54 protein-coding genes and 1 pseudogene (2 of these 55 only partly in view) are annotated in these 56,275 nt (G+C 63.3%); 25 read left to right on the top strand and 30 right to left on the bottom strand.

Annotated elements, in window-relative coordinates; translation table 11 throughout:
- Positions 1–2,397, bottom strand: the 5' portion of a protein-coding gene (locus C8C98_RS18500; protein WP_121455468.1) for a YgiQ family radical SAM protein. 15 nt of this gene lie to the left of the window's left edge; the window shows 2,397 of its 2,412 coding nt (coding positions 1–2,397); its start codon is at positions 2,395–2,397; its stop codon lies off the left edge, out of view.
- Positions 2,398–2,594: 197 nt separating this feature from the next.
- Here C8C98_RS18500 and C8C98_RS18495 point away from each other — a divergent pair.
- Both C8C98_RS18495 and C8C98_RS18490 read left to right on the top strand, forming a co-directional pair.
- A pseudogene (locus tag C8C98_RS18495) lies at positions 2,595–3,062 on the top strand (GNAT family N-acetyltransferase); the annotation flags it as partial.
- 18 nt (positions 3,063–3,080) lie between these two features.
- On the top strand, positions 3,081–3,593 hold the full coding sequence (locus C8C98_RS18490; RefSeq protein WP_121455467.1) for a GNAT family N-acetyltransferase: 513 nt from the start codon (positions 3,081–3,083) through the stop codon (positions 3,591–3,593).
- 48 nt (positions 3,594–3,641) lie between these two features.
- Here C8C98_RS18490 and C8C98_RS18485 read toward each other — a convergent pair whose 3' ends face one another.
- The gene (locus C8C98_RS18485; protein WP_121455466.1) at positions 3,642–3,830 is read right to left on the bottom strand and encodes a hypothetical protein; all 189 of its coding nucleotides are present in this window, start codon (positions 3,828–3,830) and stop codon (positions 3,642–3,644) included.
- Positions 3,831–4,027: 197 nt separating this feature from the next.
- On the opposite strand from C8C98_RS18485, the gene C8C98_RS18480 reads away from it, so the two are divergent.
- Positions 4,028–4,624, top strand: a complete 597-nt coding sequence (locus tag C8C98_RS18480; RefSeq protein ID WP_121455465.1) for a YigZ family protein — start codon at positions 4,028–4,030, stop codon at positions 4,622–4,624.
- An 81-nt stretch (positions 4,625–4,705) separates the two neighbouring features.
- The gene (locus C8C98_RS18475) at positions 4,706–4,921 is read left to right on the top strand and encodes a YjfB family protein (protein WP_099655390.1); all 216 of its coding nucleotides are present in this window, start codon (positions 4,706–4,708) and stop codon (positions 4,919–4,921) included.
- Between the two features lie 76 nt (positions 4,922–4,997).
- Here C8C98_RS18475 and C8C98_RS18470 read toward each other — a convergent pair whose 3' ends face one another.
- The 4 genes from C8C98_RS18470 to C8C98_RS18455 form a co-directional block, all read right to left on the bottom strand.
- Complete coding sequence (locus C8C98_RS18470) at positions 4,998–6,146, bottom strand: FAD-binding oxidoreductase (protein ID WP_121455464.1); 1,149 nt, start codon at positions 6,144–6,146, stop codon at positions 4,998–5,000.
- Between the two features lie 17 nt (positions 6,147–6,163).
- Positions 6,164–7,720 carry an amidase gene (locus C8C98_RS18465; protein ID WP_121456379.1) on the bottom strand — a complete coding sequence of 519 codons (1,557 nt, stop codon included), beginning with the start codon at positions 7,718–7,720 and terminating at the stop codon, positions 6,164–6,166.
- Between the two features lie 19 nt (positions 7,721–7,739).
- Positions 7,740–8,723: a tripartite tricarboxylate transporter substrate binding protein gene (locus C8C98_RS18460; protein ID WP_121455463.1), complete on the bottom strand. Its 984-nt coding sequence runs from the start codon at positions 8,721–8,723 to the stop codon at positions 7,740–7,742.
- A gap of 88 nt (positions 8,724–8,811) precedes the next feature.
- Positions 8,812–10,233, bottom strand: a complete 1,422-nt coding sequence (locus C8C98_RS18455; RefSeq protein ID WP_121455462.1) for a D-serine ammonia-lyase — start codon at positions 10,231–10,233, stop codon at positions 8,812–8,814.
- A gap of 92 nt (positions 10,234–10,325) precedes the next feature.
- Between C8C98_RS18455 and C8C98_RS18450 the strand changes: the two genes are divergently transcribed.
- From C8C98_RS18450 to C8C98_RS18430, 5 genes are all read left to right on the top strand, one after another.
- Positions 10,326–11,285: a LysR substrate-binding domain-containing protein gene (locus C8C98_RS18450; protein ID WP_121455461.1), complete on the top strand. Its 960-nt coding sequence runs from the start codon at positions 10,326–10,328 to the stop codon at positions 11,283–11,285.
- Positions 11,286–11,436: 151 nt separating this feature from the next.
- The gene (locus tag C8C98_RS18445) at positions 11,437–11,724 is read left to right on the top strand and encodes a DUF6150 family protein (protein ID WP_121455460.1); all 288 of its coding nucleotides are present in this window, start codon (positions 11,437–11,439) and stop codon (positions 11,722–11,724) included.
- 327 nt (positions 11,725–12,051) lie between these two features.
- The gene (locus tag C8C98_RS18440; RefSeq protein WP_233194856.1) at positions 12,052–12,630 is read left to right on the top strand and encodes a chromate transporter; all 579 of its coding nucleotides are present in this window, start codon (positions 12,052–12,054) and stop codon (positions 12,628–12,630) included.
- Positions 12,627–13,232, top strand: a complete 606-nt coding sequence (locus tag C8C98_RS18435; RefSeq protein ID WP_199726616.1) for a chromate transporter — start codon at positions 12,627–12,629, stop codon at positions 13,230–13,232. Before C8C98_RS18440 ends, C8C98_RS18435 begins: the two co-directional genes overlap by 4 nt.
- Positions 13,233–13,268: 36 nt before the next feature.
- The gene (locus C8C98_RS18430; RefSeq protein ID WP_121455458.1) at positions 13,269–14,249 is read left to right on the top strand and encodes a hypothetical protein; all 981 of its coding nucleotides are present in this window, start codon (positions 13,269–13,271) and stop codon (positions 14,247–14,249) included.
- A gap of 30 nt (positions 14,250–14,279) precedes the next feature.
- Here the strand turns inward: C8C98_RS18430 and C8C98_RS18425 are convergent, their stop codons facing one another.
- The 3 genes from C8C98_RS18425 to C8C98_RS18415 all read right to left on the bottom strand — a co-directional run bounded on the left by C8C98_RS18425 (position 14,280) and on the right by C8C98_RS18415 (position 17,403).
- A complete protein-coding gene (locus C8C98_RS18425) occupies positions 14,280–15,392 on the bottom strand; it encodes an ABC transporter substrate-binding protein (protein WP_233574596.1) in 1,113 nt (370 codons plus the stop codon).
- Positions 15,393–15,648: 256 nt separating this feature from the next.
- Positions 15,649–16,398, bottom strand: a complete 750-nt coding sequence (gene rlmB / locus C8C98_RS18420; protein ID WP_099655382.1) for a 23S rRNA (guanosine(2251)-2'-O)-methyltransferase RlmB — start codon at positions 16,396–16,398, stop codon at positions 15,649–15,651.
- A 309-nt stretch (positions 16,399–16,707) separates the two neighbouring features.
- Complete coding sequence (locus tag C8C98_RS18415) at positions 16,708–17,403, bottom strand: ABC transporter ATP-binding protein (protein ID WP_121455456.1); 696 nt, start codon at positions 17,401–17,403, stop codon at positions 16,708–16,710.
- A gap of 72 nt (positions 17,404–17,475) precedes the next feature.
- Here C8C98_RS18415 and C8C98_RS18410 point away from each other — a divergent pair, with 72 nt between their 5' ends.
- Complete coding sequence (locus C8C98_RS18410) at positions 17,476–18,093, top strand: arylesterase (RefSeq protein WP_199726615.1); 618 nt, start codon at positions 17,476–17,478, stop codon at positions 18,091–18,093.
- Positions 18,094–18,237: 144 nt separating this feature from the next.
- On the opposite strand, the gene C8C98_RS22105 is transcribed toward C8C98_RS18410, so the two are convergent.
- The 4 genes from C8C98_RS22105 to C8C98_RS18390 form a co-directional block, all read right to left on the bottom strand.
- Positions 18,238–18,417: a hypothetical protein gene (locus C8C98_RS22105; protein ID WP_121456377.1), complete on the bottom strand. Its 180-nt coding sequence runs from the start codon at positions 18,415–18,417 to the stop codon at positions 18,238–18,240.
- A gap of 223 nt (positions 18,418–18,640) precedes the next feature.
- Positions 18,641–19,459 (bottom strand): DUF2189 domain-containing protein, encoded by an 819-nt coding sequence (locus C8C98_RS18400; RefSeq protein WP_121455454.1) that lies wholly within the window; start codon positions 19,457–19,459, stop codon positions 18,641–18,643.
- Between the two features lie 152 nt (positions 19,460–19,611).
- Positions 19,612–20,865: a PLP-dependent transferase gene (locus C8C98_RS18395; RefSeq protein WP_121455453.1), complete on the bottom strand. Its 1,254-nt coding sequence runs from the start codon at positions 20,863–20,865 to the stop codon at positions 19,612–19,614.
- A gap of 66 nt (positions 20,866–20,931) precedes the next feature.
- Complete coding sequence (locus tag C8C98_RS18390) at positions 20,932–21,432, bottom strand: BON domain-containing protein (RefSeq protein ID WP_370450449.1); 501 nt, start codon at positions 21,430–21,432, stop codon at positions 20,932–20,934.
- Positions 21,433–21,634: 202 nt separating this feature from the next.
- Here C8C98_RS18390 and C8C98_RS18385 point away from each other — a divergent pair, with 202 nt between their 5' ends.
- From C8C98_RS18385 to C8C98_RS18370, 4 genes are all read left to right on the top strand, one after another.
- Positions 21,635–23,320 (top strand): SulP family inorganic anion transporter, encoded by a 1,686-nt coding sequence (locus C8C98_RS18385; RefSeq protein ID WP_121455452.1) that lies wholly within the window; start codon positions 21,635–21,637, stop codon positions 23,318–23,320.
- Between the two features lie 69 nt (positions 23,321–23,389).
- A complete protein-coding gene (locus C8C98_RS18380) occupies positions 23,390–24,166 on the top strand; it encodes a GGDEF domain-containing protein (protein WP_121455451.1) in 777 nt (258 codons plus the stop codon).
- Positions 24,167–24,176: 10 nt separating this feature from the next.
- Positions 24,177–25,019 (top strand): MinD/ParA family protein, encoded by an 843-nt coding sequence (locus C8C98_RS18375; protein ID WP_121455450.1) that lies wholly within the window; start codon positions 24,177–24,179, stop codon positions 25,017–25,019.
- Positions 25,020–25,195: 176 nt separating this feature from the next.
- Positions 25,196–25,954, top strand: coding sequence for a sulfurtransferase (locus tag C8C98_RS18370; protein ID WP_121456375.1), 759 nt, complete (start codon positions 25,196–25,198; stop codon positions 25,952–25,954).
- Between the two features lie 76 nt (positions 25,955–26,030).
- Here C8C98_RS18370 and C8C98_RS18365 read toward each other — a convergent pair whose 3' ends face one another.
- From C8C98_RS18365 to C8C98_RS18355, 3 genes are all read right to left on the bottom strand, one after another.
- On the bottom strand, positions 26,031–26,918 hold the full coding sequence (locus tag C8C98_RS18365; protein ID WP_121455449.1) for a pirin family protein: 888 nt from the start codon (positions 26,916–26,918) through the stop codon (positions 26,031–26,033).
- 98 nt (positions 26,919–27,016) lie between these two features.
- Entirely contained in the window at positions 27,017–27,571 is a 555-nt protein-coding gene (locus C8C98_RS18360; protein ID WP_099655372.1) for a flavodoxin family protein, read from the bottom strand.
- Positions 27,572–27,652: 81 nt separating this feature from the next.
- A complete protein-coding gene (locus C8C98_RS18355) occupies positions 27,653–28,354 on the bottom strand; it encodes a pirin family protein (RefSeq protein ID WP_121455448.1) in 702 nt (233 codons plus the stop codon).
- A 106-nt stretch (positions 28,355–28,460) separates the two neighbouring features.
- Here C8C98_RS18355 and C8C98_RS18350 point away from each other — a divergent pair, with 106 nt between their 5' ends.
- The 5 genes from C8C98_RS18350 (at position 28,461) to C8C98_RS18330 (ending at position 33,423) form a co-directional block, all read left to right on the top strand.
- Positions 28,461–29,399, top strand: a complete 939-nt coding sequence (locus C8C98_RS18350; RefSeq protein WP_121456374.1) for a LysR family transcriptional regulator — start codon at positions 28,461–28,463, stop codon at positions 29,397–29,399.
- 87 nt (positions 29,400–29,486) lie between these two features.
- Positions 29,487–30,608, top strand: a complete 1,122-nt coding sequence (locus tag C8C98_RS18345) for an NAD(P)/FAD-dependent oxidoreductase (RefSeq protein WP_121455447.1) — start codon at positions 29,487–29,489, stop codon at positions 30,606–30,608.
- Entirely contained in the window at positions 30,605–31,594 is a 990-nt protein-coding gene (gene gluQRS / locus C8C98_RS18340) for a tRNA glutamyl-Q(34) synthetase GluQRS (protein WP_121455446.1), read from the top strand. The genes C8C98_RS18345 and gluQRS overlap by 4 nt, the downstream gene beginning before the upstream one ends.
- Before the next feature lie 14 nt (positions 31,595–31,608).
- Positions 31,609–32,346, top strand: coding sequence for a tRNA (guanosine(46)-N7)-methyltransferase TrmB (trmB, locus tag C8C98_RS18335; protein ID WP_233574707.1), 738 nt, complete (start codon positions 31,609–31,611; stop codon positions 32,344–32,346).
- Between the two features lie 33 nt (positions 32,347–32,379).
- Entirely contained in the window at positions 32,380–33,423 is a 1,044-nt protein-coding gene (locus C8C98_RS18330; RefSeq protein WP_121455444.1) for a GGDEF domain-containing protein, read from the top strand.
- A 103-nt stretch (positions 33,424–33,526) separates the two neighbouring features.
- On the opposite strand, the gene bla is transcribed toward C8C98_RS18330, so the two are convergent.
- Positions 33,527–34,432 (bottom strand): class A beta-lactamase, encoded by a 906-nt coding sequence (gene bla / locus C8C98_RS18325; RefSeq protein ID WP_121456373.1) that lies wholly within the window; start codon positions 34,430–34,432, stop codon positions 33,527–33,529.
- Positions 34,433–34,570: 138 nt separating this feature from the next.
- Here bla and C8C98_RS18320 point away from each other — a divergent pair, with 138 nt between their 5' ends.
- Complete coding sequence (locus tag C8C98_RS18320; RefSeq protein WP_099655367.1) at positions 34,571–35,500, top strand: LysR family transcriptional regulator; 930 nt, start codon at positions 34,571–34,573, stop codon at positions 35,498–35,500.
- A gap of 82 nt (positions 35,501–35,582) precedes the next feature.
- On the opposite strand, the gene C8C98_RS18315 is transcribed toward C8C98_RS18320, so the two are convergent.
- The 4 genes from C8C98_RS18315 to C8C98_RS18300 are packed head-to-tail and all read right to left on the bottom strand — an operon-like array spanning position 35,583 to position 42,035.
- Positions 35,583–36,206, bottom strand: a complete 624-nt coding sequence (locus C8C98_RS18315) for a TetR family transcriptional regulator (protein WP_121455443.1) — start codon at positions 36,204–36,206, stop codon at positions 35,583–35,585.
- Positions 36,207–36,217: 11 nt separating this feature from the next.
- On the bottom strand, positions 36,218–37,642 hold the full coding sequence (gene adeC, locus C8C98_RS18310; RefSeq protein WP_121455442.1) for an AdeC/AdeK/OprM family multidrug efflux complex outer membrane factor: 1,425 nt from the start codon (positions 37,640–37,642) through the stop codon (positions 36,218–36,220).
- Between the two features lies 1 nt (position 37,643).
- Positions 37,644–40,805 carry an efflux RND transporter permease subunit gene (locus C8C98_RS18305; protein ID WP_121455441.1) on the bottom strand — a complete coding sequence of 1,054 codons (3,162 nt, stop codon included), beginning with the start codon at positions 40,803–40,805 and terminating at the stop codon, positions 37,644–37,646.
- 21 nt (positions 40,806–40,826) lie between these two features.
- Positions 40,827–42,035: an efflux RND transporter periplasmic adaptor subunit gene (locus tag C8C98_RS18300; RefSeq protein WP_121455440.1), complete on the bottom strand. Its 1,209-nt coding sequence runs from the start codon at positions 42,033–42,035 to the stop codon at positions 40,827–40,829.
- Positions 42,036–42,205: 170 nt separating this feature from the next.
- On the opposite strand from C8C98_RS18300, the gene C8C98_RS18295 reads away from it, so the two are divergent.
- Complete coding sequence (locus C8C98_RS18295; RefSeq protein WP_121455439.1) at positions 42,206–42,889, top strand: TetR/AcrR family transcriptional regulator; 684 nt, start codon at positions 42,206–42,208, stop codon at positions 42,887–42,889.
- 40 nt (positions 42,890–42,929) lie between these two features.
- On the opposite strand, the gene C8C98_RS18290 is transcribed toward C8C98_RS18295, so the two are convergent.
- Entirely contained in the window at positions 42,930–44,534 is a 1,605-nt protein-coding gene (locus tag C8C98_RS18290) for an HD family phosphohydrolase (protein WP_121455438.1), read from the bottom strand.
- Positions 44,535–44,651: 117 nt separating this feature from the next.
- Here C8C98_RS18290 and C8C98_RS18285 point away from each other — a divergent pair, with 117 nt between their 5' ends.
- From C8C98_RS18285 to C8C98_RS18275, 3 genes are read left to right on the top strand one after another with little or no spacing between them, the layout of a single operon-like run.
- Positions 44,652–45,668 carry a rhodanese-related sulfurtransferase gene (locus C8C98_RS18285; protein ID WP_121455437.1) on the top strand — a complete coding sequence of 339 codons (1,017 nt, stop codon included), beginning with the start codon at positions 44,652–44,654 and terminating at the stop codon, positions 45,666–45,668.
- Positions 45,665–46,360, top strand: a complete 696-nt coding sequence (locus tag C8C98_RS18280) for a glutathione S-transferase (RefSeq protein ID WP_121455436.1) — start codon at positions 45,665–45,667, stop codon at positions 46,358–46,360. The genes C8C98_RS18285 and C8C98_RS18280 overlap by 4 nt, the downstream gene beginning before the upstream one ends.
- Before the next feature lie 14 nt (positions 46,361–46,374).
- Complete coding sequence (locus C8C98_RS18275) at positions 46,375–47,586, top strand: GGDEF domain-containing protein (protein ID WP_121455435.1); 1,212 nt, start codon at positions 46,375–46,377, stop codon at positions 47,584–47,586.
- 188 nt (positions 47,587–47,774) lie between these two features.
- Here the strand turns inward: C8C98_RS18275 and C8C98_RS18270 are convergent, their stop codons facing one another.
- The 8 genes from C8C98_RS18270 to C8C98_RS18235 form a co-directional block, all read right to left on the bottom strand.
- Complete coding sequence (locus C8C98_RS18270; protein WP_121456372.1) at positions 47,775–48,311, bottom strand: disulfide bond formation protein B; 537 nt, start codon at positions 48,309–48,311, stop codon at positions 47,775–47,777.
- 160 nt (positions 48,312–48,471) lie between these two features.
- Positions 48,472–49,596: a sulfate/molybdate ABC transporter ATP-binding protein gene (locus tag C8C98_RS18265; RefSeq protein ID WP_121455434.1), complete on the bottom strand. Its 1,125-nt coding sequence runs from the start codon at positions 49,594–49,596 to the stop codon at positions 48,472–48,474.
- Positions 49,597–49,621: 25 nt separating this feature from the next.
- Positions 49,622–50,527: a sulfate ABC transporter permease subunit CysW gene (gene cysW / locus C8C98_RS18260; protein WP_121455433.1), complete on the bottom strand. Its 906-nt coding sequence runs from the start codon at positions 50,525–50,527 to the stop codon at positions 49,622–49,624.
- Entirely contained in the window at positions 50,524–51,393 is an 870-nt protein-coding gene (cysT, locus tag C8C98_RS18255; protein WP_099655356.1) for a sulfate ABC transporter permease subunit CysT, read from the bottom strand. Before cysT ends, cysW begins: the two co-directional genes overlap by 4 nt.
- A gap of 33 nt (positions 51,394–51,426) precedes the next feature.
- Positions 51,427–52,431, bottom strand: a complete 1,005-nt coding sequence (locus C8C98_RS18250) for a sulfate ABC transporter substrate-binding protein (RefSeq protein ID WP_121455432.1) — start codon at positions 52,429–52,431, stop codon at positions 51,427–51,429.
- A gap of 246 nt (positions 52,432–52,677) precedes the next feature.
- On the bottom strand, positions 52,678–53,274 hold the full coding sequence (locus C8C98_RS18245) for an alpha/beta hydrolase (protein ID WP_121455431.1): 597 nt from the start codon (positions 53,272–53,274) through the stop codon (positions 52,678–52,680).
- A gap of 69 nt (positions 53,275–53,343) precedes the next feature.
- A complete protein-coding gene (locus C8C98_RS18240; RefSeq protein WP_121455430.1) occupies positions 53,344–53,985 on the bottom strand; it encodes a peroxiredoxin in 642 nt (213 codons plus the stop codon).
- 400 nt (positions 53,986–54,385) lie between these two features.
- A complete protein-coding gene (locus C8C98_RS18235) occupies positions 54,386–56,182 on the bottom strand; it encodes a methyl-accepting chemotaxis protein (protein ID WP_121455429.1) in 1,797 nt (598 codons plus the stop codon).
- Between C8C98_RS18235 and C8C98_RS21645 the strand changes: the two genes are divergently transcribed.
- A protein-coding gene (locus tag C8C98_RS21645; protein WP_147436407.1) for a hypothetical protein crosses the window boundary here: on the top strand, positions 56,181–56,275 show its 5' portion. The gene runs 175 nt beyond the window's last position; only the first 95 of its 270 coding nucleotides appear in the window; it begins with the start codon at positions 56,181–56,183; its stop codon lies off the right edge, out of view. The two genes, C8C98_RS18235 and C8C98_RS21645, sit on opposite strands and share 2 nt — an antisense overlap.

Raw genomic sequence — 56,275 nt, 5'->3', positions numbered from 1 at the left:
TGCTGACGGCTTGCCGCTGCCGGTCACACGGGGTGGAAGGCCCGTGTGCTGCGTGAGCAAACGGCCCTTTTGAGGCTGGCCCGGCTGGCTGGGTTTGCCCGCCTTGCCTTGCACCGCTGGCGCTGCGGCCTTGCCCACCGGAGTGGAGTTTTTGCGGCGCGCGCTTTGGTAGCCACCATCCGTCATCGGCTGGAAGGTCGGGATCAGGTGGTGCTTGCCATTGCCGATCAAATCCGCCCGGCCCATGGCCTTGAGCGCATCGCGCAGCAGCGGCCAGTTGTTGGGGTCGTGGTAGCGCAGGAAGGCTTTGTGCAGGCGGCGGCGCTTTTCGCCGCGCACGATGTCCACGGACTCTTCCGCCTCGTCGCGCATCTGGCGGCGCACGCGGGTCAGCGTGTTGCGGCCCGAGTGGTACATGGCTGTGGCCGTGGCCATGGGGCTGGGGTAGAAGGTCTGCACCTGGTCGGCGCGAAACCCGTTTTTCTTCAGCCAGATGGCGAGGTTCATCATGTCCTCGTCGCTGGTGCCGGGGTGCGCAGCGATGAAGTACGGGATCAGGAACTGCTTCTTGCCCGCCTCTTCGCTGAACTTCTCGAACATCTGCTTGAACTTGTCATAGCTGCCGATGCCCGGCTTCATCATCTTGGTCAGCGGCCCCTGCTCGGTGTGCTCAGGCGCGATCTTGAGATAGCCGCCCACGTGGTGCTGAACCAGTTCCTTCACGTACTCAGGGCTCTTCACTGCCAGGTCGTAGCGCAGGCCTGAGCCGATCAGGATCTTCTTGATGCCCTTGAGCGCACGGCCACGGCGGTAGATCTTGATCAGCGGATCGTGGTTGGTGCCCAGGTTGGAGCAGATGCCGGGGTACACGCAGCTCGGTTTGCGGCAGGCGGCTTCGATCTCAGGACTCTTACAGCCCAGGCGGTACATGTTGGCCGTGGGGCCGCCCAGGTCAGAGATGGTGCCGGTGAAGCCCTTGACCTTGTCGCGGATGTCTTCGATCTCCTGGATGATCGAATCCTCGGACCGGCTCTGGATGATGCGGCCTTCGTGCTCGGTGATGGAGCAGAAGGTGCAGCCGCCAAAGCAGCCGCGCATGATGTTCACACTGAAGCGGATCATCTCCCACGCGGGGATCTTGGTCGCGCCGTCATGGCTGCCGTTCTCGTCGGCATAGCTCGGGTGCGGGCCGCGGGCGTAGTGCAGGTCAAACACGTAGTCCATCTCGGCCGTGGTCAGCGGGATGGGGGGCGGATTGATCCACACATCGCGCGCCGTCACGCCTTCGCCGTGCGCCTGCACCAGTGCGCGGGCGTTGCCGGGGTTGGTCTCCAGGTGCAGCACGCGGTTGGCGTGGGCGTAAAGCACGGGGTCGCTTTTCACCTGCTCGTAGCTGGGCAGGCGGATCACGCTCTTGTCGCGTGGCGGCACCTTGAGCCGGGTCTTCAATGCCGGGTTGGCAACAAACTGGATGGGCGCGATCGCAGGATTTGGATCATTTTGGCCACTAAGGCTTATGGAACCAGCGCTGGCAGCTACAGAATCAGGAGCAGCCCCATCCTCCTTGCTGCAGGTGCTGCCCTGGGCGGCAGCCTGTTCGCTCGTGGTCATGTAGGGGTTGATGTGCGCTTCCACGCGGCCGGGCTCGTCCACCGTGGTGGAGTCGATCTCGAACCAGCCCTTTCCGCTTTCATCGTCCGGGCGGCGCACAAAGGCGGTGCCGCGCACATCGGTGATTTGCTCCACAGGCTCACGCGCTGCGATGCGGTGGGCCACTTCGATCAAGGCACGTTCAGCGTTGCCGTACAGCAGCAGGTCGCACTTGGCGTCCACCACGATGGAGCGGCGCACCTTGTCGCTCCAGTAGTCGTAGTGGGCGATGCGGCGCAGGCTGCCTTCGATGCCGCCCAGGATGATGGGCACGTCTTTGTAGGCTTCGCGGCAGCGCTGGCTGTAGACGATGGCGGCGCGGTCGGGGCGCTTGCCGCCCACATCGCCGGGGGTGTAGGCGTCGTCGCTGCGGATCTTGCGGTCGGCGGTGTACCGGTTGATCATCGAATCCATGTTGCCAGCCGTCACGCCCCAAAACAGGTTGGGCTTGCCCAGCACCTTGAAGGGCTCGGCGCTTTGCCAGTCGGGCTGGGCGATGATGCCCACGCGAAAGCCCTGGGCCTCCAGCGCGCGGCCGATCACGGCCATGCCAAAGCTCGGATGGTCTACATACGCATCGCCGGTGACCAAGATGATGTCGCAGCTGTCCCAGCCCAGCTTTTCCATCTCGGCGCGGCTCATTGGCAAGAATGGGGCTGTGCCAAAGCGTTTGGCCCAGTACGGACGGTAGCTGGTCAAAGGCTTTGCGGCGCGCGCAAAAAAGGAGACGTCAACGGGGGCGTTCATGCAATGGAGAATGGCCGCCGAAGAAGCTTGGCGGCCACAGTCATATCGTGGGGAGGCTGCAATTTTACGGTGCCAGCCTGTTTTTGTCGCCTCGCGAGCGGATGGCCCCTCAGGTTGGGGGCCTGTTTCTATACTGATGGACCGCCCACACTCTGAGACCCGCCATGACACACCCTACGCCCCCCAGCCCTGTCACCCTTCGCGCACTGGCCCCTGGCGACCTGGGCTGGGTGGTGCAGCAGCACGGCGAGGTGTACGCCCGCGAGTACGGCTGGAACGGGCAGTTTGAAGCCCTGGTGGCTGACATTGCGGCGCAGTTTGTGCGCAAGTTTCAGCCCGAGTGGGAGCGTTGCTGGATCGCTGAACGGGACGGCGAACGTCTGGGCGCCGTGTTTGTGGTGCGCAAAAGCCGCACGGTGGCCCAACTGCGCATGCTGATACTGGCGCCATCGGCACGCGGCCTGGGGCTGGGGTCGCGACTCACCGACGAGTGCCTTGCCTTCGCCCGCGCCAAGGGATACAAAAAAATGGTGCTGTGGACCAACAGCTGCCTGACCACCGCCCGCCACATCTACGCGCGGCGCGGCTTTGTGCTGGTGAAGTCCGAGCCCTACGAAGGCTTTGGCCAGCACCTGACCGGGGAAACCTGGGAGCTGAAGCTTTGACTCTCTGTGCAGACAACTATGCCCTGTGACGCATCCCCGCTGATTCGCCCCGTCTGCGCCCAGGATGACTTGGCACGCATCACGGCCCTCATCCACGCGGCCTACGCCCCCCATACGGCACAGGGCTTGCGCTACTGGGGCACGCACCAAACGGTGGAAGACACGGCCAAACGCTTTGCCATGGGCATTGGGCTGGTGATGCTGGAGGGTGACGACTATGTGGGCACTGCCACCCTGCGACGGCCGCAGCCCGAGTCTGCTGTAGCGCTGTACCGCGACCCGCAGGTCTGGTCGCTCAGCCAGTTCTGCATTGCCCCCAGCGCCAAAGGCAAGGGCTACGGCAAGCTGTTGCACACCCACTTGTTGGACGTAGCGCGGCAAGCAGGAGCCACTACCTTGGCGCTAGACACCGCCCAGCCTGCAACCGCGCTGATTGCCATGTACGCGTCCTGGGGCTACCGTATGGTGGGCGAGTGCGACTGGAGACCCTTTACCAACTACCCCAGCGTGGTGATGGCGCAAACGCTGTAACTTGGCGGCTGGCTATGCCACGCCGCCGCTGCCGGTGGCATCAACCGATTACCACTCGCCCACATCCCGCACCCGCTGCGCTAGGTCCGGGGCCTCGTCCCCTGCCCGGTCGGCTCCCACCGCTGCGGCAGCAGGAACGGGCGCTGGCGCGGGGCTGGCCGGCTGGGGGTCTCCACGCCCAAAAGCGTGATTGGTGAGTGCGTGGTGCAGGGTGTTGACAAAAGGCAGGGCGAACATGGCGTCTCCTTCAGTGGGGCTAGACCTTTGCTTTGAACAGTTCTCAGGCCTATATCGGCACATGCCGCCGCAAACTGCAGCAGGCGAGTGCTGTAGCCAAACTATGAACCGAAAGCGCCGCCCTGCCTATCACCCAAATGCGTTAGCTGAAACGCGCCAAACTCGGAGCCTCGTTGGCGCTTTAAACTCATCGCCCCATGCCTCAAACCCTGGCCTCTCCAGCCCACAGCGAACTCATCATCAAGAAAAGCCGGTTCATCGGCTGCGTGCAGCCCATGCCTGACCGGGCCAGTGCGCAGGCCGTGGTGGATGCGCTATGGAAGCAGCACCCCGGCGCGGCCCATGTGTGCTGGGCACTGCTGGCCGGTGGGCAGTCGGCTGCGGTGGACGATGGCGAGCCCAGCGGCACGGCCGGCCGCCCCATGCTGGACGTGATGCGCCACCAGGACCTGGAAGGCGTACTGGCCACCGTGGTGCGCTACTTTGGCGGCGTGAAGCTGGGCGCTGGAGGCCTGGTGCGGGCCTACACCGACTGCGTGGCCCAGGCGCTGCTGACCGCCCCCAAGGTGGTGCTACAAGCCATGGCTACGCTCGAATGCAGCGTGCCCTATTCGTTAGAGGGGCTGCTGCGCCGCGAAATTGAATCGTCTGGGGCGGAGCTGCTGCGGGTGGACCACGGGTCACTGGTCACACTGCAATGGCGGCTACCGAAAAGCCAGGCCGCTGCTTGCCAACAGCGCATCAATGACAGCGGCCAGGGCCGGGTGGGATGGATTGAAGCCCGCGAGATGTAACAACCGCGCCACTCCCCTCAAAAAGAGCTCAATACCGAGCACCCACCTGCCGATAACCAACCACTAACCCAAGGAATCACCATGGACGTGGCACTTACCAACAGCATTGTCAGCACCGCCACTTCGCTGGCCAGTGCCAAAACATCGGATGCATTGAACATGGTGGTGCTCAAGAAAGCACTGGACATTCAGGCGACATCGGCCAGCACCATGCTCAATGCCATGCAGCAATCGATGCCGCAGCCCGCACTGGCCACCAGCGGCACACTGGGCACCCAGGTCAACACTTTTGCCTGAGCGCGCTGCGCCAAGCAAGGCGTAACGCAAAAAGGGGCTACAGGCCCCTTCCCCCATTCTTGGCACAGTGTCAAGGCTAGCGCAGGCGCGCGGGTGACAGGCCTTCGACGGAGACACCTTCGCGGACTAGGCTGTCGGGCAGTGGCTCAGCGCGCAACAGCTGCCGCGCCAGCAGCGATGCCCCTGCGGCACTTTGAATGCCGTAGCCGCCCTGCCCGGCCAGCCAGAAAAATCCCGGGACATGGTTGTCCCAGCCAATCACCATGTCCCCGTCAGGCACGAAAGAGCGCAACCCAGCCCAGGTGTGGGATGGGCGGCGGATCTGAAAGGTGGTTTTCTCTTCAATGTGGTAGATGCCTGTGGCCACGTCCAGTTCTTCGGGCACCACATCGTGCGGATGCGTGGGGTCGGCATTGGCAGGGGAGCCCAGCAGCTGGCCCGCATCGGGTTTGAAGTAAAAGCTCTCGTCCACGCTCACCACGGCGGGCCATTGGTGTGCATCCATGCCATCGGGCACCGCAAAGGTGAACGCGGTGCGCCTGCGCGGCTCCAGCCCGATGGGGGGCACGCCCGCAAGACCGGCCACCACATCGGCCCAAGCGCCCGCAGCATTGACGACGGTTTTGGCCCCCAAGACTCTGCCATCGGCCAGCGTGACTTGCCAAACATCACCCTGGCGTTGCAAAGCTGTGACCTCAGCTTGGGTGAGCACCTGCCCGCCCCGCTGGCGCAGCCCCCGCAAGTAGCCCTGGTGCAAAGCGTGCACGTCAATGTCGGCGGCTTCGGGCTCGCTCATGCCTGCAGCCACGGCTTCGGGTTTAAGGCAAGGCAACTGGGCCAGCAAGGCCGCCTGTTCCACCCACTCTACGTTGGGAGAGGCAGCTCTGGCTTCGTCATAGGTCTGGCGCAGCAAGTCCAGCTGGTCCGGCCCAGCCACGTACACCACTCCACGCGGCGAAAGGATGGGGTCGTCACCAAATTCCTGCGGCGGCGCATCGTAGAAGGCGCGGCTGGCCCGGGTCAGCGCCTGGATGTTGGGCGTGCCGTAGGTGGCCATGTACAGGGCCGCAGAGCGCCCCGTGGTGTGGTAGCCGGGCTGCGATTCGCGCTCGAGCAACAGCACGCTCGCGCCCTGCCCCGCTTCTTGCACCAACTGCCAAGCCACCGACGCCCCCGCAATGCCTGCACCGATGACGATGTAATCTGCCTTTTGTAAGGTTTGCATGGTCTGTACCTCCCCATTCAAACCGCAGACACCAGCGCGGCCGAGGCCGAACGGTCGTCGCGGGGCAGACTGCGCGCATCACGCGGGTCGGGCGCCCCGGTGGCAATAGAGGTCAATGCGGGTTCGGCGCGGGTGGCCAGCAGTTTTTTCAAATCGGGCCGGGGGCGTGCCAGCCCGGCAATGCCCTTGAAGGCTTTTTCCAGCGCGTGCCCCACGCCCAGTGTGTGCCGGTCGGCACGGAAGCGGCCCACAATCTGCAAGCCAAACGGCATGCCCTGCGCATCCAGCCCGCAGGGCAGGCTCAGCGCGGGGTGCGTGGTTAGCGTAGTGACATAGGTCAGCGCCAGCCAGCGGTAGTAGTTGGCCTGCGGCTCGCCGTTGATGTGGCTGGCAAACAGCTGCGTCCAGGCAAAGGGTGACACCGGCGTGGTGGGCGCCAGAATCACGTCGTAATGCTCATACAGCTTTTGGAACCGTGTCAGGATGCGCGTCTGCTCCGCCTGCGCCCAGGCGCTGTCCAGCAGCGTCATAGCGGCGCCCATTTCGTAGTTGGCGCGGGTGTTGGGCCCCAGGCTGGCAGGGTCACGCTCGTAAGCATCCCGCGTGCTGGCCACAAAGGCTTCGGCGCGCAGCACGTCAAAGCAGCGGTGCACGTCACCCAGGTCGATGTCAATGGCATCGCAGCTGGCAAACAGGTGCTTCATGGCCTGCACTTTGTTGCGGAAGACGTTGCGGATACCGTCGTCCACCGCACAGGCACCAAAGTCCTCGGTGTAGGCCACGCGCAAGCGGCTCAAATCCACGGTTTCGGGCAGCAGGAAGCTGCTCGGGTCCAGCGGGTAGCTCAGCGGGTCGCCCGCCGACATGCCTGCTGTGGCGGCCAGTTGCAGGCAGGCCTCTTGCACCGTGCGGCCCATGGGGCCGACGACCGAGATGGGTGTCCAGCCCAGCAGCTTGCGGGAGCTGGGCACCACGCCCGGCGAGGGCCTGAAACCCACCACGCCGCAGATGGATGCGGGAATGCGCAGCGAGCCGCCCGTGTCGGACCCCGTGCACACGGGTAACAGGTCACAGGCCAGCGCGGCGGCAGACCCTCCGGACGAGCCGCCCGCATTCAAGTTGGGGTTAAAGGGATTGCCCGTAGCGCCCCACACCGTGTTGCGCGAATTGGCGCCCGCCCCCATTTCTGGGATGTTGGTCTTGCCCGTCACGATGGCGCCCGCAGCACGCAGGCGCGCCACCAGCACGTTGTCCTGGGTGGGGATGTGGTCGCGGTAAATTTCTGACCCGTAGGTGGTCAGCAGACCAGCCGTGGCTTCAAGGTCCTTCACACCCAACGGTAAGCCATGCAACAAGCCCAGTGGCTCGCCACGCAGCACCGCTTGCTCGGCCGCCTTGGCTTCGACGCGAGCACGGTCGTAGCAGGTAGCGGTGATCGCGTTGATGTGGGGGTTGATCGCCTCAATGCGCTCGATACAAGCCTCCAGCAATTCAACGGGCGACACCTCGCGGGTGCCGATGCGCTCGCGCAACTCGTTCGCGGTCAGCTCAACCAAAGGGCTGTGTGTGGTCATGTCAGGCGTGTCGCTTTCTTCAGTCTGCGGTGATGTTGGCACGCTGGGCAATGGCACGCATCAAGGGCAGTTCTTTGTCAATCAGCTCTGCCAGGGCTCTGGATGAGCCATAGGCGGGCTCAAAGCCCATGCTCAGGAGCTTATCGCGGGTTTCCGGGTCAGACACCACCTGCGCCAGCGTCAACTCCAGGCGCGACTTGACAGCCGGTGGCAGGCCACGCGGCGCCACCACGGCCAGCCACGTGTCCATGTCCAGGCCGGGATAGCCGCTCTCCGCCAGCGTAGGCACCTTGGGCAGCAACGAAGTGCGCTTGGCGGTGGTGACGGCAATGGCCTTGACCTTGCCATCCTTGAGGTGCGGCAAGGCGGCCGAGACCGTGTCCACGGTGAAGGGAATTTGCCCGCCAATCAAATCCGTCATGGCTGGGGCACTGCCCTTGTAGGGAACATGCTGGATCTTCACGCCCGCAGCGTGGAAGAACATTTCACCCGCGAACTGCGAGGTGGTACCCGCGCCAAACGAGCCATAGGAGTACTTTTCAGGCGCGGCCTTGAGCGCTGCCACAAACTGCTTTGCGTCCGCCACCGGCACATCTTTGTTGGCCAGCAGGATCAGGCCGGTGCGGCCGGTGATGCCGATGGGCTCAAAGCTTTTGACAGGGTCGTAAGGCAGCTTGGGCCGTACCGCCGGGTTCACCGTGAAGGTGGTTCCCGAGCTGATCAGCAGCGTGTAGCCGTCTGGGGCCGCCTTGGCGACGTAGGCTGCGCCAATGGTGGTGCCACCGCCGCCTTTGTTGTCTACCACCACGTTCTGGCCCAGCTTGTCGCCCAGCTTCTTGGCAATCACACGGCCCAACACATCGGTGGCACCGCCTGCAGGAAAGGGCACCACCAGCGTGATGGGCTTGGTGGGGTAGTTGCCCTCTTGCGCCATGGCGGGGGCCCATGCTGCAGCCCCCATGGCACACATCATGGCGGACAAAAGCAGCTTCTTGCGGTTCATGGCGTTCTCTCCAAAGGTCACAAAAGTAAAAGGGAAAAAGTAAGGGGAAAGCAAAAGTCAAATGATCGAAGCAGGAAGGCCCACCCCATCAAAGCGGCAGCGTGCTGCGCCCGGCCAGCACAGCGCGCCCGCGCTGCACAAAGCCCTGGTACTGCGCATCGGGCACCAGCAGCCCACCGGTGGTCCACACCAAGTGGGTGGCCTGGTGCAGCACGGCATCCACGCCCGTGCTGCGCAACCAGGCCTGCCCGGCCGTGGTTCCTATCAGCATGGCGGGGCCGCTAAAGCCTGCAGCAGCAGAAGGCTCGATGCGTTCATTCAAGGCATCCAGCACCTGCACCAGGTGCGCGAACAAGGTGTCGTCGGTCACGGTGAACACACCCGACAGCAGGGGCTGCATCAGCGCAGCGGCCAGCAACGAGGCGCGCGGCACGGCCAAGCCGTCTGCTTCGGTGCGGTTGGTCAGGCCCCAGTCGTACACCGACGGGTGCCGCCCTGGACCCTGCGCAGCATCCGCCAGCATCTGCACCATGAAGCATGGCGACTGCACGGGCTCGGCAAAAAAACAGTGCACGTGCGGCCCCAGCAGCTGGCGCAAGCCAAACGCAATCCCCGCAGGCGCACCGCCCACACCGCAAGGCAGGTACACGATAAGCGGATGCTCTGCGTCCACCGCCACGCTCTGCTCTGCCAGTTGGGTTTGCAAATGCAAAGCCGCAGCGCTATAGCCCAGCAACAGCGAGAAAGACTGTTCATCGTCCACAAAATGGCACATCGGATCGGCGCTGGCCTGGGCGCGACCTGCCGCCACGGCGCGCTCGTAGTCGCCCAGGTGCTCCACCACCTGCACACCCCGCTGGCGCAAGCGGTCTTTTTTCCATTCTTTGGCATCGGCCGACATGTGCACGGCGGCCTTGAACCCCAGGGCCGAGGCCACCACGCCAATGCTCAACCCCAGGTTGCCCGTGGAGCCCACCGCCACCTGGTAGCGCCCCAGCACCTCCCGCGCCGCCGGGGTCGCCAAGGTGCGGTAGTCACCCTCCGTATCAACCAGCCCATGCTGCAGCGCCAGTTGCTCGGCAAATTCCAGCACCTCGTGCATGCCGCCCCGTGCTTTGATGGAACCCGCCACAGGCAAACTGTGGTCAGCCTTGATGAACATGCGCCCTTGCCCCTCGGCCATTCCGATGGCGGCCTGCAAGGCATCGGCGGGCAGCAAAGGCGACTCCACCTGGCCCGCAGTCTCAGCCAACTCGGGAAACACCTGCGCCAGCAACCCGGCAAAGCGGGCCAGCCGGGCTGTAGCTGCTTTCGTATCATCCAGACTAATGGTTCTCCCTAGTGCCGAAAGCGCGGACGCAGGGTGTGCCTGCACAGCGGCGTTGGTCCAAAGCGCAGGCTGGGCATTGCGCAGGCGTGCTGCCAACAAGGCATCTACCGCGAGGGTAGATTTTGGGCGAAGGTCTGCAGGAAAGGAAGGCACCGCAGGCTGGCACTCAAGGGATGTCATGCGCACTCGTGTCATTGTTAACTGACTGCATTTTTCGCTGCCCACGCCGCTGTCACAACGCATTTATATTGAGAAAGACATTAGTATTAATAATGGACATTCGACTCTCCCCTTCCCTGCTGGCCTGGCTGCGCAGCTTTGATGCCGCTGCACGCCATGGCAGCTTCACCAAAGCCGCGGCAGAGCTGTGCATCACCCAGGGTGCGGTCAGCCAACAGGTGAAACAACTGGAAGAGTGGCTGCGCCGCCCGTTGTTTTTGCGCACTCCTCGGGCCTTGGTTCCGACGCCCGAGGGCAAATGGCTGGCGGTGGTGCTGCGCGAGAGCTTTGACGCCATTGAAAGCACGCTGGCGCAAATGCGCCAGCCGGCAGAGGCCACCACCGCGACGCTGAGTTGCTCCCCCTCGTTCGCCATGAGCTGGCTCACTCCTCGGCTGGGCGACTTCTTTCGCCAATACCCTCGCACCGGGCTGCGCGTGTTTGGCGAATTCCATACGCTGGACCGCACCCGCATGGTGCGCGACGGCATCGAAGCGGCCGTGCGGTTTGACCTGGGCCTGTATCCCGACCTGAATGCCACGGTGTTTCTGGACGAATGGCTCATTCCCGTGGCCAGCCCCGACTTCCTGGCACGCCACCCCACCCTCCACACCCCCGAAGACCTGCGCAGCGACTGGCTGCTGCACGACAGCAGCGCATGGGAAGGCGCCGAGACCTACGAAGAATGGCAACACTGGTTCACCCAAATGGGGGCCACGCCGCCCCCCTGGGCTGGCGGGCAGCAATTCAACCTGTCGCAACTGGCCCTGGGGGCGGCACTGGCCGGACAAGGCATTGCCATGGGCCGTGCGGCGCTGGTTCTGCAAGACGTGAAGGCTGGTCGGCTCGTGCCACTGCTGGGCCGCAGCGTGCTGTCTCGCGCCGCCTACTCGTTTGTCACCTCCAGCCACCCCAGCCCCGCCATGCAGCAGGTGCGCGATTGGCTGGAAGAGGAAGCCAAGCGGTTTTGCACTGAGCGGGAGATGCTGCTGCCAGCGGTGCAGGCGCCATAAGGCCCAACGGACACGCACACCGATAAAGCATCAAGACGTAACGCCTGTCTGCCAGGGCTGATTTGGCTGGCATTTTTGGATACCCTCGGGGCCCAACACGGCGAGCCCGCGCAGAGGTCGCTAGACTGCACACCACCAACAAGGGACTGACATGGCGCAAATACTGGTTGTGAAATACGAAAGCCAAGCCGATGCCAAGGTGTTTGAGGCCCCCTATGAAAGCCAGGCAGATCTGGCCGTGCTGGAAGTACCCTACGAGCAGCAAGCCACGGGCGACGCCGTTTGGCATCTGGTGAACTACGAAAGCCAGGCGACCTTCAAGATATTCAAGGTCAAATACGAGGCGCAGGCCGATTTGCGCATCTTCAAGGTGAAGTACCTTGAGCAAGCAGGCTGGCGGGTGCAAGAGCACAGGCTGCAAGGCACCTTGGGCAAGTAAACTGTCCTGCGGACAGATGGAGCAGGTTGTTGCTCCACCCGCGTTCTCGGTGCGCCCCACGCACTGGCCCGTATTTCGTGGCATGCACCAAAGCGTGCCCCGCCCTTTCCGGTCTGCGATGGCAAGGCCCGCCTGGCGCAAGGCGGCCGCGCGTACCATGGCGTGCTGAGAATCCCCCTGCAGCAAGCGGTGCGGACTCTGCCGCCCCAGCAGGTGCCGGTTTCGCGCAGATACTTGCGGGATGCCCCAGTGATTTACTCCTGATTTGATAGCTGCTAGCGCTTTTAAATAAAGCGCTAGCGGCAGTTTTTATGCTAGATGCGATTTATGACCGAAGCCGCCGACGCCAGCGCACGCCCACAGCCCCGCAACTGCTCTGACCTGTTTTGGTCCTTTACCTGGCTGGCGCTGCAAGGCTTTGGCGGCGTGCTGGCCGTGGTGCAACGCGAGCTGGTCGACAAAAAACGCTGGATGACCAACGAGGAGTTTGTCGAAGACTGGGCCGTGGCGCAGATCATGCCGGGCCCCAATGTGGTGAACCTGTCCATCATGATTGGCGAGCGCTACTTTGGCTGGCGCGGTGCGCTGGCGGCGCTGGCGGGCATGCTGGCGTTTCCGATGGTGCTAGTGCTGGCCCTGGCCGTGGTCTATGCGCAGTTTGCCGATCACCCTGCGGTGGCAGGCGCGTTGCGCGGCATGGGCGCGGTGGCGGCGGGGCTGATTGCAGGCATGGGCCTGAAGCTCTCGTCCACGCTGAAAAAGCATCCCCTGGGCTTGTGGGTGTGCGTGGGGTTGGCGGCCCTCACGGTGGTGGCCATGGCGGTGCTGCGCTGGCCCCTGTTCTGGACACTGCCCACCGTGGGCTTGCTGGCCTGTGTGTTGACCTGGAGAAAGCTCACCCCATGACATCCACCGCACCCGCCATGGCCGCGCTGTCTGCGCTCGACTGGTTTCACCTGTTCATGTACTACCTGTCTCTGTCGTTGCTGGCCGTGGGGGGGGCCATTAGCACAGCGCCAGACATGCACCGCTTTTTGGTGGACCGCAACGCCTGGCTCACCGACACGCAGTTCAACACCTCCATCGCCATTGCGCAGGCCGCGCCTGGCCCCAATGTGCTGTTCATCGCCTTGTTGGGTTGGAACGTGGGCCTGAACGCAGGCGGTCCGGGCATGATGGGCTGGGCCCTGGGCCTGCTGGGCATTGTGGTGTGCATGGTGGGCGTGATGTTGCCCAGCAGCGTGCTGACCTGGCAGGCCACGCGCTGGGGCCACCGCAATCGCAACCGGCGCAGCGTGCGGGCCTTTAAACAAGGCATGGCGCCGGTGGTGATTGGTTTGCTGCTGGCCACCGCCTGGGTGCTTACGCGCACCCAGGGCTCGTCACTGCACAACTGGCCGTTGTGGGCCCTGACCGCCATGGCCGCCCTGCTGGTGTGGCGCACCAAGCTCCATTTGCTGTGGATGCTGGGGGCTGGTGCGCTGCTGGGTGCGCTGGGCTGGGTGTAGCAACCAGCGTCCTCTCATACTCTGGCGCCGCACTCCATGATCGTCCCTGATTTTTGGGCTGAAGCCCGCCTGCAACAGCCCCACGGCAAGCGCCAAGCCACAGTGCGCCGCTGGGGATGGTCTGACACCAGCGAGGCCGACGCGCAAGCGATGGCCGATGCACGGGCCGCGCAGGCCATGGCGGACTTGCGGGCGGGCCACACCGTGGCGCGGCGCGAGCGCAAGCAGGCCTACAACGGCGCGCAGGGCCTGCCCATCCGCGAAGAAGTGCTGGCGCGCCATGGCAGCACCGTCATCACCCGCAATGCCTATGGCGCACATTGCCTGAATACGCCGGATGTGGTGTTTGCCGATGTGGACTTTGCCACCCAAGTGCCTGCGCGACTGGCCTGGGTGATGTTTGCGCTGCTGACGCTCGCCGTCGTAGCCACCACCCGAGCCTACGTGGGCGGCTGGGTTTGGCTGATGGCCGTGGTGCTGGGCGCTCTTGTGTCGGCGACTGCGGCCCAGGCACTGTACCGGTTGTGGATTGGCTATCAAGGTGGGCATGAGGCCTTGGCCCGCAAAAAGCTCCAAGCCTTTGTGGCCGAGCACCCAGATTGGAACCTGCGGCTTTACCGCACACCCGCTGGCCTGCGCTTGCTGGTCACACACACCCTGGCTGAGCCTACCGATGGCCTGGTGCAGGCCTTTTTTGCCCAGGTGCAGGCCGACCCAATGTACGTGCGCATGTGCAACAACCAGCATTGCTTTCGTGCCCGTGTGAGCGGCAAACCTTGGCGCATGGGCATAGACAGCCCCATGCGTCCCCGCCCAGGCGTGTGGCCGGTGCGGGCCGAAGCCATGCCCCAGCGCACCGCCTGGACGCAGGCATACGACCAAAAAGCCCAGGCATACGCCGCTTGCCGCTGGCTGGGCGATGTGGGCAGCGGCTCGGTGCACCCCGAGGTGCAGGCCGTGGTGGCGCTGCACGACGAGCTAAGCCAAGCCCTGCAGCCAAACCTGCCACTGGCTTGACGGCCAGATTGGCCAGTGGCTGCAACGGGCTTAGCTGATGCGGCGGGCGTTTTCTGCGTAGACGGCCAGGTACAGCGCGTCAGAGCCCACAAAAGGCGCCTTGCCCCCAAAGCCCACGCTGAAGTCGCCAAACGACAGCGCACGGATGTTCGCCAGGCCGCTGCGCAGGCGATCTCGGGTGGGTTCCTTGCCTGCGTTCTTCAGGCCCTCGATCATCACTTGCGCATTCAGCCAGCCTTCCAGGCTGCTGGTGCTGTTGAGGTGATCAGGGTTTGCTCCCGTGGCCTTCATCGTGGACTGGAACTTGCGCACTACGACCGATTTTTGCGATTTGGCGTCTGGGAACACCTGCACCAGCGCCAACCCACGGGTGGCGGCAGCCAACTTGGGCAGCTCAGACGACACCACAGCGACGGACAGCCCGGCCAATGGCACGCCCTGGGCCTTGGATCGAAACGCCAGCACAAAGGCTGTGTTGGCGGTGCCTGTGGTGGCCAGCAGCACCGCGCCGGGGCGGTCTGCAGCCACTTTGTCGGCCAGCTCGGCCGCATTTTTGCCATCGACCGCCAGGGCAAATTCACCCGAACGTTCCACCTTGGCATCGTCCAGCGCCTTGGACATGTCCTTGAGCACTTCCTTGCCAAAGGGGTTGTCCAAATACACCACGGCAATGCGCTTGAGGCCCATTTCCACCACCTGCTTGACCAGGCGCAGGGATTCTTCGCGGTAGCTTGGGCGCAGGAAAAACACGTTGCGCTGGTCAGCCGAGCGCAGCGAGGTAGCGCCCGTCACCGGCCCCACGGTGGGAATACCCTTGCTTTCCACCATGGGCAAAATGGCAGCCGTGTTGGCGGTGCCCAGGGGCGAAATCAGGGCAAAGATGGACTGTGCTTCCAGCATGCCCGTCACGTTCTGCGCAGTGCGGCTGGCCACATAGGCGTCGTCCTTCACATCCAGGCGAATTTCGCGGCCATGCACGCCACCTGCGGCGTTCACCTCGGCAAAGGCGGCTTTCATGCCTGCCACTTGCTCAGAGCCCGCAATGCCCAACGGGCCGGTGAGGGCAATGGAGCAACCCAGGGTGACATGCTTGGCAGACAGGGCCTCTTCTGCCGCCAGAACGGAGTGGGACCATGCGGGCAAACCCGCGGCAGCCACAGCTTGGGTGGCTCGCAAAAGAAAGTGACGACGACTCATATGCAGTTAGCCCGGATAGTGCAAAACCACTCAGGTTAACCAGAAGATCAACGAATGAGAGTCGACTAGGCGACAATTCGTTACGCAACCCACACAATGTGAAAGATAGTGAACAGGGGTTGCAGGACAGGGGGGCAGGCACGCCCCGCGCTGCTGGCGGCCTGCAGTGGCGTCGCCCTTGTCGCCCTGCCCCACCGTCACATCAAAGTGATCGCTGGCGCAGCGCTTCGTACAGGCACACCCCGCTGGCCACGGACACGTTCAGGCTCTCCACCGCCCCCTTCATGGGGATGCTGACCAGTTCATCGCAGGTCTTGCGGGTGAGCTGGCGCATGCCGTCGCCCTCGGCCCCCAGCACCAGGGCCACAGGGCCCTTGAGGTCGACCTGGTACACGGTCTTGGGCGCATCGTCACTGGTGCCAATGCACCAGATGTTGCGCTCCTTGAGTTCACCCAGCGTGCGCGCCAGGTTGGTGACCATGAAGTAAGGCATGGTCTCTGCAGCCCCGCTGGCCACCTTGGCCACCGTGGCATTGATGCCCACGGCATGGTCCTTGGGGGCGATGACGGCATGGGCGCCCGCGCCATCGGCCACGCGCAGACAGGCACCCAGGTTGTGCGGGTCGGTCACGCCGTCCAGCACCAGCAGCAGGGGCTGCTCTATGCCTGCGGCTTCCAGGTTCTCCAGCAGCTCGTCCAGCGAGGTGACCTGCGCCACGGGTTCCACCCGTGCAGCCACGCCCTGGTGGCCGTGGCTGCCCGCGAGCTTGGCGATGCGCACGCTGTCGGCTTCGATCAGGCGGGCACCGGCTTCCTTGGCACGGTCCAGAAACTGCCGCATGCGTGCGTCGCGGCGGGTGGACTCGTAATAAATCTCGATGATGGATTGGGGCGCCGTCTTCAGGCGCACACCCACGGCGTGAAAGCCGAAAAGAACTTTGGGGGAGGACATGCAGGGATTATCGTTGCGCGGCCGCCAGTGTCCCGAGTTGGAAGTTCGTTAATGAAATAAAGAGGTCGAAATCGTCATCAGGCAAGGCGCAAACCACAGCGATAGCCGTCGCTATCGCGAGGATGCGCAACGCAGCATGGCGGCGATGCTTGGCATCTTTATGAAACGAATCTCCAACTTGAGACGCTTGGCCCCCAAGGCGCAGGCAGAGAAACTGCCAAGGGCCGTGCTCAGAGGCCTATGATTGCTATCAATTAAATAGCTGCTCGCGCTTATTCAATAAGCGCGAGCAGCTATTTTTCCTTGAACTTAATCCTCAACCACCCGCCCAGCGTCGATGGTGATCCGCCGCTCGCACTGCGCGGCAATCCCCCGGTCGTGGGTCACCAACACCAGTGTCGTGCCCTGCTCGCGGTTGAGCTCAAACATCAGCTGCATGATGGATTCGCCCGTGGCGAAGTCCAGGCTGCCCGTGGGTTCGTCGGCCAGCAGCAAGGCCGGTTGCACGACAAACGCACGGGCCAAGGCCACGCGCTGCTGCTCACCGCCCGAGAGCACCTTGGGGTAGTGCCCCAGCCGTTGCCCCAGGCCCACGCGCTGAAGCATCTCGGTGGCGGCCTTGCGGGCATCGCGGCGCTCGGCCAGCTCCAGCGGCAGCATCACGTTCTCCAGCGCCGTGAGGTTGCCCATGAGTTGAAAGCTCTGGAAGACGAACCCCACCTTTTGCGCCCGCAGCGCGGCACGGTCGTCCTCGTTCAGCGCGAACAGGTCATGGCCATCCAGCCGCACGGTGCCCCGCGTGGGGGTGTCTAGCCCGGCAATGATGGACAGCAAGGTGCTCTTGCCCGAACCCGAAGCGCCCACGATGGCGGCGGTTTCCCTGGGCGCCAGGCGGAAATCAATATCCCGCAAAATGTCGAGCGTGCCGGTGGAATCCGTCACCGACTTGAACACATGCTCCACCGCAATAATGGGTGTCACGGGCGATGAGGGGGATTCGGACATGAAAGGCTCTTTACTTTGATTCGCAATCTGCATCGGCGTCACTTTATCCTGACCACAGCCTCCGCCCTTGCCATGGGGATTTCCAGCCCGGGGGGGTTTGCCCAAGGCACCGCCCAGGCGGCTGCAGGCAAGCCCGCCGTGATTTTGGTGGTGGGAGACTCATTGAGTGCGGAATACGGCCTGGCACGCGGCACCGGGTGGGTTGCCCTGCTGGAAAAGCAATTGGCGCAAGAGAAGATCAACGCCAGGGTCATCAATGCCAGTGTGAGCGGTGAGACCACCTCGGGCGGCCGCTCGCGCATTACCGCGCTGCTGCAACAGCACCAGCCCAGCCAAGTGGTGATTGAGCTGGGCGGCAACGACGCGCTGCGTGGCCTGCCGCTGCAAAACACGAAAGACAACCTGGGCTTCATGGCCCAGTCAGCCCAAAAAGCCGGGGCCAAGGTGCTGCTGATTGGCATGCAGGTGCCGCCCAACTACGGCACCGACTATGCCAACCGCTTTGCAGCGGTGTTTGAAGGGGTGGCCAAGGCGAACAAGGCGGCGGTGGTGCCGTTCTTTCTCAAAGGGGTGGCCGATGGCGCAGACCCTACGCGCTTGTTTCAGGCCGACCGCATCCACCCCAAGGCCGAGGCCCACCCGCAGATGCTGGCCAATGTGTGGCCAGAGCTAAAAAAGCTGCTGCGCTGAGAGCCACGGGCAGGCACTGACAAGCAAAAACAAAGAGCCCGTGCGCTGCCTTTTTTTGAAAAAGGCAGCGCACGGGCTCTTGAGTGGGTCATTCCATTGCGAGGCTTCTGAGTGAGACATCAGCCAAGCCATGAATGCCCGCCATTAACTGGACGCAGGGTCCGCGGGTGCAGAAGGCGCTTGAGCGGCCTGGTCACCAGCATCTGGCCCAGCGTGCGGATCGTCAGGCCGGCGCTGTGTTTTGGCTCTCAGCTTCTCTTCTTTCTTTTGTTTCTTAGCGAGTTCGCGCTGGCGTTTTTCGTATCCGTAGTTAGGTGTTGCCAAGGTGTTTGCTTTCTGAAGTAGAGGGGCACTGTAACAGCTAGGGATGTTCTGCATAACCCTCGCGAGGCGGTGGTAGTGCGGATCGAGATGGGGCGCAAGGCGTCTTTTGGCAGCCAATAGCCGGGCTATTGACGAGAAAAGCAACGCAGCGAACCGTCCGACGCCGCGCTATCTCAGACCGCAGGGAGTTGTGCAGGACATGCCTAGCCCCGCGCGCTGAGCCTCAAACCGGCTCTTGCGCCGCGTTCGCATCGGCTGGCAAGCGTTGCACCGCCGCCCGGTAAGCGTGCCAGCTGGCATGCCCCAGCAAGGGCCCAATCAGCACCAAGGCCACGCTGCCCGCCCACAGCGATGCCGCCACCAAAACAGTGATCAAGGCGCCCCACAGCACCATGGCCAAGGGGTTCTCCAGCACCACGCGCATGCTGGTGATGCCTGCGGTCAGTGCGTCGGTGTCGCGGTCCAGAATCATCGGAATAGACACCACCGAGGTAGAAAACACCAGGGCAGCAAACACCCCGCCCACCACGGCATACACCGCTACAAAACTCCAGTTTTCGGGGTTGAACACCGCTTGCAAAACCCCGGTGGTCGAAGGCATACCTGTGTTGAAGAACACCGCAAACACCACCAGCGATGCTCGCCCCCAGAGCAGCTCCAGCACCACCAGCACAAGCACCAGCATGCCCATGCTGCCCATGTGGCTGTCCCAGCAGGTCAGGGATTCGCTTAACTGCGGCGCCAGCCCGGCTTCACGCCTGCGGCTGGTGTCGTACAGGCCCATCGCCAAAAAGGGGCCCAGCAGCAAGCAGCCGCTGGCAATTGACATGGTGTACTCCGGTTTGGTGCGAAACACCCACCCCAGCACCAAGGCCATGAACCAAAAACACAGGCCGTAAAACACTGCGATGCCGGGCGCGGCCTTCAAATCGTGTGCGCCACGTGCAAGCCAGCGAAAGGGATCCAGCAGCGTCAGCGGCTGCAAGGTGATGGGCGCCGTGTCGCGGGCGGGAGAAACCTCAGTAACGGGTGTGTCGGGCATGAGGGGCGCAGCGAAGTGGAGGAAAGAACTACCCCGAACGAGGCGGGGAGCGAAACAGACGCCACCACACCGTAATCCAGCCCACCCGCGCGCGCCACTGAGGAAACTACCACCCCGCCCTGCGAGTTTTCGATGCGGCCAGCGCAGCCTGCTCAACCTGCGTGTGCAGTGCGCTCCATCACCGCCAGGGCTTGAAGCAGGTCCTGGCGCAAATCTTCGGCAGCCTCCAACCCAATCGCAAACCGCACCAGCGTGCCGGGTTGCAGATGGGGCGTGGCCCCCTCACGCATGCTGCGCAGGTGGTAAGGCACCACCAAGCTCATGGGGCCGCCCCAGCTGTAGCCCAGCTTGAACAGCTGCAAGGCATCGCAGAAAGCATCCACCTGGGTCTGGCTGTAGCGGGCGTCCACCATCACGCTGAATAAGCCCGCCGCAGCGCCCTGCCCCGCCTGTGCTCCGCCACACAAGGCCTGCCAGTGGGCATGGCCGGGCGAGCCAGGCAGCGCCGGGTGCAGCACTTGCGCAATGGCCGGTTGCGACTGGAGCCAGGTGGCCAGTTCACGCGCCGTGCGGTCGTGGGCGGCATAGCGCAATGCCACGCTGGGCAAAGAGCGCAACACAGCCTCCACATCGTTCAGCCCCACCCCCAGCCCCAGGCGCATGTGGGTGAGCTTGATCTTCATGTGCAAAGCCGCCGAGCGGGTCATGACGCTGCCCATCAACACATCGCCCCCACCACTGGGGTACTTGGTCAGGGCATGCGCAGAGATATCAACCCCCAGGCTGCCATCCCCCAGCAAATCAAACGGCGCAAAAGCCAGCCCCGCGCCCCAAGTGTTGTCGAGCGCAGTGATCACGCCCCGAGCGCGGCAAATACGCACCTGTTCGCACAGGTCCGGGAATTCCATGGTCACAGACCCTGGGGCTTCCAGCCACACCAAGCGTGCCGAAGCAGAGATACGCCGGGCCAGGTCCTCAGGGTCCAGTGGGTCGTAAAACGCATGCGAGATACCGTAGCGTGCCAGCTCCACAGCTGCGAAATCCTTGCCTGGCCCGTAAGCGTTATCCGGGATCAGCACCTCATCGCCCGTTTTGAGCAATGCCAGATTCACCGAAGCAATGGCAGCCAGCCCGCTGGGCACCAGCACGCATTCGTGCCCACCCTCCAGGGTGCACAAGCGCTCTTCCAGAATAAAGGTGGTGGGGGTGCCGTGCAGGCCGTAGGTGTAGCCCGTCTTGTCCTTCCACTCACGGTTGCGCATGGCAGCCACGTTGGGAAAAATCACGGTGGAGGCTTTGAACACTCCTGGCTGGGGGGCCGCAAAATCTGCGGGCGGCTGGTAGCGGTGGTGAACGATCTGGGTGGAAATATCAGGGGCGCGGTCTTCTTGCTTCATGCCGCGCATGGTAGCGCTTCAGCCCCTTGCCCAGCGCCTCGTCAACGGAGGCTCTGGGCATCGGTTATGTAAGCGTCAGCCCGCCGAAACCACCAGGAGGTTGGTCACCGAAGTCACGCCCTTGACGCTCTTGGCAATGGTTTGGGCGCGGTCCTTGGCGGCCAGGCTGGGGGCGGGGCCGTTCAGTGTGACAGCGCCCCCCAGGGTGTCCACATTGATCTTAATGGCGCTCAGATCAGGGTCTTTGGCCAGCCCCGCAGACACCTGGGCCGTGATGGAAGCATCGTCCATTTTCTCCATCGCGGTATTGGCGGCTTGCTTGGTCGAATCACCCAGGTCCTTCGCAGCCACTTCGGCCCGTTCAGCGCCCTTTTCCATTTGCACTTCAGCCTTTTGCACGGCGGCTTCGGTTTTGGCTCGGGCCTCGGCAGCGGCTTGCTCCGTCTTTTCTACCGCTGAATCCAGGCGTTGGCCCGCGGTGGGCTCCTCGGTCTTGCTGCAGGCCATCAGGCCCAAAGCCAGCGCGCTGACGGCCAACATTGACGCAACACGGGTTGCCTTGGAGGTCATAGACATGGTCTGGACGGTGGGTTGGTTGATCTCGGTGGTTTGCATCAAAAATCTCCTTGCGGATAAAGACATGGCTGAACTGTAGACAGCTGGCACGCCCCGTCGGGTCAGACGGATCGGAAAGGCGTGTAGGACAAAACACTGCAATCCCTGCGCGTTTTGTTGTGCCCAGCCGTCCCGGACGGCCCCGCAGCGCGACAATCACTGCATGCCTCGCATTTCCTTCAGCTCCTGGTTGCCTTTTCTGGCCTGGCCCCGGCCCAGCGCCGCGTTGCTGCGCGGTGAATTCTGGGCGGGCATGACGGTGGGCCTCATGCTCGTGCCCCAAGGGGTTGCCTATGCAGCGCTGGCGGGCATGCCGCTGGTCACAGGCATTTATGCATCACTGTTGCCTGCCCTGGTGGCAGTGCTGTTCAGCGCCTCCACCCGGCTGGGCGTGGGCCCCACAGCCTTGACGAGCCTGCTCATTGGCGCATCGCTGACCGGGCTGGCCGAGCCCGGCAGCGCCCAGTGGGTGCAAATGGCCGTGTGGATTGCACTGCTTTGTGGGGCCTTGCAATGCGTGATGGGCTTGGCGCGCTTTGGGTGGGTGGTCAATGTGGTCACCTCCCCTGTGCTCAGTGGCTTCACACAGGCCGCAGCCTTGCTGATTTTGTCTTCGCAGCTAGGTGCACTCACCGGCTTGCGGGCCGACTTCAGTGCACTGCTGCAAACACCTTCGCTGGGGCTTTTTGACCTGACGGCGGCGGCATTCGGCTTGGGCGCTGTGGTGGCGCTGTGGCTGGCCAAGCGGCTCAAACCCACCTTCCCGGCCGCCATCGTGGTGGTGGGCCTTGCGGGCGGCATCAGCTGGATCAGTGGCTACGCCGATGCGGGTGGCGCGGTGGTGGGGCACCTGCCGCAGGGGCTGCCAGGCTTGCAGTGGCCCGGGCTTTTGCCTTGGTCAGACTTTTCTTCGCTGCTCATGCCTGTGCTGGTCATCACCCTGGTGAGTTTCCTGGAGACAGCCTCCAGCGCCAAGGTTGAGAGCCAGCGTTCCGGTGAGCGCTGGAACGAAAACCAGGACCTGATTGGTCAGGGCCTGTCCAAAATCAGCAGTGGGCTGTGCGGCAGCTTTGCCACCAGCGCTTCGTTTTCTCGCTCGGCCATCAACCTGTATGCAGGCGCGCAAAGTGGCTGGGCCACCGTGTTTTCCATCCTCGTGGTGCTGGTGGTGCTGTTGTGGCTCACCCCGGCGCTGTACTACGTGCCGCAATCGGCCCTGGCGGCCATTGTGGTGACGGCGGTGTTCAGCCTCATCAAACCGGCCACCTTCACCCGCCTGTGGCGCACGTCGCGGGTGGAGTCGGTCATCGCGTTGGTCACCTTTGCCCTGACCTTGGCCACCGCACCACGCATGTACTGGGGTGTTTTGGCCGGTTTGGTGATGAACCTGTGCCACTTTCTGTACCAGCGCCTGCACCCCCGCATCATTGAGGTAGGCCTGCACCCGGACGGTAGCCTGCGCGACCGCCATCTGTGGAACCTGCCCCCCCTGGCGCCCGAACTGCTGGCGCTGCGCATGGATGCAGAGCTGGACTTTGCCTCGGCCAGCGCCCTGGAGCGCTGGGTGATGGAGCACTTGAGCGCCCACCCCGAGATCAAGCACCTGTGCCTGATGGCCCAGCCCGTCAACCGCATTGACGTGACCGGCCTGGAAACCTTTGCCCAACTGCATGCGCAGATGCTGGCGCGGGGCGGGTGCCTGCATGTGAGTGGACTCAAGCTGCCGGTCGAGGCGGCCCTGCGCAAAGCAGGCCTGCTGCCTGCGGCCGCCGGATTGCACACCTACCGCACCGATGCCGACGCCCTTGTCGCCCTGCAGCAACTCCCACCCCGGGTAACACCTCTGTGATCGTGCAGAAATTGCAATCGGACGACCAACCCCGCTGATACACTCAATCAACTTTAGAAGCAACCATTTGTGTCTGACTCGGCGGCCCCTCACCTCGTAGACCTGCGCGATCTGCGCCTGGATACTGCCCATGCCCTGGTTACACAAGTGACCGGCAGCAGCGCAGCGCCCAGCCTGGACCGTTCACACCCCCGTCAATACCTGCAAGGCGTCATCGACGGCCTGTGCGAACTTTCGCTGAAAGACCCGCTGACAGGCTTGGCCAATCGGCGCCATTTTCGGGCCGTGCTGGAGCGCGAGATCGACCGCGTGACCCGTTCGGGTGAAGCAGCCTTGCTGTTGATGCTGGACATTGACCACTTTAAAAAGGTCAACGACACCCACGGCCACCTGGCCGGCGACATGGTGCTGCAGTCGGTAGCGCGCACCTTGGCCGCTTGCGTGCGCCCCATGGACACCCTGGCCCGATACGGTGGCGAGGAATTCGCCGTGGTACTGCCCGCCTGCCAATCTGCCTTTGGCACCGTGGTGGCGGAGCGCATTCGCCGGGCCGTGGCTAACACGCCCATTCGCATTTCTCCATCGATTGAACTCAACGTCACCGTCAGCATCGGCGGGGCGTTTGCCCTTCAATGGATTCGTTCCACCACATTGCTGTGGATTGACCGCGCCGACCACCAGCTCTATCAGGCAAAATCGGCCGGACGCAACCGCGTGAGCATCGAGGAGCAGCCAGACAGCACGGTCAGTGCAGAAGAGAAGAGCTTGTTGTTTGGCCCGCTGTATTCACCTTCTGGCTGGGGCGATCTTCCGCCTCCCCTGGATGCAACAGGCAGCGCCTACTGAAAGTTAGATGATGAGCGACGCGCTGTCCCCCCAACCCACTACACCCAACGCCACACCGCAGCAGGCTACCCCTGCGGCGGGTGCACGCATCATCGCCGTGACCAGCGGCAAAGGCGGTGTGGGCAAAACATTTGTGTCCGCCAACCTGGCCGCAGCGCTGACCCGCCGAGGCCAACGTGTGCTGGTGCTCGACGCCGACCTGGGCCTGGCCAACCTGGATGTGGTGCTGAACCTGCATCCCAAGATCACGCTGCACGATGTGTTCACTGGCAAAGCCACGTTGGACGAAGCCGTGATCAAGGCGCCCGGTGGATTTTCTGTGCTGCTGGCAGGTTCGGGCATGGTCGAGTACTCGCGGCTCACGCCCGAGGTGCGCAGCCAGTTTCTGAGTGTTATCCAGGCCCTGACACCCCAATACGATGTGGTGCTGCTAGACACCGGCGCGGGTATTTCCGACGTGGTGCTGTTCTCCATCTCCCTCGCGTCGGAGGTGCTGATCGTGGCCACGCCCGAACCCACGTCGCTCACAGACGCCTATGCGGCCATCAAGGTGCTGGCGATGCAGCAAAAGCGCCAACACGTGCGCATCGTGATCAACCAGGCGGCACGCCCTGGCGACGGCCGGGCCATCACCAGCCAGTTGCAGCAGGTGCTAGACCGCTTTGTCAGCACCCAATCGGGCCGCCCGGTGCGCCTGATTCACATGGGCGACATTCCAGCCGACCCCTCGGTGCGCGATGCCGTGATGCGCAGGCAACTGCTGCTGCTGAACACCCCAGGCTGCCCTGCGGCCCTGGCGATCTCGCAGCTGGCCAACAAGATCGAAACCGCGCTGCTGACGCAGACTACATAGTCCGGCGCCAGCCCACCCGCTGGCCGGGTGGTGTTACTGCAGCCTGCGCTTGTTGGCATACAGCCCTCTCCAGCGGGCTCGTTCTGGCTCAGTGGCCGATGCCCATGGCGAAGTGCAATGGAGCGCCGCACACCTCTCTCAAGACTACCTTTCGCACCCAACACCCGCCTTTTGCCGTGACTGCTGTTCTCAACATCTCCTGCTACAAGTTTGTGCCCCTTCCTGACGCAGAGGTGCTGCGCGGGCAGCTGCATGCCAGCGCGGTGGCTTTGGACTTGAAGGGCACGATTTTGTTGGCCGAAGAAGGCATCAATTTCTTTTTGGCGGGCGATGCTGCTTCTGTGCGGGGCTTTGTCGAAACCCTGCGTGGCGATGAACGGTTTGCAGACCTGGACCCCAAAGAGAGCTGGTCAGACACGGTGCCGTTTCGCAAGATGCTGGTGAAGGTCAAGCGCGAAATCATCCGCATGGACCACCCCACCATCCGCCCCGCGCAAGGCCGCGCCCCGGCTGTTGCCCCCGCGACGCTGCGCCGCTGGCTGGAGCAAGGCCATGACGACGATGGCCGCGAGGTGGTGACCCTGGACACCCGCAACGCGTTTGAGGTAGACGCAGGCACTTTCAACAACGCCATTGACTGGCGCATTGGCAAGTTCACCGAGTTTCCTGCCGCCTTGCAAGCCCACAAGGCCGCCCTGCAAGACAAAACCGTGGTGAGTTTTTGCACCGGGGGCATCCGCTGCGAAAAAGCCGCCATCCTGATGCAAGAGGAAGGCCTGGAGCATGTGTACCAGCTTGAAGGCGGCATCCTCAAATACTTTGAGCAGACCGATGGCGCGCACTACAACGGCGGCTGCTTTGTGTTTGACGAAAGAGCGGTATTGGCCACCGACCTTTCAGCGCCAGAATCCCTCGATATCGCTATCAAAAAATGAGCTTCTAACGCCTTTCCATCAAGCGCTAGAGGCATTTTTTGGCAAAAAACAATCGACTGCGTAAGAAACACGCCCGTCAGGGCTTGAACCGGTGTGCGGGCAAGGGGATGAATTCTGTCTCGCCAGGCACCTGCCCCATGTGTTGCGCTTCCCAGTCACTGGCTGCCTGCACGATCCGCTCCTTGCGGGTGGACACAAAATTCCACCAGATATGGCGGCGTTCCGCCAAGGCATCGCCGCCCACCAGCATGCAGCGCACGGGCGCAGCACCCGCACGCAAAGCCAGGGGGCGGTCAGCGGGCAACACCGCCATGGTGTGCGGCTCCAGCATCTCATCGGCCACTGACACGGCAGTGTCCACCGCATACAGGCCCAGCTCCTGCGCCATGCCTGCAGGTAGCCTCAGTTGGCCATTGGCGGGCAACTGGATATCCAGGTACAACGCCGGGGCCAAGCTGACCACAGGCGACTGCGCCCCCCAGGCCTGCCCCACCAGCACCCGCACCGTAGCGTCGTCCACTTGCAACTGTGCAATGGCATCGGCAGGCGTGTGCACAAAACTGGGGGCGACTTCCTCATGCTCCGGCGGCAGCGCCGCCCACAGCTGAATGCCGTGGTTCACATAGGTGGCGTTGGCCAAGGTGTCTGGGCGGCGCTCGGAATGCACGATGCCACGCCCTGCCGTCATCCAGTTGATGGCACCCGGCTCAATCTGCTGCACGCAGCCCAAACTGTCGCGGTGCTGGATCGCACCCGAAAACAAATACGTGACCGTGGCCAAACCTATGTGCGGATGGGGACGCACATCGTGCTCTGACTCCGGCACCACCGTGGCAGGGCCAAAGTGGTCAAAGAACAAGAAAGGCCCGACCGACTGGCGAACCATGGCAGGCAGCAGCCTGCGCACTCTGAAGCCGCCGCCCAGGTCTTTGTCATGGGGGTGGATGCGTTCAATGGAAGTCATGGCAGCGGCCCTTCAGTTCAGAGGTGAAGCGTTGAGGCTGAGTGCGGTGGCTGGGTGGCACCACGGCCGCCCAGCCACGCACTCACGTCAAAGACGAATCAAGCCTTGAAACGCGCTGCGATGTCGGCCACGCGCTTGCCGAACAGCTTGGCGGTGTCCAGGTCACCCTGGGGGATTTCAGCGACGGAGGCATCGGAGGGAGACTGCACCAGCAAGCCCACCGAGCCGCCCAGGTTGTTCACATCATTGCGCGTAGCGGCTTTGGCATTGGCAGGCATCAGGCCCAGGCTCACCCACAGGCCGCCGTGCTGCGACGCCAGGGTCTGCAGGTACACCAGTGTCACTTGCTTGTCGCCATTGAAGCTGGCGCTGTTGGTGAAGCCAGCAAACACCTTGTCTTGCCAAGCGCGGGAGAACCAGGCCTTGGACGACGCATCGGCAAACTTTTTAAACTGCCAGCTGGGGCCACCCATGTAGGTGGGGGTACCAAAGATGATGGCATCGGCCGCATTCAGCGTGTCCCAGCCCCCTTCGGGCAGATTGCCGTCTGCATCAATGGCCAACAACTGGGCGCCAGCCCCTTCGGCCACCAGTTGCGCCACGCGCTGGGTGTGACCATAGCCGGAGTGATAAACCACAACGATTTGAGACATGAAAGCTCCTGTGATGAAAAACGACTGACAACGAAACAAACTTCAAAGCGGGCCCTGCGCAATGAAGGGCCCATGCAGGGGTCAACCTTCCAGGTCGAACACCAGCACCTCAGCGTCCTGCCCTGCAGACAGGGTCACGAACGGCTCGTCTACCAGCATGGCGGCATCGCCCGTGCGCAGGCATTCTCCATTGGCCTGCACTTGCCCGCGCACCACGTGCACATAGCCTTTGCGCCCAGCCTTCAATGGCAACGTGGCCGTCTCGGCGCCATCAAAAAGGCCAGCATACAGCGACGCGTCAGCGTGGATCGTGACAGAGCCCAAGGCGCCGTCAGGCGACGCCACCAACCGCAGGGCCCCGCGCTTTTCGGCCGCAGAAAACCCGGTTTGCTCATAGCCTGGCGCAATGCCGCGCACATTGGGCTCCATCCAGATCTGCAGGAAGTGCGTGGTTTGGCCCTCGGCATGGTTGAACTCGCTGTGCATCACGCCCGTGCCCGCACTCATGCGCTGCACATCGCCCGGCGGAATGCCTTTGACATTGCCCATGCTGTCCTTGTGGGCCAGCTCGCCAGAGAGCACATAGCTGATGATTTCCATGTCGCGGTGACCATGGGTACCAAAGCCTGTGCCTGGGGCTATGCGGTCTTCGTTGATGACGCGCAGGTTGCCAAAACCCATGTGCTGCGGGTCGTAGTAGCCTGCGAAGGAAAAGCTGTGAAACGACTGCAGCCAGCCATGGTCGGCGTAACCTCGGTCTTGGGATTTACGAACAGTCAGCATGGTGATTGCTCCTTTCAATGCCTCCACTGTAGGCCTCGCCTGCGGCCTTCTGGCTCTGATCGATTGATGGCATCATTCAAAATGGTTGAACAAAAATAAGCCCACCATGCAAAACGCACGCGATGTCCTGACCCCGGACAGCCTGACCATGCTGCAAGTGATTGCTGAGGCTGGCAGTTTTGCCGCCGCAGCGCGCCAGCTGGGGCTGGTGCCCAGCGCACTCACCTACCGGGTGCGGCAGATTGAGGATGCCCTGGATGTGCTGCTGTTTGACCGCAGCGCACGGCAAGCCAAGCCAACCGAGGCCGGGGCCGAGTTGCTGCGCGAGGGCAATCGCCTGTTGCAAGACATCGATGCGGTGGCCAACCGCGTGCGCCGCGTGGCCACGGGCTGGGAACCACAGCTCACGCTCTCTATTGACGGCGTGATCTCCCCCCACACCATGCTGGAGCTGGTCGATGCGTTCTACGCCATGTCGCCCCCCACCCGGCTCAAGCTGCGCGACGGCATCATGACCGGCACCCGCGAGGCGCTGACCTCTGGCCGGGCGGACCTCGCCATCGGCGTGTCTGGGATGGCCTCAGACGTGGCGGGTTTGCAGCAAGAGTTGTTGGGCGAACTGCTGTTCATCTATGTCGTGGCCCCACACCACCCCCTGGCCAACATGCCCGAGCCCATCACCGATGCCGTCATGCTGCGCCACCGCGCCGTGGCCGTGGCCGACTCGGCCTTGCGAGGCGGCATAACCATGGGCTTGCTGGGCGGACAAGATGTGCTGACGGTGGACACCATGCAGGCCAAGGTGCAGGTGCAATTGCGGGGCCTGGGCGGCGGCTTTTTGCCCGAGCCCATGGTGCGCCCCTATGTGGAAGCAGGCCGCCTGGTGGCCAAGCGCGTGGCGCGCCCTGAGCGCTATGTGCGGCTGCACTACGCGTGGGGCGGCCCTGGCTTCACTGCGCCGGGGCGGGCCTTGCAATGGTGGCTGCAGCAACTGCAAAGCCCCGCCACGCGCAAGGCTCTGCTGGAAAACCACCACCATTTCTGAGCCGAAACACCCTGGCACGCGTGTAGAGTGGGCGTTGTTGGATTTCATTGTCGACCGTCTTCTTACGCTGTCACCGAAAGGCAACCCATGAGCAAAACCGTCCCTCGCCCCGCCAAGCGGCCCCGACGCACCGACACATCCTCCCCGGCCACAACCGCCGCCCCTGGCCGAGGCGCTCGCCACTTCGCCATCATTGGCGCGGGCATGGCAGGCATTGCCTGCGCCCGCACCTTGGTCCAGGCTGGCCACCAGGTGACGGTGTTTGAGCAGGCTGCCGCCCCCGGCGGGCGCACGGCCACCGTCGATAGCGCCTTTGGCTCGTTTGATGCTGGCGCCCAATACTTCACGGTCCGCGACCCGCGCTTTGCCCGCGCCATCGACACCGTACCCGGCCTGTGCAAGCCCTGGAGCGCCAACAACGTGCGCGTGCTGGACGCTTCGGGCCGAGTCACCTCGCCCGGGCTGCTGTCGCGCGAGGCGCACTGGGTGGCCAGCCCCGGCATGCAGTCGCTGGTGGCCACCTGGGCCCAGCCGCTAGAGCAGGCCGGGCGCATCGAGCTGAACGCGCAAGTGCATCGCATTGAAAGGGATTCGTTGAACCCCTCCGGCTGGCAAGTGCGCACCCTGGGGCCCGGCGGATCGCAGCATGTGTACGCAGGCTTTGATGCCGTGCTGCTGAGCCAGCCCGCCACCGCAACGCAAGCCTTGCTGGCCAAGTCGGCCATTGACAGCACTTTGACTCCATCGCTGGCCAAGGTCGCCATTGCACCCTGCTGGACACTGATGCTGGCATACCCCCAAGCGGTGCGCCCTGATCTGGCTACGCTGGGCCCCCAATGGAACGTGGCCCGCAGCACCCATCACCGCATTGCCTGGCTGGCGCGTGAATCATCCAAGCCCGGCCGAGGCTCTGTTGAGCGCTGGACGGTGCAGGCCAACCCCGCCTGGTCGGCAGAGCACCTGCAAGATAGCGAGGCCCGCGTGCAGGCCAAGCTGCTCAAAGCCTTTGCCGAGGTGACTGGCCTGCGCGCAGAGCCTGCCCACGCCGCCCTGCAACGCTGGACCTACGCCCAAACCACCCACGCACTGGGCAAAAGCCATGTGTGGGATGCCAGCCTGGGGCTGGGTGCCTGTGGTGACTGGTGCCTGGGACATCGCCTGGAAGACGCATTCATCTCCGGACTGGAGCTGGCGCTCGCCGTGAAATGACCCTGGCAGGAGGCTCAAACGCTGCAAATGCCCGTGGCTATCTGGGACGCTTTGCGCCCTCGCCCACTGGGCCATTGCATGCAGGCTCTTTGGTGGCCGCATTGGCCAGCTGGCTGGATGCGCGCGCCGCCCAAGGCCAATGGCTGGTGCGGCTGGAGGATGTCGATACCCCGCGCTGCATCCCCGGGGCCGACCAGACCATCCTCCACCAATTGGAGCGCTGCGGCCTGCACCCTGATGCCCCGCCGGTTTGGCAATCACAACGCGGCGCGCTGTACCAAACTGCACTGGACGCCCTGTGCGCCCAGGGGCTGGCTTATCCCTGCGCCTGCTCGCGCAAAGAAATTGAAGAAGCCCACACCGCACGCGGCCACGCCAAAGAGCGGCATGCGGCGCTGCCCTACCCAGGCACCTGCCGCACCGGGCTGCATGGGCGCCCTGCCAGGGCCTGGCGCTTTCATACGGAAAGTTTTATCGAAAAACGCCCTCCAGGGCGCGTAGAAAAAGCGCAAAAAGCTATCAATTCAATAGCATCCAACCCGCTGATTTGGCACGATCGCAGGCTGGGCAAGCAAGCCCAGGATGTTTGCCAAGCCGTGGGCGACTTTGTGCTCAAACGGGCCGATGGCCTGTGGGCCTACCAGTTGGCCGTGGTGGTAGACGATGCCGAGCAAGGCATCACCCACATCGTGCGGGGCGAAGACCTGGCAGACAACACGCCCCGCCAAATTCTGCTGCAACAAGCCCTGGGCCTGTTCACCCCCACCTACCTGCACACCCCGCTGGTGCTGGGTGCCAATGGCGAAAAGCTCTCCAAACAAAACGGTGCAGCGGCACTCGACCTGACCGACCCACTGGCCGCACTGCGCGAAGCCGCGCAGGCCCTGGGTTTGCCTGCGCCGGCACATCCACACAACATTTCTGTAGCAGATGCCTTGGCGCTGTGGGTCAAGGCCTGGCCGCGAATCTACAATGGTGCATCGTGATCGAACAGAACAATATTTCCCTTGACGCAGAGCCCACCGCTTTGCCTACGTCCGCAGCGGGTGCTGCGCCCGCTGGTGTGGCCTATCCCAAAACCATCAAGAGCTTCGTGCGCCGCGCTGGCCGCACGACCACAGGCCAGGCCAAGGCCTTTGAAGACCTGGGCCCCCGCTTTTTGCTGAACTACCAAGCCGCGCCGCTGGATGCCCCCGCCGCCTTTGGGCGCACCGCGCCCTTGATCCTGGAAATAGGTTTTGGCATGGGCGAGGCCACCGCCCACATTGCCCGCGTGCGCCCCGATGACAATTTTCTGTGCTGCGAAGTGCATGAGCCCGGTGTGGGTGCGCTGCTCAAGCGCATTGGCGAGCACGACATCACCAACATCCGCATCCTCCAGCACGATGCAGTGGAGGTCATCGACCACATGCTGCCCTTGGGTACGCTGGATGGTGTCCATGTCTTTTTTCCAGACCCCTGGCACAAAACCAAGCACAACAAGCGCCGACTGATCCAGTCGCCCTTGGTGGCCAAGCTGGCTGCCCGCCTCAAGCCCGGTGGCTACCTGCACTGCGCCACCGACTGGCAACCTTACGCAGAGCAAATGCTTGAAGTGCTGGGCCAGGAGCCCTTGCTCGCCAACACGGCCGAAGGCTACGCCCCCCAACCTGCGTACCGTCCACTCACCAAGTTCGAAAATCGCGGCTTGCGTCTGGGGCACGGGGTGTGGGATATCGTGTTCACACGCCTCAACTAATGCCCTGACACGGCCTTACGTACTTCCTTGACTATGAAGCCCATACTGCAACACCTGGTTGAAATGACCGGCCACCGCGATCACTTGCGGCTTGAAGTGTCGGTGCTCTCCACCCTGCAAAAGCTCAGCAGCATCAAGGAAGTGCGGGCGCTTGAACTCTTCACCGACGGGGGCGAGCCGCACATCCGGCCACGCACCTGGGTACAAGATGGGCAGCTGGTCTCCACCGACTCGGAAGCTGCGGCAGACCCACGCAAAGAGCCCCTGGAGCGTTACCCCGAACTGTTCGAATGCGTCACCAAGCAAGGCGACAGCGCCCTGGCAAATCCACGCCCTGGGCGCTACACACTTTGGCTGCCCGTGTGGATGCATGAAAAGGTCAGCACATGCCTGGAAATCACCCAGTCGCGCCAGTTCTCAGCCCACAAGCTTGAGGTGCTTAAAGGCGTTTTTCTGGTTTACCAAAACTACCAAAACCTATTGGACTACTCCGAGCGCGATGCACTGACCGGTCTTTTTAATCGCAAGACGTTTGATGAGCAGTTTGCGCGCACGACAACCCCAGGCCTTAGCAGCTCAAAGAGCCCCGAACTGGTGGCTCCGGAGCAAGCATCCATTGAGGGCGAACACGCTCAGAATTGGCTCGCTGTGGTGGATATAGACCACTTCAAGCAGGTCAACGACCGCTTTGGCCACCTGTATGGCGACGAAGTATTGATTCTGATCGCCAACATTCTGCGCACGTCTTTCCGCTCACATGATCGTGTGTTTCGCTTTGGGGGCGAAGAGTTTGTCGTGTTGCTGCGCAACACGACCCTGACCATGGCGCACAAGGTGTTCAACCGCTTCCGAGAGACGGTGCAGGAGCACCACTTTCCACAAGTGGGCAACGTCACGGTGAGCCTGGGCTTTGTGGGTACCTCGCGCGGTTCCCCGGTGGAGATCCTGGGCCAAGCCGACCAAGCCCTATATTACGCCAAAGAGCACGGCCGCAACCAGGTTCGGTTCTATGAAGACCTGATTGCCTCAGGCGAGTTGGCCACCAAGGTGGCCAACGACGACGTAGAGCTGTTCTGATCGGCGAGCCCGCTTGGGCTCGCCTTGGGGTCCCCTTCACTTTCCCCGCTCTGACCCGGCCCGGCAAGACGCCGCCCGCTGCGCTTGCCAGTGCTTTGGGCCCTTACACTGCTGACGCAGCCAAGGCGGCCAAGGCGCTGCGCGCCACCTCGGCAATGGCGGCCTCGCGTTGTTCGGGCTTGGCCTTGGACTGCGTGAGGTAGCAGGTCAACAGCACGGGTGCACCACCGCCCTGGGGCCACAGCACGCCGATGTCGTTGGTGGTGCCGCTGCTGCCCGCTGTGCCCGTCTTGTCCCCCACCCTCCAACCCGGTGCGCCTGCCCGCAGGCGCTTGTCGCCTGTGCTTGTTTCTACCAGCCAGCGCTGCAGCGTGGCACGTGACGCGGGCGTGAGGGCATCGCCCAGCACCAGCTTTTGCATGGTCTGCAGCATGGCCTGTGGCGTGGTGGTGTCGCGTGGATCGCCTACTGCGGCTTCGTTCAAAGTGGGCTCGTTGCGGTCCAGCCGCGTGGCCGTGTCGCCAAGGGTGCGCAGGTAGGCCGTGAGCGCGCTGGGGCCACCCTGGCGTGCCAGCAGCAGATTGGCGGCGGTGTTGTCGCTCAGGCTCACGGTGGCAGAGCACAGCTCGCCCACCGTCAGGCCGCCACCGGCTCCGGCCTTGGGGCCACTCACCGGCGAATAGTCCACCACTTCGCTGGCCGGGTACTGCACACGGGCATCCAACCGCTCTTTGCCCTGGTCGACCAGCGCCAGCATCCAGCCCGCCAGGGGCAGCTTGAAGGTGCTGCACATGGCAAAGCGCTCGTCCTGCCTCCAGCCCAGCGCCAGGCCGCTGCCCGTGTCCAGCAGGGCAGCGCCCAGCCGCCCTTGTGCCTTTTGCTCGATCTGTGCCAGGGCTTGCTGCCACTGCTGCGCCACGGCCGCGCTGGGCGTGCGCGCTGCAGCACAACCCCACAGGGGCGCCAATGCAGCCGCCGCCAGACCCCAGGAAAACTCTCGCCTTTGTATCGCCATCATTCACCTCGTTTGAGAAAGATGCGAACGATACGGGGGATGCAACGCACCCACCAGCGGCAATAATTGCACCCAGCCCCCAGAAAAACTTATGCATCTCCACACACCTGCACCAGCAGTTGTCACCACGCCATGCACTTGCCCCTGAACGCCCTGCGTGCCTTTGAGGCATCTGCCCGGCACCTGAACCTGACCCGTGCGGCGCAAGAGCTGCATGTGACGCAAACGGCCGTGAGCCAGCACATCCGCAACCTGGAAGAACGCCTGGGCAAGCCTTTGTTTCGCCGCCTGCCGCGTGGCCTGGCGTTGACCGATGAGGGGCAGGCGTTGCTGCCCACGTTGAGCGACGCCTTTGCCCGCATGGAGGCCGCGCTGGAGCAAATCCGCGACACCCGCCCGCGCGAGGTGCTGACGGTGGGCGTGGTGGGCACGTTTGCCGTGGGCTGGCTGCTGCCCCGGCTGCGGCATTTTCAGCAAAGCTGCCCGTTTGTGGACTTGCGCCTGCTCACCCACAACAACCGGGTCGATATGGCGGGCGAAGGGCTGGACTACGCCATTCGCTTTGGCGATGGGGCCTGGCATGGCACGCACGCCGAGCGCATTTTGCAAGCCCCGTTGTCGGCCATGTGCACGCCCGCCCTGGCCCAGGGCCTGCAGCAACCCGCTGACCTGGCACGGCTGCCCCTGCTGCGCAGCTACCGCGCCGACGAGTGGACCGCCTGGTTTGCAGCGGCGGGCCTGCCCTGCCCGGTGCTGCGGGGCGCGGTGTTTGATTCGTCCCTGACGCTGGCCGAGGCCGCCGCCCAAGGCGCCGGGGTGGCCCTGCTGCCGGTGGCCCTCTTCACCCGTGAGTTGCAGCAAGGCCGGCTGGTGCAACCCTTTGCGCTGGAGCTACAGCGCGGTGCCTACTGGCTCACCCACCTGCAGTCGCGCAGCGCTACAGCCGCTATGCAGGCGTTTGCACAGTGGCTGCTGGCTCAAGCCCATTCGGCCAGCGCAGGCCTGCCCGCGCCCGATGCGGCGGTGCCTGAAGCAAAGCAGGCGCCCTTTGAAGACCATTAGCCAAATAGGCCTCTAGCGCTTGATGAATAAGCGCAATCAGCTACGCTTTTGATCGCAAACATCTTTGAAAGGCTGTGGCCCATCAGCCCACAAACACCCCTGCCAAGTGCGTCTGCAGTGCGCTGGCACCCACGGTCGCCAGGCAAAAAGCCCCTGGCTGGCGCAGCCATTGCTGCATGAGTCCCTCCACCAAAGCGAACACGCCCAACGCCGCTACTGCAGGCTCAATGCCTGGGCGCAGCGCGCCTTGGGCGGCGGCCTGGGCCAATGCGTTTTGAAAGCACTGCAGGCCCGCCTGGCGGTGGGCCTGCAGCACCTCCACCAACCGCTGGTGGCCCTGCCCCACGCTCCACGGTCCCAAGATGCACAGCAAGCGCTGGGCTGGCACGGAGGCCTCCAGCCACGCCAAAGGCGCTGTGCCCAGGCGCACCAGCGCCTGCCGCAACGCCAAAGGGCTGCCCGTCTGCACGGCACTGGGCAAGGGCCGCACCACCTGCCAGGGCAGCTGCGTTTCGTCCAGCAGGGCCTCCAGCAAGTCGCTCTGGTCCCTGAAGTGCCAATACACCGCACCACGCGTCACGCCAGCGCGGCGGGCCACCTCTTGCATGGCGCTGTGCGCCCAGCCACGCTCCGCAAAAAGCTGCGCGGCAGACTCCAGAATGCGCTGGCGGGTGGCCTGCGCCTGTTCTTGCGTTCTGCGGACCATGGGGGCGTGCGCTACAGGCTGGACGCACTGCCCGACCAACCGCCCCCCAGCGTCTTGTACAGCGTGACGCCATTGGTCAGCTGGGCCAGGCGGGTGCCAATGAGGGTCTGGCGCGCGCTGTACCACGAGCGCTGGGCGTCCAGCACATCCAGGTAGCTGTCCACACCCCGGTCGAACCGGGCTTGCGACATGTGCAGCACCTCGCCACTGGCCTGCACCAGGGCGTTTTGCGCCTGCAGCTGGTCACCCACGGCACTGCGCTGGGCCAGCGCATCGGCCACTTCGCGGAAGGCGGTCTGGATGGCTTTTTCGTACTGCGCGAGCGCAATGCCTTGTGCGGCTTTGGCACTGTCCAGATTGGCCTGGTTGGCACCGCCATCAAAAATAGGCAGGCTGATTTGCGGGATGAAGCTCCAACTGCCCGAGCCCGCCTTGAACAGGCCCGACAGGTCCGCACTGCTGCTGCCCGCCGTGGCAGTCAGGCTGATGCGCGGGTAGAACGCCGCCCGCGCCACGCCGATGTTGGCGGTGGCGGCCTTGAGCTGGTGCTCGGACTGCAGCAGATCGGGCCTACGCAACAGCAGGTCAGACGGCACCCCCGCAGGCAGTGCGGGCAAGGCATTCAGCGTGTCGGCCAGCACCTCGGGCGCCAACGCCTCAGGCACAGCGGTGCCCAGCAGCAGCGCCAGGGCATTGCGGTCTTGTGCCACCTGGCCGGTGTAGCGGGCCACGTCCACACGGGCGCTTTCCACACTGGTTTGCAGTTGGCGCAGGGTCAGGGCCGAGGCAGCACCCAGCTCAAACCGCGTTTGGGTGAGGCGGTACGACTCGCTTTGGCTGCGCAGGGTCTCTTGCGCCAAAGCCAGGCGCTCCAGGTCGGCTGCCCAGTTCAGGTACGCCGTGGTCACCTCGGCCACCAGGCTGATCTGCGTGGTGCGGCGGGCCTGCTCGGTGGCCAGGAACTGCTCCAGCGCCTGGCTGCTGAGGTTGCGCACGCGGCCAAACAGGTCCAGCTCATACGCACTCACGCCCAGGTTGGCGCTGTACTGGTGGCTGGTAACGGCCGTGCCTGCGCCCGACAGGCTGGCCGGGGTGCGTGCTGCCGTGCCGCTGCCCGTGGCGTTCACCGTGGGCAGGGTTTGCGCGTCTTGCACGCGGTATTGGGCGCGGGCCTGTTCGATGTTGAGCACGGCCACACGCAGGTCGCGGTTGTTCGCCAGGGCCAGCTCGATCAGGCTGCGCAGCTTGGCGTCGGCAAAAAACGTGCGCCAGTCGATGTCGGCGGTAGCGCCGCTTTGTGGGGCGCCGCCATCGGCCGCATCCGGGTAAGCCACCGGCACGGGCGCGGCGGGCCGTTCATAGGTGGGGGCCAGGTTGGCACAGCCGGTCAGCACCAAGGCAGCAGCCAGCAGGGACAAGGTCAAGGAACGAGGCATTTCAGTGGCCCTCCGACAAAACAGGGGTGGCAGCATGTGCATCGGTGCCAGGCGCAGGCTTCTTGCGCCCAAACAGCTTTTGCACGATCACGAAGAACAGCGGTACGAAGAAGATGGCCAGCACCGTGCCGGTGACCATGCCACCCACCACGGCCGTGCCCAGGGCGTTTTGCGCACCTGCGCCCGCGCCCTTGCTCAGCATCAGGGGCAGCACGCCCAAGATGAACGCCAGCGACGTCATCAGGATAGGCCGCAGCCGCATGCGTGCCGCCGTGATGGCTGAATCCACCAGCGAGTGGCCCTGTGCGTAAAGCTCCTTGGCAAATTCCACGATCAAGATGGCGTTTTTGGACGCCAACCCCACCGTGGTCAGCAGCCCGACCTGGAAGTACACATCGTTCATCTTCCACGTCAGCACCGCGCCCGCCAGCGTGCCCAGCACCCCCAGCGGCACCACCAGCAGCACCGAGAACGGAATCGACCAGCTCTCGTACAGCGCCGCCAGGCACAAGAACACCACCAGGATAGACACGGCATACAGCAGCATGGCCTGGCCGCCCGCTTCGCGCTCCTGGCGCGACACACCGGTCCACTCAAAGCCAATGCCAGCAGGCAACTCGGCCGCGTGGCGCTCCACCAAATCCAGCGCCTGGCCGCTGGACATGGCGCCTGGCAGGGCCATGCCCAGGATTTCCACCGAAGGCACGCCGTTGTAGCGCTCCAGGCGGGGCGAGCCGGTGATCCACCCCGAGGTGGAGAACGCGCTGAACGGAACCATGGTGCCGCTGCTGTTGCGCACAAACCATTTGCCGATGTCCTCGGGCACCATGCGGTGCGGTGCATCGGCCTGCAAGAAGACCTTCTTCACGCGCCCCTTGTCCAGGAAGTCATTGACGTAGCTGCTGCCCCACGCCACCGAGAACGTGTTGTTGATGTCGGCCATGGACAGACCCAGCGCACCCGCCTTGTGCTCGTCAATGTCCAGGCGGAACTCGGGCGCGTCTTCCATCCCGTTGGGGCGCACGGCCACCAGGCCCTTCTCTTTCATCAGCGCGCCCAGCAGTTGGTTGCGTGCGGCCATCAGGGCGTCGTGGCCCAGGTTGGCGCGGTCTTGCAGCATCAGGTCAAACCCGCTGGCGTTGCCCAGCTCAGACACCGCAGGCGGTGCAAACGCGAACACCGACGCATTGCGGATTTGCGACAGCGCGCCCATCGCCTTGTTGGCCACGGCCTGGGCCTTGAGGCCCGGCGCCGTGCGTTCGCCCCAGGGCTTGAGCTTGACGAAGGCAAAGCCCGTGTTCTGCCCGCTGCCCGCAAAGCTGAAGCCCGCCACGGTGAAGATAGCGTCCACCGCGTCTTTTTGCTCCTCCAGAAAGTGGTGCTGTACCTGGTCCAGCACCTTTTCGGTGTTGCTTTGCGTAGTGCCTGGGGGCAGTTGCACGATGGCAAACAGCGTGCCCTGGTCTTCCTCGGGCAAAAAGCCTGCGGGAATTTTGGTGAACACAAAGCCTACAGCCACCACCAAAATGGCGTAGCCCACCATCCACCGCCCACCGCGCTTAAGCATGCGCTGCACCAGGCTTTGGTAGCCACGGTTGCTGCGATCAAAAGCACGGTTGAAGGCGCCAAAAAACCCTTTTGTGGCCAACCCGTGCCCCTTGGGAATCGGCTTGAGCAGCGTGGCGCACAAGGCGGGCGTAAGGATCATGGCCACCAGCACCGACAGCGTCATCGCCGACACGATGGTGACGGTGAACTGGCGGTAGATGACACCCGTGGAGCCACCAAAGAAGGCCATGGGCACAAACACGGCGGCCAGCACCAGGGCCACACCCACCAGCGCGCCGGTGATCTGGCCCATGGATTTGCGCGTGGCTTCCAGGGGCGACAAGCCCTCCTCGCTCATCACCCGCTCCACGTTCTCGACCACCACAATGGCGTCGTCCACCAGCAAGCCAATGGCCAGCACCATCGCCAGCATGGTCAGCGTGTTGAGCGAATACCCAAACGCCGCCAGCACGCCAAAGGTGCCCAGCAACACCACTGGCACTGCAATGGTGGGGATGAGCGTGGCGCGGAAGTTCTGCAAAAAGAGGTACATCACCACAAACACCAGCACCACAGCCTCGACCAGGGTCTTGACCACTTCCTGGATGGAGATGCGCACAAAGGGCGTGGTGTCGTAAGGCTTGATGACCTTCATGCCCTGCGGGAAGAACTTGCCCAGCTCAGCCAGCTTGGCGTCCACCGCCTTGACGGTGTTGAGCGCATTGGCGCCAGTGGCCAGCTTGATGGCCAAGCCTGCAGCGGGCATGCCGTTGAAGCGGGCCACGGTGGCGTAGCTCTCGCCGCCCAGCTCGATACGCGCCACATCGCTCAGGCGCACAGCGGCGCCGTTGGCCTGGGTGCGCAACAAGATGCCTGCAAACTCGTCGGCCGTCTTCATGCGCGTTTGCGCAGTGATGGTGGCATTGAGTTGTTGGTCGGCAGCGGACGGCAGCCCGCCCAGTTGCCCGGCAGACACCTGCGCGTTCTGCGCCTGGATGGCGGTCTTCACGTCCAGCGGCGTCAGGTTGAAGCTGTTGAGCTTGCTCGGGTCCAGCCAGATGCGCATGGCGTATTGCGAGCCGAACAGCGTGGTGTCGCCCACGCCTTCTACGCGGCTGATCGGGTCTTGCACGTTGGCCGCTACGTAGTCGGACAGGTCCGAGCCGTTGAGCTTGCCGTCTTCCGACACAAAAGCCAGCACGTTCAGGAAGTTGTTGGCCGACTTGGTCACACGCACGCCCTGCTGCTGCACCTCTTGCGGCAGCAGCGGCGTGGCCAGGGCCAGCTTGTTTTGCACCTGCACCTGGGCGGTGTCGGGGTCGGTGCCGTTCTCAAAGGTCAGCGTGATGGTCACGCTGCCCGAGGACTCGCTGGTCGAGGCGATGTAAGAGAGCTTGTCCAGCCCCTTCATCTTCTGCTCGATGACCTGGGTGACGCTGTCTTCCAGCGTTTTGGACGAAGCGCCCGGATACGTGGCCGAGATGGCGATGGCGGGCGGCGCAATGGTGGGGTATTGGGCGATGGGCAGTGTCAGCACTGCCATCACCCCTGCCAGCATCGTGATGATGGCAAGCACCCACGCGAAGATGGGGCGGTCGATGAAAAAACGGGCCATGGGATTCTCTTTGCGGGGTGTTCAACGGGCGCTGGAGGGTGCGCTGGCGGCGGCAATCTTCTGCACCGCTTCCGTCTTTTTGAAGGCGGCGGGGGTGTAGGGCTGGGCTTGCACAGGCTGGCCAGCACGCGCTTTTTGCTGGCCTTCCACCACCACGGTGTCGCCCGCTTTCAGCCCATCCGTCACCAGCCACTGGTCACCCACGGCGCGGTCAGCAGTCAGGCTGCGCTGCTGCAACTTGCCTTCCCCATCGACCACAAAGACGTAGGGCTTACCGGTGGTGTCACGGCCCACAGCGGGCTGGGGCACCAGCAGGGCTTGCTCCAGCACGCCTTCTTCCAAAACAGCGCGGGCATACATGCCCGGCAGCAAATCGGCGCGGGGGTTGGGGAACTCGGCGCGCAGCGTCACGGCGCCCGTGCTTTGGTCCACCGTCACGTCCGAAAACTGCAGCTTGCCTGGCTGCGCGTACACGCTGCCATCCTCCAGCACCAGACGCACCTTGGCGGTGCCGGTTTTGAGGGTGCCTGCGTCCATCGAACGCTTGAGCGCCAGCAGCGTGCTGGTGGACTGCGTCACGTCCACATAGATCGGGTCCAGCTGCTGCACCGTGGCCATGGCACCGGCCTGATTGGCGGTGACCAGCGCGCCAGGGGTGACGCTGGAGCGCCCGATGCGCCCGCTGATGGGCGAGGTGATGCGGGTGTAGTCCAGGTTGATGCGCTGGGTTTGCAGCGTGGCGCGGGCGGCGCTGACTTCGGCCTCGGCCTGCAGCAGCGACGCGGCGGCGTCGTCGGCATCCTGCTGACTCACGGCCTTGATGGCAGACAGCTCCTTGAAGCGCCCGGCCTTCAGCCGCACGGTGACCAGGTTCGCCTCGGCCTTGGCCAGGGTGGCCTGGGCGCTGTCCACATTGGCGCGGTAGGTGGCGGGGTCGATCTGGTAGAGCACATCGCCCGCCTTCACATCGCTGCCTTCTTTGAAGCGGCGCTGCAGCACCAGCCCGGTGATCTGGGGGCGTACCTCGGCAATTAGCGCAGGGGCCACACGGCCGGGCAGCTCGGTGGTCAGCGGCAGGCGCTGGGATTGCACGGTAATGACCCGGACCTGGGGCACGCCCCCGCCGCCGGTGGCCGGCGGCTGAGGCGCTTCGCCGCAGGCGGCCAGTGCCAGGGCGGAAACGGTGGCCAACACGGCCACGGGTCGTTGAATAGCAGGATGCAAGCGCATGAACAAAGCTCCTCGGCCCAGGCGCTTTGGTACGCCCGACCTGACAAGGTGAAACACGATTTAACTGTACCGAACAGTACGGTATTGACGATTATCAATTTGACACATTCGGCTTGTCAAGCAAAAATGGACTCATCGGTACGGTTAAAAGAAATTCATAGGAGCACGGCATGAAAGTTCGCACGGAAGCACGCCGCGAGGCGATTTTGGAAATCGCCTCGCAGGTCTTTCTGGAGTTCGGGTTTGAGCGCGCGTCCATGGCCGAGATCGTTCGCCGCATTGGCGGCTCCAAGTCCACCATCTACGGCTACTTCCCATCCAAGGAGGCGCTTTTCCAAGCGGCGACCATGGCGGTGGGCCAGCGCCATGTCCGGCCAGCGTTCGATGCAATGCTGATGGAGCAGGACGTCAGCGCCGGGGTGGGTCGGCGGCTGGATGAGTTCGCACGAACGCTGGCCGCCTTCATCTGCAGTGATCAGCTGATTGCCATACAGCGCATGGTGCTCGCAGAGGCGGGCCGCTCGGACATGGGCGCCCTCTTCTACGACGCCGGTCCCCACCAGGGCGTGCAGGACCTGGGCTCTTTTTTTAGCCGCGCCATGGACGCAGGCGTCATGCGCTACGGCGATCCCTACCTGGCGGCGCGCCAGTTTTTCTCGCTGCTACAGGCAGAGCTGCTGCCGCGGTGGTACTACCGCAACCTGCCCCCGCTGCCCCCTGCCGAGATCCAGGCCTGCGCCGACCGCGCAGTCAACACCTTTGCCCGCGCGTACGAGATGCGGCGGCCCGAGCACCTGTCCGCCCCCTCCCGGGAAGACCGGGCGCCTACCGCAGCACCCAAAGAGCCCTCATAGCAATGAAATAGAGCGCAATCAGCTATATTTTTTATAGCAATCACAAATCACATTGCAGGGGATCGAGGAACTGGCGTGCATAGCGTACGTGCACACCCTGCCCGATAAACACCGCAAACAGATCGGGGTCGATGTGCCCGTTCTCGCACATGCGCTCCATGATGGACACGGCCTGCGATACCGTCATGCCGCGCTTGTACGGGCGATCGGCCGCTGTGAGCGCCTCAAACACATCAGCGATGCCCATCATGCGGGCCTGCACTGACATCTGGTCGCGCGTCAGGCCCTTGGGGTAGCCGCGCCCGTCCATGCGCTCGTGGTGGCCGCCCGCGTACTCGGGCACGTTCTTGAGGTGGCGCGGCCAGGGCAGCGTCTCCAGCATCTTGTTGGTGGCCACGATGTGGTGGTTGATGATGTCGCGCTCGGCCTGCGTCAGCGTGCCCGAGCGGATGGTGAGGTTCTCGACCTCTTCGGCCGTCAAAAAGCTGGTTTGAATGCCCTGCGGGTTGCGCCACTGGCGCTGCACACCTATGTCGCGCACGCGCTGCTGGTCTGCCGCCGACATGGCCTCTCCCCCGATATTGGCCTTGCGCAAAAAATCACGGTCGGCGTCCAGCACGGCCAGCTCTTGCTGCAAGGCCTGTTGCACCTGGGCTTCCGCCGCCGCATCGGCCACCGGGCGCAGGGCCAGCTGGCGCCGCAGGGCAGCCAGTTCTGCATCGCGCTTGAGCACTTCAAAGCGCGTATCCACCAGTCCGATGCGGTCGTACAGCGTTTGCAGCTTGGTGGCTTTGTCCACCACATGCACAGGGGTGGTGATCTTGCCGCAGTCGTGCAGCAGCCCGGCCATCTTCAGCTCGTAGCGGTCGCGGTCGGTCATGGCAAAGTGGGCCAGCGGCCCCTCTTGCACTGCGTGGGCGGCTTCGGCCAGCATCATGGTCAGCGCGGGCACGCGCTGGCAGTGCCCCCCGGTGTAGGGCGACTTTTCATCAATGGCCAGGTTGATGAGGTTCACAAACGACTCGAACAGGCGCTCGAGCTGCGTGACCAGCAGCCGGTTGGTGAGCGCAATAGCGGCCTGTGAGGCCAGCGACTCGGCCAGGCTTTGGTCGGCCTGCGAAAACGCCATCACCTCGCCCGTCTCCGGGTCACGCGCATTGATGAGCTGCAGCACGCCAATCAGCTCGCGGTCGTGGTTCTTCATCGGCACCGTCAGGAACGACTGCGAGCGATACCCCGTGCGCGCATCAAAAGCGCGTGTCCCTGAAAAATCGAAGCCCTGTGCGCTGTAAGCATCGGCAATGTTCACCGTGCGGTCGTGAATGGCCGAGTGCGCCGCCACCAGCGAGTCATTGGGGGCCCCATCGGTGGTGCGCAGGGGCAGCAGTGGCAGGTCAATGGGTTTGCCCGTGGTGCCCCCCAGGCGTATGCCCAACGAGTCGGTGCGCAAGATCTCAAACTTCAGGGCCGCCTGGTCTTCCGTCACGCTGTAGAGCGTGCCACCGTCCGCAGCAGTGATGGTCTTGGCGGCCTCCAGGATGTTCTCGAGCAGCCGCTCAATGTCCCGCTCGCGCGACAACGCTGCCCCAATGCCATTGAGCTGCTCCAGCCGGCGGAAAAGATGGATAGTGGATTCCTTGCTCATGCGACTCACCTGGCGGCTGCGTTTGGTACCCCGACATCGTAACGAAAGGTGACCGCTATCATCGCCCTGTTTACCCGCCTGCCCCATCTCCCACACTTCGCATCTTTTTGCTATCCCGTGAACCCGGTCGCGCCTCCCTTCATCACCGCCGCCCTCTACCAATTCGTTGATCTGCCCGACTTTGCCGCGCTGCAAGCGCCCCTGCAAAGTCTCTGCGAGGCCCACGGCGTGCGCGGCATGCTGCTGCTGGCGCACGAAGGCATCAACGGCACCATCGCAGGCACGCCCAACGGTGTGCACGCGGTGCTGGGCTGGCTGCGCAGCGACAGCCGCTTTGCCGCCCTGCAGCACAAAGAGGCACCCGCCAGCGCCATGCCCTTCTACCGCATGCGCGTACGGCTCAAAAAAGAGATCGTCACCCTGGGCGTGCCCGGCCTGAACCCCGCGCGCAACGCAGGCACCTACGTCAAACCCAGCGACTGGAACGCCCTCATCGACGACCCCAGCGTGGTGGTCATCGATACGCGCAACGACTATGAAGTGGGCATCGGCACCTTCGAGCGCGCCATCAACCCGCACACGAAAAGCTTTTCCGAGTTTCCGGCCTGGGTGGCACAACAGTCGCAGCCCGGCGGCGTGCTGGCGGGCAACCCCAAGGTGGCCATGTTCTGCACGGGCGGCATCCGCTGCGAAAAGTCCACCGCCTTCCTCAAGTCGCAAGGCTTTGACGAGGTCTATCACCTCGAAGGCGGCATCCTCAAATACCTGGAGACGGAGCCCGCAGAAGCCACCCGCTGGCAGGGCGACTGCTTTGTGTTTGATGAGCGTGTCTCCGTAGGCCACGGCCTGGTGCGTGGCCCGCACCAGCTGTGCCGCTCCTGCCGCATGCCGCTGGGCGAAGCCGAGCTGGCACACCCTCACTATGTGCAAGGCGTGAGTTGCCCCTATTGCCACGGCACCCGCACGCCCGAGCAAGAACGCGCACTGGCCGAGCGCGAGCGGCAAATGCAGCTGGCGGCCCAGCGCGGCCAGGAACACATCGGCGCACGCCAGCCCAGCAGCTCTGCACGGCCCAGCACGCGAGAAGTCAAAGAAGGCAAAGACGACGCAGGCTGCACGGAAGACGCGGCATGACCACCTTGCCCGTTCTCTACTCCTTTCGCCGCTGCCCCTACGCCATGCGTGCCCGACTGGCCCTGGCGGTGAGCAGGCAGGCGTGCGAGCTGCGCGAGGTGGTCCTCAAGAACAAGCCCCAGGCGCTGCTGCAAGCCTCGCCCAAAGGCACCGTCCCCGTGCTCGTGCTGCCAGATGGCCAAGTGCTGGAGCAAAGCCTGGACATCATGCTTTGGTCCCTGGCACTGCACGACCCCAAGGGCTGGCTCACTCCGAGCCAGGGCACATTGCAAGACATGCTGGAGTTGATCGCCGAATGCGATGGTCCCTTCAAACAAGCGCTGGACCGCTGCAAATACCCCAGCCGCTACCCCGGCGCCGATGTGAGCGCCGCGCGTGCCACCGCCGTGGCTTGGTTGAGCGCACTGGACACCCGCCTGGCCACCCGCCACCACCTGTTCGGCCATCGCGCGGCCTTGGCAGACATGGCCATCGCACCGTTTGTGCGCCAGTTTGCGGGCATTGATTCTGCGTGGTGGCAAGCACAGCCCTGGCCCCATTTGCAGGCATGGCTTGCGCATTGGCAGGCCAGCGATCTGCTGGAGAGCGTGATGCACAAGCTGCCTGCGTGGGTGGATGGGACAGAGGGCGTGCGGTTTCCTCACCCTGCTGCAACTTTCGCCCCAGGCGACAGCGCCGGGTTCCATCACTGATCGGTCACGCCCAGATGGTTGCATACGTTCTCGTTGGCATGCTGTGTGCACACTTGCTGTGCTTCTCCGTCATGTTTTTGCTCATCAGCAAACGCCTGCACGGCAAGAAGATGGGCATGGACTTTTTTGCCGTGGGTAACCTCCTGCTGGGATTGGCCTATGTGCTCCAGCTGGTGGAGGGCGGCCCCGCCTGGAGCGTGATGAGCGTGGTTAACCACACCCTCACGCTGGCCTCTCCCGTTGCTTACGGGCTCGGGGTCATGCGGTTTTTTGGCTACCCCGCTCCCCTGTTGCGGCCGTTGATGGCATTTGCCATCGCGTACACCGCCTTGCAGGTGCTGGTGCAATGGAGCTTGGGGCCTGTGGCCCGCTACGCCTTGCTGTCAGGAATGTCCGCACTGCTTTTCCTGATGATGGCGCTGACGGCCCTTTATGGCGTTCGCACATTTGCCAAGCATTTGTATTGGGAGATGGCGTTTTTTGCGCTCCTGATCGGCGGCATTTGCGTGCTCAACGCCATCAAATTCGTGAAGGTTCTGGACGGCGGCCTGGAAGCGCTACACATGGGCAGCCATTTCCAAATGGTGTTCTACATCTATATGTCGTCCCTGGCCACTGTGGTGCCGCCCTCCATCGTTTGGCTGGTACTGCGGCGCCTGACCGATGATTTGAGCAGCATGGCAGCGCGTGATCCGATGACGCAGCTGCTCAACCGCAGAGGTCTTTCAGAGGCGCTGGACCGGTATTTCAATCTGCGCCAGGCGGCTCCGGCCTTCTTGATGCTGTTGGATGTCGACCATTTCAAACGCATCAACGATACCCACGGCCACCAGATCGGAGACGCCGTACTGTGCCGCGTAGCAGAGGTGCTGCGCACCACAGTGCGCCGTGGCGATCTGACAGCCCGCATCGGCGGCGAAGAGTTTGTCGCCATCTGCACAGGCAGCGACGGTGCGGGTGTCCTGCAACTGGCAGAGCGTGTGCGCAAGGCGGTTGAAAATCAAACCATCGAAATCAGCGGCTTTGACGAACCGCTGCGCTGTACGGTCACGATCGGGGTTTCAGGCGACTTCGCCAGCCTTCCGGCCCTGGAAGGCGCCATGCGGGCCGCCGATGCAGCGCTTTACCGGGGCAAGGCCGCAGGACGCAATCGGGTCGAATCGAATGGTGCTTCTGCCCCCTTTTTGCACCAGGGCGCAAGCCCATACACTGCGGGCCAGACATAAGCAGCGAAAGCGGTGGGATAGCCCCCTTTGCACATTGGATCGCACCGAGCAACCTTGACGGCCTGCAGCTACAGGCGGGCCGCCCGCCCACATCCCTCAGCGCGTGAACAGGTACCGTTGAGCGTGCAGACAAAAACAAAAGGCGCTCCACAGAGCGCCTTTTGCCAAGTCGGTGCCTGCAACAATTTTCAAGCAGCCGAGTACCCCGCTGCACCGCGGCGGTCGCCCTTGAAGCCGCGCACCAACAAAGCCAGCAGCACCAGCCCAAAGCCGACAAAGCAAATAAACGACCAGTTGGCGATGGAGCCACCCAGGAAGGTCCAGTCGATGGCAGTGCAGTCACCCGAGCCACGGAAGATCATGGGGATGGCGCGGCCGATGGGGTAGTTTTCAATCATGCCGTAGAAGTCGCGGCCGCAGGTAGCGACTTCGGGGGGATACCACTGCAGCCAGCTTTGGCGGGCGGCAACAAAAGCACCGAACCCTGAAGAGAGCAAGCCCAGCGCAGCAAAACCCATCCACCAGCCTTTTGAGCCTCTAACGCTCGCCAATGCAGCGAAGACAGCTACCAAAATGAGAGCATATCGCTGCACGATGCACATGGGGCAAGGCTCCAGGCCCACCACATGCTGCAAATACATGCCAAAAGCCAGCATGGCCACGCAGGCCACGCTGATCAGCGCCAGCACGCGGCGCGGGGCCTGATCAATCCAGTTCAACACCATCATTCTTATCCTTGTGGCGTATGGTCCTTCAACCGCCTCACGTCGTTGGGGCGCCTTGCCGTGCCAAAGCACTGTCTGCGGCGCCCCGCCTAGTGATGCGGTCGAATCACCATCCGCTGAAAGCCACTGCATCGCGAGCAGCTTTCCTAAGAAAACCGGCTCAGATCCCCGCAGCGTGATCTAAAAAAACACGGGCGCGGCGCGGTGTCACCACCAGCGTTTCACCCTCTTTGAAGCCCTGCTCCTTGAACTGCTGCGCAGGAATCTGCGCTTCGATCAGGGGGTCTGGGGACGCATTGTCCGCTGGTTTGTGGTCTTGGGAGGGAATAAGTTCCAACCGCGCAATCGGCCCCACCACGATGGCGCGGCTAAGCTGCGCCACGATGCCACGTGGGCGGCCTTCGGCGTCCAGTCCTGCGCCGGGCGAATAGCGCTCCACATCCAGATCATGCGGGCGCACGTAGGCAAAGGCTTTGGCGTTTTGTGCCTGGCTGTGCTCGGGCGAGTCAATCTGCATGCCATCCAGGTGCACCAACCCTTCGTGCGCGCGGCCATGGAACAGGTTCACATCGCCCAAAAAGCCGTACACAAACGGGCTGGCGGGCTGGTCCCACACCTGCTGGGGCGAGCCGCTTTGCTCGATGCGGCCCTGGTTGATCACGACCACGCGGTCGGCCACTTCCAGCGCCTCTTCCTGGTCGTGGGTCACGAAGATGCTGGTCACATGCAGTTCATCGTGCAGGCGGCGCAGCCAACGGCGCAGTTCCTTGCGCACCTTGGCGTCGAGCGCGCCAAAGGGCTCGTCGAGCAGCAGCACCTTGGGCTCCACCGCCAGCGCGCGGGCCAGGGCAATGCGCTGGCGCTGGCCGCCAGACAGTTGCGAGGGGTAGCGGTCGGCCAGCCAATCGAGCTGCACGAGCTTGAGCAGGTCGGTCACCTTCTGCTTGATCTGCGCTTCGCTTGGGCGCTCGCCACGGGGCTTGACGCGCAGGCCGAAGGCCACGTTCTCAAACACCGTCATGTGGCGAAACAGCGCGTAGTGCTGGAACACAAAGCCCACGTTGCGCTCGCGCACGTGCACGTCGGTGGTGTCCTCGCCGCTGAAATGGATGGTGCCGACATCGGCAGTCTCCAGCCCCGCGATGATGCGCAGCAGCGTGGTCTTGCCGCAGCCCGAGGGGCCCAGCAGTGCGATCAATTCGCCGGAGGCAATGTCCAGGCTGACATCGCGCAGTGCATGGAAGTCGCCAAACTGCTTGCTGACGTTACGGATTTCGATGCTCATGGTGTTTCTTCCTTCAGCGGGCAGTTCAACGGGCAGCGGCGTCGGCAGGACGCTCGGGCGGCAGGTCGGTCGCCGCCTTCATTGCCTGTTCGTTGCGGTGTTCGGCAACGGTCTTGATAACGAGGGTAACCAGGGCCAGCAAGGCCAGCAGCGAGGCTGCGGCAAACGCGGCCACCGACTGGTATTCGTTGTAGAGAATCTCAACGTGCAGCGGGATGGTGTTGGTCTGGCCGCGAATGTGGCCGGACACCACCGACACCGCGCCAAACTCACCCATGGCGCGGGCGTTGCACAAGATCACGCCGTACAGCAGCCCCCACTTGATGTTGGGCAGCGTCACGTACCAAAAGGTCTGCCAGCCGGTGGCGCCCAGCACGATGGCGGCCTGCTCCTCGTCGTTGCCCTGGGCCTGCATCAGCGGGATCAGCTCGCGGGCGATGAACGGGAAGGTGACAAACACGGTGGCCAGCACAATGCCCGGCACGGCAAAGATGATCTTGATGTCGTGCGCCTGCAGCCACGGGCCAAACCAGCCCTGGGCGCCAAACATCAGCACATAAACCAAGCCCGCCACCACGGGCGACACCGAAAACGGCAAATCCACCAACGTGGTCAAAAACGCCTTGCCCCTGAACTCGTACTTGGCAATGCACCAAGCGGCTGCCACGCCAAACACCAGGTTCAGCGGCACGGCAATCAGGGCGGTGATCAACGTGAGCTTGATGGCCGACCAGGCGTCGGGCTCGCGCAGACCCTCCAGGTAAGCACCAAAGCCCTTGCGCAACGCCTCTGCAAACACGGCGGCCAGCGGCAGCACCAGGAACAGCAGCATGAAGGCCAGTGCAATGGCGATGAGGGTGTAGCGCACCCAGGGCGCTTCGGTCGTGCCCGCTTGGGCGCGGCGAACAGTTCGGGCGTTATTGCCGCTCATGCTGGTGCCCCCGTGTGACGACGCTGCCAGGCCTGCAGCGCGTTGATGACCAAAAGCAAGATGAATGAAATCACCAGCATAACGACGGCCACTGCGGTGGCACCTGCATAGTCGTACTGCTCCAGCTTGCCAATGATGATCAAAGGCGTGATTTCAGAAACCATGGGCATGTTGCCTGCGATGAAGATGACCGAGCCATACTCGCCCACCGCCCGCGCAAACGCCATGGCAAAACCGGTGAGCAATGCGGGGGTGATGGAGGGCAGGATCACCTTGGTAAAGGTTTGAAGGCGCGTGGCACCCAGGCAGGTGGCGGCTTCTTCCAGCTCTTTCTCGGCGTCTTCCAGCACAGGCTGCACGGTGCGCACCACAAACGGCAGGCCAATGAAGATGAGCGCAATCACAATGCCCGCAGGCTTGAACGCCAACTGGATGCCCATGGGCTCCAAAATGCTGCCCACCCAGCCATTGCCCGCCAGCAAAGCCGTGAGCGAGATACCCGCCACGGCAGTGGGCAACGCAAAGGGCAAGTCCACCAGCGCGTCTACGATCTTCTTGCCAGGAAACTTGTAGCGCACCAGCACCCAGGCGATCAGCAGACCAAACACCAGGTTGACCAGCGCCGCCAGGAACGAGGCGCCGAAGGTCAGCCGGTACGAAGCCATCACACGCGGCGCACTGATGGCCGCCCAGAACTGCTCCCAGGTGAGCGTGAAGGTCTTGAAGATCAGTGCCGACAGCGGGATCAGCACGATGATGCTCAGATAAAACAGGGTGTAGCCCAGCGACAGCCCAAAGCCGGGCAGCACGCGTTTGGGCGCACGCCGGCCGGCCGGGGCTGCGGCCACAGCATTCGCAGTGGTCATAAGTGAGGTATGGAAACGAGGAACGCGCTGGGCTTACTTGGCACCGGGCGTGTAGAGCTTGTCGAACTGGCCGCCGTCATTGAAGTGCACTTTTTGTGCTTCTGTCAGCGAGCCAAAGTACTTGGCGACGGTGAACAGTTTCAAGGGCTTGAAAGTGGCAGCGTATTTTTTGAGCACTGTTTCCGAGCGGGGGCGGATGGCGTGCTTAGCGGCAATCTCCTGGGCTTCTTCAGAGTACAGGTAATCCAGATACGCCTTGGCCAATGCGCCCGTGCCCTTCTTTGCCACGGTGCGCTCCACCACCGCCACGGGGTTCTCGGCCACCACGCTCACCGAGGGGTACACCGCGTCGACCTTGCCGGAGCCAAACTCGCGGTCGATCGACACCACTTCGGACTCGAACGTGATCAGCACGTCACCCTGGTTGCGCTGCAGGAAGGTGGCCGTGGCATCGCGCCCGCCCTTGGCCAGGATGGGCACGTTCTTGTAGAGCTTGCCCACAAATTCTGCGGCTTGTGCCTCGGTGCCACCCTTTTCACGGATAGCGCCCCAGGCGGCCAAATAGGCATAGCGGCCATTGCCGCCCGTTTTGGGGTTCACCACGATCACCTGCACGCCGGGTTTGATGAGGTCTTCCCAGTCCTTGATGTTCTTAGGATTGCCATTGCGCACCAAAAACAGCATGGTCGATGTGGTGGGCGATGCATCGTGCGGGAATTTCTTGGTCCAGTCCTTGGCAACCACACCGCTGTCGGCCAGAAACTGCACGTCGGTGGTGGTGTTCATGGTGACCACGTCGGCGGCCAAGCCATCGTTCACAGCACGCGCCTGGGCGCTGGAGCCTGCGTGCGACTGGTCCACCTTCACATCTTGCCCCGTGGTCTTCTTATAGTGGGCGACGAAGGCGGCGTTGTAATCCTTGTAGAACTCGCGGGCCACGTCGTACGACACATTGAGCAGCGCGTTCTGGGCGCCAGCCACGCCACTGACAGTCAGGGCCAAAGAAGCCAAAAGGGTCTTGAGTTTCAAAGAAGTCATGTCGCGTCGCTCAATAAGCTGAAGGTGTTGCATTGTGTACAACGCCTTTTAAAACTCAAAAGAATATATTCTTTTAAATTAATCGAAATGTGGAATATAGAAAGGCGTAGCGCTTGCGCACTGCGGCAGGCCTGCCACCCGTGGCGCGCACAACGCCACCGGCGGCTCGCCCCTCCCCGGTTTAAGTAAAAAAGGCCGCCAGCGCAATCAAATCATGCGCTGGCAGCTATTTATTTCATAGCAAACTCATAGCACATTGGCAGCCACAGACTGTGGTGACTCCGCTGGCGATGCAGGCCACTCGGCCCCGCCTGCCCCGTCATCTGTCAACGATTGCAGTAACGCCCGGCCCAAAGGCCATTCGCCGTGTCCGGACTCCACATTGATGTGACCGGCGTTTTGCATGCGCACAAACTCGCTGCCCCACGCACGCGCATAGGCACCGGCCAGGCGAATCGGGCAGAACGGGTCATTGCTGCTGGCGACCAGAATGCTGCGGTACGGCAGCGCCGCATAAGGCACAGGGGCAAAGTCGCTCAGGATGGCGCGGCGCTCGGGGTCTGCCGGGGCCACCAGCAGCGCACCGCGCACCCGCGCCGCTGCCTCGGGCCCCATGTGGGTGGTGGCAATGCAGCCCAGGCTGTGCGCCACGATCACCACCGGCTGCTGTTGCGCCAGCACGGTTTTCTCTAACTGCGACACCCAGGCTGCGCGGGTGGGCGTGATCCAGTCGTCTTGCACCACACGGCGCGCCTCGGGCAGGCGATCTGCCCACAAGGTTTGCCAATGTCCGGGGCCGGAGTCGCGCCAGCCGGGCACGATGATGATGGGTGTGGAGGTCACAGCGTGAACTACCCCGGCCACCTGCAGCCGCCTTCAAAGGCGGGCCGCAGAGGCGACGGAGCCCTTTATTTACTTGTTGGGCTGAGGGGTGATGCGCAGGTAGGGGCGCACGGCTTTGAAGCCCTTGGGAAAACGCTGCGCGATCTCGGCCGGGTCTTGCAGACTCGGCACGATGATCACATCGTCGCCGTCCTTCCAATTGGCGGGCGTGGCCACCTTGTGGCTGTCGGTGAGCTGCAGCGAGTCGATCACGCGCAGGATTTCGTCAAAGTTGCGCCCCGTGCTGGCCGGGTAAGTGAAGGTGGCGCGGATGCGTTTTTGCGGGTCGATGATGAACACGCTGCGCACCGTGACAGTGGTCGAAGCGTTGGGGTGGATCATGTCGTACAGGTCCGCCACCTTGCGGTCCGCATCGGCCAGGATCGGGAAGTTCACCGTGGTGTTCTGCGTGTCGTTGATGTCGTGCACCCACTTTTGGTGCGAATCCACGGGGTCCACACTCACCGCAATGGGCTTGACGCCCCGCTTGGCAAACTCGCTGGCCAGGGCCGCCGTTTTGCCCAGTTCGGTGGTGCACACCGGCGTGAAATCTGCAGGGTGCGAGAAAAGCACCACCCACGAGTTGCCAGCCCATTCATGGAAACGGATCGGTCCAGCGGTGGATTCTTGTGTGAAGTCAGGGGCGGTGTCGCCCAGGCGCAGCGTGGTCATGCAAAGCTCCTTGGTGGATGGAGCCTGATTTTGGGTTTGCGCCTTTAAAACCCAAACGAATATATTGCTTTTACTTAATCACCAAATGATCTGTTGATTTAGGCAAGAGGGTACGTATTGGTAAACAACCAGCCTCTCCGATTTGCCATTTTTATCATTTTAAAAACCATCGCTGAAGTTGACTTTCTTGATAAAGATCAAGACTGTTTGTGCCCCAAATTCACCATGGCACCAACACCTTCTGCGTGCTAAAGCGCCCCTCTTGGCCCATTCACTGCGCGTACGGACGCTATCGAAACACGACAGGGAGACGAAAGCAAAAAAGCACGCTCTGAGGCGTGCTTCGGTAGGTGCAGGTGTGAGGACGAGAGGAGTTGCCCCCTCCCCGCTCAAGCCCGGCTCAGAAGCTCTCCCACTCATCGTCATTGCCCCCGGCCTTCGCTGCTTTAGGTGCTGGCGTTGCCTTGGGTGCAGGCGCCGTCGCTTGAGGCGCTGCCAAGCTCGCTGCTGGCTTGCTTTGGGCTGGCGCTTTTGCCGTTGTCGCCTTGGGTTTGCTCAGCGCAGGCCGGGCGCTGGGGCTTTTGCCCAAGGTGCTGGCGCTGCTGGCGCGGGGGCTGTAGCTGGCGCCAGGGGCACTGGGGGCGCTGTAGCTGGCATCGTGCGCCAGCTTGAACACCGCCACGGCGTTCACCAATTCGCCCGCTTGGCTGTTCAAGCTGCTGGCCGCTGCCGCCATTTCTTCCACCAAGGCTGCGTTTTGCTGGGTCGCCTGGTCCATTTGCGTGACGGCTTCGCCCACTTGGCCTACGCCTGCGCTTTGCTCGCTGCTGGCCGCGCTGATTTCTCCCATGATGTCTGTCACGCGCCGGATGGCGGTGACGACTTCGGTCATGGTGCTGCCCGCTTTGTCTACCAGCAGGGTGCCTTGCTCTACCCGCTCTACGCTGGCCATGATGAGGCTTTTGATTTCTTTGGCCGCTTCTGCGCTGCGTCCTGCCAGGTTGCGTACTTCAGAGGCCACCACGGCAAAGCCTCGGCCTTGTTCGCCTGCTCGCGCGGCTTCCACCGCGGCGTTCAGCGCCAGGATGTTGGTCTGGAACGCAATGCCGTCGATCACGCTGATGATGTCTGCAATCTTGTTGCTGCTGGCGTTGATGCCTTTCATGGTCTCCACCACTTCGGCCACGACTTCTCCGCCTTGCGTAGCCACCGTGGAGGCGCTCATGGCCAGTTGGTTGGCCGTGCGGGCGTTGTCTGCGTTTTGGCGCACGGTAGAGCCGAGCTCTTCCATGGACGCTGCGGTTTCTTCCAAGGCCGAGGCTTGCTGTTCGGTGCGCGCGCTCAGGTCGTTGTTGCCGGAGGCGATCTCGGCGCTGGCCGAGGCCACGCTTTCAGAGTTCTGGCGCACGACACTCACGGTGCGCACCAGGCTTTGCTGCATGCGTTGCAGGGCACCGAGCAGCTGGCCGGTTTCGTCGGTGGAGGTGATTTCGATGTGGGCGCTGAGGTCGCCTGCGGCCACTTGGTCGGCCACTTCTACGGCGCGTGACAGGGGGGCTGTGATGGAGCGGATGAGCCACAGAGCGGCGGCAATGGCCAAGGCGATGGCCAGCGCGGCCACGATCAGCAGGGTGTTGCGGGCTGTGTTGTAGGTGTGTTCGGAGTCTTTTTTGGCTGCGGCTGCACCGTCTGCGTTCAACTTGACAAGTTTGTCCAAGATATCGCCGCTTTTAAGAAAGAGCTTGGCGGACTCCCCCTCCACGATCGCCCGAGCTTGGTCGTTCTCATTCTTGCGCGAGTGGGCCAGAGCCGTGTCATTCACGGAGATGTACTTGGTCCAGTTCTCTGCAAACTCTTCATAGAGCTTTTTTTCTTCAGCGCTGCTGATGAAGGTTTCATACGTTTTTCGCAGTTGGGCCATTTTTGCGCGGCCCGCCAGCAGTTGCTGGTCGATCTTGGCCATGGCTGCCTCGTCGGTGTTCATGATGTGGGTGAGCACGATCAAACGTAACGCCGAGGCTTGTGCGTCAATGCTGTTGACCACCTCCACGCTGGGCAACCAGTTGTCGCTGATCTCGACAGTGGCCGCACGCATGGCCGACAGCTGGGCCATCGCTGCAACGGCCAAGCCCACCAGCATCAACACCAGCAAGGCAAACGCGCCAGACAGGCGGGTGGAAATCTTCAAGTTGTTCATGGAACCCTCTTTTAGACGACTGGAAACCTTGCGCTCATCATCCTGTGCAAGCTTCGGCACATGCATCACAAGCCACAAAACCAAGCTGCTGGC

The organism is Acidovorax sp. 106 (assembly GCF_003663825.1).
In the GTDB taxonomy this organism is placed as follows: Bacteria; Pseudomonadota; Gammaproteobacteria; order Burkholderiales; family Burkholderiaceae_C; genus Acidovorax.
The sequence above is the reverse complement of the archived record's forward strand: the minus strand, read 5'-3'. Positions and strand labels throughout refer to the sequence as shown.

Coding starts and splice junctions, on each gene's coding strand:
- C8C98_RS18490 (WP_121455467.1), top strand. CDS start 3,081: ATGCCCTGTGACGCATCCCCGCTGATTCGCCCCGTCTGCGCCCAGGAT.
- C8C98_RS18485 (WP_121455466.1), bottom strand. CDS start 3,830: ATGTTCGCCCTGCCTTTTGTCAACACCCTGCACCACGCACTCACCAAT.
- C8C98_RS18480 (WP_121455465.1), top strand. CDS start 4,028: ATGCCTCAAACCCTGGCCTCTCCAGCCCACAGCGAACTCATCATCAAG.
- C8C98_RS18475 (WP_099655390.1), top strand. CDS start 4,706: ATGGACGTGGCACTTACCAACAGCATTGTCAGCACCGCCACTTCGCTG.
- C8C98_RS18470 (WP_121455464.1), bottom strand. CDS start 6,146: ATGCAAACCTTACAAAAGGCAGATTACATCGTCATCGGTGCAGGCATT.
- C8C98_RS18465 (WP_121456379.1), bottom strand. CDS start 7,720: ATGACCACACACAGCCCTTTGGTTGAGCTGACCGCGAACGAGTTGCGC.
- C8C98_RS18460 (WP_121455463.1), bottom strand. CDS start 8,723: ATGAACCGCAAGAAGCTGCTTTTGTCCGCCATGATGTGTGCCATGGGG.
- C8C98_RS18455 (WP_121455462.1), bottom strand. CDS start 10,233: ATGACATCCCTTGAGTGCCAGCCTGCGGTGCCTTCCTTTCCTGCAGAC.
- C8C98_RS18450 (WP_121455461.1), top strand. CDS start 10,326: ATGGACATTCGACTCTCCCCTTCCCTGCTGGCCTGGCTGCGCAGCTTT.
- C8C98_RS18445 (WP_121455460.1), top strand. CDS start 11,437: ATGGCGCAAATACTGGTTGTGAAATACGAAAGCCAAGCCGATGCCAAG.
- C8C98_RS18440 (WP_233194856.1), top strand. CDS start 12,052: ATGACCGAAGCCGCCGACGCCAGCGCACGCCCACAGCCCCGCAACTGC.
- C8C98_RS18435 (WP_199726616.1), top strand. CDS start 12,627: ATGACATCCACCGCACCCGCCATGGCCGCGCTGTCTGCGCTCGACTGG.
- C8C98_RS18430 (WP_121455458.1), top strand. CDS start 13,269: ATGATCGTCCCTGATTTTTGGGCTGAAGCCCGCCTGCAACAGCCCCAC.
- rlmB (WP_099655382.1), bottom strand. CDS start 16,398: ATGTCCTCCCCCAAAGTTCTTTTCGGCTTTCACGCCGTGGGTGTGCGC.
- C8C98_RS18415 (WP_121455456.1), bottom strand. CDS start 17,403: ATGTCCGAATCCCCCTCATCGCCCGTGACACCCATTATTGCGGTGGAG.
- C8C98_RS18410 (WP_199726615.1), top strand. CDS start 17,476: ATGGGGATTTCCAGCCCGGGGGGGTTTGCCCAAGGCACCGCCCAGGCG.
- C8C98_RS18400 (WP_121455454.1), bottom strand. CDS start 19,459: ATGCCCGACACACCCGTTACTGAGGTTTCTCCCGCCCGCGACACGGCG.
- C8C98_RS18395 (WP_121455453.1), bottom strand. CDS start 20,865: ATGCGCGGCATGAAGCAAGAAGACCGCGCCCCTGATATTTCCACCCAG.
- C8C98_RS18390 (WP_370450449.1), bottom strand. CDS start 21,432: ATGTCTATGACCTCCAAGGCAACCCGTGTTGCGTCAATGTTGGCCGTC.
- C8C98_RS18385 (WP_121455452.1), top strand. CDS start 21,635: ATGCCTCGCATTTCCTTCAGCTCCTGGTTGCCTTTTCTGGCCTGGCCC.
- C8C98_RS18375 (WP_121455450.1), top strand. CDS start 24,177: ATGAGCGACGCGCTGTCCCCCCAACCCACTACACCCAACGCCACACCG.
- C8C98_RS18365 (WP_121455449.1), bottom strand. CDS start 26,918: ATGACTTCCATTGAACGCATCCACCCCCATGACAAAGACCTGGGCGGC.
- C8C98_RS18360 (WP_099655372.1), bottom strand. CDS start 27,571: ATGTCTCAAATCGTTGTGGTTTATCACTCCGGCTATGGTCACACCCAG.
- C8C98_RS18355 (WP_121455448.1), bottom strand. CDS start 28,354: ATGCTGACTGTTCGTAAATCCCAAGACCGAGGTTACGCCGACCATGGC.
- C8C98_RS18350 (WP_121456374.1), top strand. CDS start 28,461: ATGCAAAACGCACGCGATGTCCTGACCCCGGACAGCCTGACCATGCTG.
- C8C98_RS18345 (WP_121455447.1), top strand. CDS start 29,487: ATGAGCAAAACCGTCCCTCGCCCCGCCAAGCGGCCCCGACGCACCGAC.
- gluQRS (WP_121455446.1), top strand. CDS start 30,605: ATGACCCTGGCAGGAGGCTCAAACGCTGCAAATGCCCGTGGCTATCTG.
- C8C98_RS18330 (WP_121455444.1), top strand. CDS start 32,380: ATGAAGCCCATACTGCAACACCTGGTTGAAATGACCGGCCACCGCGAT.
- C8C98_RS18320 (WP_099655367.1), top strand. CDS start 34,571: ATGCACTTGCCCCTGAACGCCCTGCGTGCCTTTGAGGCATCTGCCCGG.
- C8C98_RS18315 (WP_121455443.1), bottom strand. CDS start 36,206: ATGGTCCGCAGAACGCAAGAACAGGCGCAGGCCACCCGCCAGCGCATT.
- adeC (WP_121455442.1), bottom strand. CDS start 37,642: ATGCCTCGTTCCTTGACCTTGTCCCTGCTGGCTGCTGCCTTGGTGCTG.
- C8C98_RS18305 (WP_121455441.1), bottom strand. CDS start 40,805: ATGGCCCGTTTTTTCATCGACCGCCCCATCTTCGCGTGGGTGCTTGCC.
- C8C98_RS18300 (WP_121455440.1), bottom strand. CDS start 42,035: ATGCGCTTGCATCCTGCTATTCAACGACCCGTGGCCGTGTTGGCCACC.
- C8C98_RS18295 (WP_121455439.1), top strand. CDS start 42,206: ATGAAAGTTCGCACGGAAGCACGCCGCGAGGCGATTTTGGAAATCGCC.
- C8C98_RS18290 (WP_121455438.1), bottom strand. CDS start 44,534: ATGAGCAAGGAATCCACTATCCATCTTTTCCGCCGGCTGGAGCAGCTC.
- C8C98_RS18280 (WP_121455436.1), top strand. CDS start 45,665: ATGACCACCTTGCCCGTTCTCTACTCCTTTCGCCGCTGCCCCTACGCC.
- C8C98_RS18275 (WP_121455435.1), top strand. CDS start 46,375: ATGGTTGCATACGTTCTCGTTGGCATGCTGTGTGCACACTTGCTGTGC.
- C8C98_RS18270 (WP_121456372.1), bottom strand. CDS start 48,311: ATGGTGTTGAACTGGATTGATCAGGCCCCGCGCCGCGTGCTGGCGCTG.
- C8C98_RS18265 (WP_121455434.1), bottom strand. CDS start 49,596: ATGAGCATCGAAATCCGTAACGTCAGCAAGCAGTTTGGCGACTTCCAT.
- cysW (WP_121455433.1), bottom strand. CDS start 50,527: ATGAGCGGCAATAACGCCCGAACTGTTCGCCGCGCCCAAGCGGGCACG.
- cysT (WP_099655356.1), bottom strand. CDS start 51,393: ATGACCACTGCGAATGCTGTGGCCGCAGCCCCGGCCGGCCGGCGTGCG.
- C8C98_RS18250 (WP_121455432.1), bottom strand. CDS start 52,431: ATGACTTCTTTGAAACTCAAGACCCTTTTGGCTTCTTTGGCCCTGACT.
- C8C98_RS18240 (WP_121455430.1), bottom strand. CDS start 53,985: ATGACCACGCTGCGCCTGGGCGACACCGCCCCTGACTTCACACAAGAA.
- C8C98_RS18235 (WP_121455429.1), bottom strand. CDS start 56,182: ATGAACAACTTGAAGATTTCCACCCGCCTGTCTGGCGCGTTTGCCTTG.